At 52.0% G+C, this 57,671-nt stretch carries 49 protein-coding genes (1 of these 49 running past the window's edge); 4 read left to right on the top strand and 45 right to left on the bottom strand.

The features are described from left to right. From hrpB to ACFVVF_RS01300, 4 genes are all read right to left on the bottom strand, one after another. Window positions 1–1,385, bottom strand: the 5' portion of a protein-coding gene (gene hrpB / locus ACFVVF_RS01315) for an ATP-dependent helicase HrpB (protein WP_387804681.1). It extends 1,147 nt beyond the left edge of the window; 1,385 of the gene's 2,532 nt are visible here — the first part of the coding sequence; the start codon lies at window positions 1,383–1,385; the stop codon falls past the left edge of the window. A 79-nt stretch (window positions 1,386–1,464) separates the two neighbouring features. Continuing rightward, a complete protein-coding gene (locus ACFVVF_RS01310; protein ID WP_387804679.1) occupies window positions 1,465–2,331 on the bottom strand; it encodes a hypothetical protein in 867 nt (288 codons plus the stop codon). 131 nt (window positions 2,332–2,462) lie between these two features. After that, a complete protein-coding gene (corA, locus tag ACFVVF_RS01305; protein WP_387804677.1) occupies window positions 2,463–3,413 on the bottom strand; it encodes a magnesium/cobalt transporter CorA in 951 nt (316 codons plus the stop codon). A 40-nt stretch (window positions 3,414–3,453) separates the two neighbouring features. Continuing rightward, window positions 3,454–4,413, bottom strand: a complete 960-nt coding sequence (locus ACFVVF_RS01300) for a coiled-coil domain-containing protein (RefSeq protein WP_387804675.1) — start codon at window positions 4,411–4,413, stop codon at window positions 3,454–3,456. 150 nt (window positions 4,414–4,563) lie between these two features. Between ACFVVF_RS01300 and gluQRS the strand changes: the two genes are divergently transcribed. Further along, window positions 4,564–5,532, top strand: a complete 969-nt coding sequence (gene gluQRS / locus ACFVVF_RS01295) for a tRNA glutamyl-Q(34) synthetase GluQRS (protein ID WP_387804673.1) — start codon at window positions 4,564–4,566, stop codon at window positions 5,530–5,532. An 87-nt stretch (window positions 5,533–5,619) separates the two neighbouring features. Here the strand turns inward: gluQRS and ACFVVF_RS01290 are convergent, their stop codons facing one another. The 28 genes from ACFVVF_RS01290 to lepB all read right to left on the bottom strand — a co-directional run bounded on the left by ACFVVF_RS01290 (window position 5,620) and on the right by lepB (window position 39,743). Next, a complete protein-coding gene (locus ACFVVF_RS01290) occupies window positions 5,620–6,333 on the bottom strand; it encodes an adenosylcobinamide amidohydrolase (RefSeq protein WP_387804671.1) in 714 nt (237 codons plus the stop codon). After that, the gene (gene cobD, locus ACFVVF_RS01285; protein WP_387804669.1) at window positions 6,330–7,439 is read right to left on the bottom strand and encodes a threonine-phosphate decarboxylase CobD; all 1,110 of its coding nucleotides are present in this window, start codon (window positions 7,437–7,439) and stop codon (window positions 6,330–6,332) included. The genes ACFVVF_RS01290 and cobD overlap by 4 nt, the downstream gene beginning before the upstream one ends. A 19-nt stretch (window positions 7,440–7,458) precedes the next feature. Further along, window positions 7,459–8,277, bottom strand: coding sequence for an adenosylcobinamide-GDP ribazoletransferase (gene cobS / locus ACFVVF_RS01280; RefSeq protein WP_387804667.1), 819 nt, complete (start codon window positions 8,275–8,277; stop codon window positions 7,459–7,461). Then, window positions 8,259–9,245: an adenosylcobinamide-phosphate synthase CbiB gene (cbiB, locus tag ACFVVF_RS01275; protein ID WP_387808722.1), complete on the bottom strand. Its 987-nt coding sequence runs from the start codon at window positions 9,243–9,245 to the stop codon at window positions 8,259–8,261. Before cbiB ends, cobS begins: the two co-directional genes overlap by 19 nt. Beyond that, window positions 9,245–9,859, bottom strand: coding sequence for a bifunctional adenosylcobinamide kinase/adenosylcobinamide-phosphate guanylyltransferase (gene cobU / locus ACFVVF_RS01270; protein ID WP_387804665.1), 615 nt, complete (start codon window positions 9,857–9,859; stop codon window positions 9,245–9,247). The genes cbiB and cobU overlap by 1 nt, the downstream gene beginning before the upstream one ends. Window positions 9,860–9,868: 9 nt before the next feature. Continuing rightward, a complete protein-coding gene (gene cobT, locus ACFVVF_RS01265) occupies window positions 9,869–10,933 on the bottom strand; it encodes a nicotinate-nucleotide--dimethylbenzimidazole phosphoribosyltransferase (RefSeq protein ID WP_387804663.1) in 1,065 nt (354 codons plus the stop codon). Window positions 10,934–10,951: 18 nt separating this feature from the next. Further along, window positions 10,952–11,743 (bottom strand): heme ABC transporter ATP-binding protein, encoded by a 792-nt coding sequence (locus tag ACFVVF_RS01260; RefSeq protein ID WP_387804661.1) that lies wholly within the window; start codon window positions 11,741–11,743, stop codon window positions 10,952–10,954. Continuing rightward, window positions 11,740–12,777, bottom strand: a complete 1,038-nt coding sequence (locus tag ACFVVF_RS01255; protein ID WP_387804659.1) for a FecCD family ABC transporter permease — start codon at window positions 12,775–12,777, stop codon at window positions 11,740–11,742. The genes ACFVVF_RS01260 and ACFVVF_RS01255 overlap by 4 nt, the downstream gene beginning before the upstream one ends. A 3-nt stretch (window positions 12,778–12,780) precedes the next feature. Then, window positions 12,781–13,764 (bottom strand): ABC transporter substrate-binding protein, encoded by a 984-nt coding sequence (locus tag ACFVVF_RS01250; RefSeq protein WP_387804657.1) that lies wholly within the window; start codon window positions 13,762–13,764, stop codon window positions 12,781–12,783. Window positions 13,765–14,041: 277 nt separating this feature from the next. Beyond that, a complete protein-coding gene (locus ACFVVF_RS01245; RefSeq protein WP_387804655.1) occupies window positions 14,042–16,285 on the bottom strand; it encodes a heavy metal translocating P-type ATPase in 2,244 nt (747 codons plus the stop codon). Window positions 16,286–17,833: 1,548 nt separating this feature from the next. Continuing rightward, a complete protein-coding gene (locus ACFVVF_RS01240; protein WP_387804653.1) occupies window positions 17,834–18,154 on the bottom strand; it encodes a rhodanese-like domain-containing protein in 321 nt (106 codons plus the stop codon). After that, entirely contained in the window at window positions 18,144–18,275 is a 132-nt protein-coding gene (locus ACFVVF_RS01235) for a hypothetical protein (RefSeq protein ID WP_387804651.1), read from the bottom strand. Before ACFVVF_RS01235 ends, ACFVVF_RS01240 begins: the two co-directional genes overlap by 11 nt. Then, window positions 18,272–18,583 carry a DnaJ family domain-containing protein gene (locus tag ACFVVF_RS01230; protein ID WP_387804649.1) on the bottom strand — a complete coding sequence of 104 codons (312 nt, stop codon included), beginning with the start codon at window positions 18,581–18,583 and terminating at the stop codon, window positions 18,272–18,274. Before ACFVVF_RS01230 ends, ACFVVF_RS01235 begins: the two co-directional genes overlap by 4 nt. Before the next feature lie 70 nt (window positions 18,584–18,653). Continuing rightward, window positions 18,654–21,659: a VWA domain-containing protein gene (locus tag ACFVVF_RS01225; protein ID WP_387808719.1), complete on the bottom strand. Its 3,006-nt coding sequence runs from the start codon at window positions 21,657–21,659 to the stop codon at window positions 18,654–18,656. Further along, the gene (locus ACFVVF_RS01220; RefSeq protein WP_387804647.1) at window positions 21,649–23,619 is read right to left on the bottom strand and encodes a vWA domain-containing protein; all 1,971 of its coding nucleotides are present in this window, start codon (window positions 23,617–23,619) and stop codon (window positions 21,649–21,651) included. Before ACFVVF_RS01220 ends, ACFVVF_RS01225 begins: the two co-directional genes overlap by 11 nt. A gap of 28 nt (window positions 23,620–23,647) precedes the next feature. After that, window positions 23,648–24,652, bottom strand: a complete 1,005-nt coding sequence (locus ACFVVF_RS01215) for a DUF58 domain-containing protein (protein ID WP_387804645.1) — start codon at window positions 24,650–24,652, stop codon at window positions 23,648–23,650. Beyond that, a complete protein-coding gene (locus ACFVVF_RS01210; RefSeq protein WP_387804643.1) occupies window positions 24,649–25,638 on the bottom strand; it encodes an AAA family ATPase in 990 nt (329 codons plus the stop codon). Before ACFVVF_RS01210 ends, ACFVVF_RS01215 begins: the two co-directional genes overlap by 4 nt. 9 nt (window positions 25,639–25,647) lie before the next feature. Next, on the bottom strand, window positions 25,648–27,354 hold the full coding sequence (locus ACFVVF_RS01205) for a hypothetical protein (RefSeq protein ID WP_387804642.1): 1,707 nt from the start codon (window positions 27,352–27,354) through the stop codon (window positions 25,648–25,650). 92 nt (window positions 27,355–27,446) lie between these two features. After that, a complete protein-coding gene (locus tag ACFVVF_RS01200) occupies window positions 27,447–28,367 on the bottom strand; it encodes an ABC transporter permease (protein WP_387804640.1) in 921 nt (306 codons plus the stop codon). Next, window positions 28,364–29,296: an ABC transporter ATP-binding protein gene (locus ACFVVF_RS01195; protein ID WP_387808716.1), complete on the bottom strand. Its 933-nt coding sequence runs from the start codon at window positions 29,294–29,296 to the stop codon at window positions 28,364–28,366. Before ACFVVF_RS01195 ends, ACFVVF_RS01200 begins: the two co-directional genes overlap by 4 nt. 53 nt (window positions 29,297–29,349) lie before the next feature. Next, window positions 29,350–31,698 (bottom strand): DUF7408 domain-containing protein, encoded by a 2,349-nt coding sequence (locus tag ACFVVF_RS01190; RefSeq protein ID WP_387804638.1) that lies wholly within the window; start codon window positions 31,696–31,698, stop codon window positions 29,350–29,352. A 150-nt stretch (window positions 31,699–31,848) separates the two neighbouring features. After that, window positions 31,849–32,160: a YbjQ family protein gene (locus tag ACFVVF_RS01185; protein WP_387804636.1), complete on the bottom strand. Its 312-nt coding sequence runs from the start codon at window positions 32,158–32,160 to the stop codon at window positions 31,849–31,851. Window positions 32,161–32,261: 101 nt separating this feature from the next. Beyond that, on the bottom strand, window positions 32,262–32,582 hold the full coding sequence (locus tag ACFVVF_RS01180; protein WP_387804635.1) for a DUF3889 domain-containing protein: 321 nt from the start codon (window positions 32,580–32,582) through the stop codon (window positions 32,262–32,264). 146 nt (window positions 32,583–32,728) lie between these two features. After that, window positions 32,729–35,890: an efflux RND transporter permease subunit gene (locus ACFVVF_RS01175; RefSeq protein ID WP_387804634.1), complete on the bottom strand. Its 3,162-nt coding sequence runs from the start codon at window positions 35,888–35,890 to the stop codon at window positions 32,729–32,731. Window positions 35,891–35,921: 31 nt separating this feature from the next. Next, a complete protein-coding gene (locus tag ACFVVF_RS01170) occupies window positions 35,922–36,611 on the bottom strand; it encodes a response regulator transcription factor (protein WP_387804632.1) in 690 nt (229 codons plus the stop codon). Continuing rightward, window positions 36,589–38,082, bottom strand: a complete 1,494-nt coding sequence (locus ACFVVF_RS01165) for a sensor histidine kinase (RefSeq protein WP_387804630.1) — start codon at window positions 38,080–38,082, stop codon at window positions 36,589–36,591. The genes ACFVVF_RS01170 and ACFVVF_RS01165 overlap by 23 nt, the downstream gene beginning before the upstream one ends. 134 nt (window positions 38,083–38,216) lie before the next feature. Next, entirely contained in the window at window positions 38,217–39,173 is a 957-nt protein-coding gene (locus tag ACFVVF_RS01160) for a DUF4184 family protein (RefSeq protein ID WP_387804628.1), read from the bottom strand. A 27-nt stretch (window positions 39,174–39,200) separates the two neighbouring features. After that, window positions 39,201–39,743, bottom strand: a complete 543-nt coding sequence (lepB, locus tag ACFVVF_RS01155; RefSeq protein ID WP_387804626.1) for a signal peptidase I — start codon at window positions 39,741–39,743, stop codon at window positions 39,201–39,203. Between the two features lie 157 nt (window positions 39,744–39,900). Here lepB and ACFVVF_RS01150 point away from each other — a divergent pair, with 157 nt between their 5' ends. Then, a complete protein-coding gene (locus ACFVVF_RS01150; protein WP_387804624.1) occupies window positions 39,901–41,103 on the top strand; it encodes an MFS transporter in 1,203 nt (400 codons plus the stop codon). A 5-nt stretch (window positions 41,104–41,108) separates the two neighbouring features. Here ACFVVF_RS01150 and ACFVVF_RS01145 read toward each other — a convergent pair whose 3' ends face one another. Both ACFVVF_RS01145 and ACFVVF_RS01140 read right to left on the bottom strand, forming a co-directional pair. Next, a complete protein-coding gene (locus ACFVVF_RS01145) occupies window positions 41,109–42,884 on the bottom strand; it encodes an ATP-binding cassette domain-containing protein (protein ID WP_387804622.1) in 1,776 nt (591 codons plus the stop codon). Then, window positions 42,881–43,723, bottom strand: coding sequence for an ABC transporter ATP-binding protein (locus tag ACFVVF_RS01140; protein WP_387804620.1), 843 nt, complete (start codon window positions 43,721–43,723; stop codon window positions 42,881–42,883). Before ACFVVF_RS01140 ends, ACFVVF_RS01145 begins: the two co-directional genes overlap by 4 nt. 125 nt (window positions 43,724–43,848) lie before the next feature. On the opposite strand from ACFVVF_RS01140, the gene ACFVVF_RS01135 reads away from it, so the two are divergent. Continuing rightward, window positions 43,849–44,466, top strand: a complete 618-nt coding sequence (locus ACFVVF_RS01135; RefSeq protein WP_387804619.1) for a biotin transporter BioY — start codon at window positions 43,849–43,851, stop codon at window positions 44,464–44,466. A gap of 375 nt (window positions 44,467–44,841) precedes the next feature. On the opposite strand, the gene ACFVVF_RS01130 is transcribed toward ACFVVF_RS01135, so the two are convergent. The 4 genes from ACFVVF_RS01130 to ACFVVF_RS01115 all read right to left on the bottom strand — a co-directional run bounded on the left by ACFVVF_RS01130 (window position 44,842) and on the right by ACFVVF_RS01115 (window position 48,930). Beyond that, window positions 44,842–46,005: an iron-containing alcohol dehydrogenase gene (locus tag ACFVVF_RS01130; protein WP_387804618.1), complete on the bottom strand. Its 1,164-nt coding sequence runs from the start codon at window positions 46,003–46,005 to the stop codon at window positions 44,842–44,844. A gap of 74 nt (window positions 46,006–46,079) precedes the next feature. After that, complete coding sequence (locus ACFVVF_RS01125; protein ID WP_387804616.1) at window positions 46,080–46,568, bottom strand: YlbF/YmcA family competence regulator; 489 nt, start codon at window positions 46,566–46,568, stop codon at window positions 46,080–46,082. Between the two features lie 24 nt (window positions 46,569–46,592). Then, entirely contained in the window at window positions 46,593–48,161 is a 1,569-nt protein-coding gene (gene miaB, locus ACFVVF_RS01120) for a tRNA (N6-isopentenyl adenosine(37)-C2)-methylthiotransferase MiaB (protein ID WP_387804614.1), read from the bottom strand. Window positions 48,162–48,342: 181 nt separating this feature from the next. Beyond that, window positions 48,343–48,930: a TetR/AcrR family transcriptional regulator gene (locus ACFVVF_RS01115; protein ID WP_387804613.1), complete on the bottom strand. Its 588-nt coding sequence runs from the start codon at window positions 48,928–48,930 to the stop codon at window positions 48,343–48,345. Between the two features lie 263 nt (window positions 48,931–49,193). On the opposite strand from ACFVVF_RS01115, the gene ACFVVF_RS01110 reads away from it, so the two are divergent. Continuing rightward, window positions 49,194–50,057, top strand: coding sequence for an SDR family oxidoreductase (locus ACFVVF_RS01110; protein WP_387804611.1), 864 nt, complete (start codon window positions 49,194–49,196; stop codon window positions 50,055–50,057). Window positions 50,058–50,174: 117 nt separating this feature from the next. Here the strand turns inward: ACFVVF_RS01110 and pduL are convergent, their stop codons facing one another. From pduL to rny, 7 genes are all read right to left on the bottom strand, one after another. Then, window positions 50,175–50,750 (bottom strand): phosphate propanoyltransferase, encoded by a 576-nt coding sequence (pduL, locus tag ACFVVF_RS01105; protein ID WP_387804609.1) that lies wholly within the window; start codon window positions 50,748–50,750, stop codon window positions 50,175–50,177. A gap of 84 nt (window positions 50,751–50,834) precedes the next feature. Further along, complete coding sequence (locus tag ACFVVF_RS01100; RefSeq protein WP_387804607.1) at window positions 50,835–51,701, bottom strand: 2-oxoacid:ferredoxin oxidoreductase subunit beta; 867 nt, start codon at window positions 51,699–51,701, stop codon at window positions 50,835–50,837. A 1-nt stretch (window position 51,702) separates the two neighbouring features. Beyond that, a complete protein-coding gene (locus ACFVVF_RS01095; RefSeq protein WP_387804605.1) occupies window positions 51,703–53,436 on the bottom strand; it encodes a 2-oxoacid:acceptor oxidoreductase subunit alpha in 1,734 nt (577 codons plus the stop codon). A 231-nt stretch (window positions 53,437–53,667) separates the two neighbouring features. Further along, window positions 53,668–54,612: a dipeptidase gene (locus tag ACFVVF_RS01090; RefSeq protein WP_387804603.1), complete on the bottom strand. Its 945-nt coding sequence runs from the start codon at window positions 54,610–54,612 to the stop codon at window positions 53,668–53,670. 108 nt (window positions 54,613–54,720) lie between these two features. Continuing rightward, window positions 54,721–54,981 (bottom strand): stage V sporulation protein S, encoded by a 261-nt coding sequence (locus ACFVVF_RS01085; RefSeq protein ID WP_005550495.1) that lies wholly within the window; start codon window positions 54,979–54,981, stop codon window positions 54,721–54,723. A gap of 179 nt (window positions 54,982–55,160) precedes the next feature. Beyond that, a complete protein-coding gene (locus ACFVVF_RS01080; RefSeq protein WP_387804602.1) occupies window positions 55,161–55,955 on the bottom strand; it encodes a TIGR00282 family metallophosphoesterase in 795 nt (264 codons plus the stop codon). Between the two features lie 92 nt (window positions 55,956–56,047). Continuing rightward, window positions 56,048–57,589, bottom strand: coding sequence for a ribonuclease Y (rny, locus tag ACFVVF_RS01075; RefSeq protein WP_042160613.1), 1,542 nt, complete (start codon window positions 57,587–57,589; stop codon window positions 56,048–56,050). Between the last annotated feature and the right edge of the window lie 82 nt (window positions 57,590–57,671).

Below are 57,671 nucleotides of genomic sequence, written 5' to 3'. Positions count from 1 at the left end.
CGCTCCTGCGGCAGCAAATCACGTTCACTGAGCAGAGCAGCCAGCTCGCTGGCCGTCTCCGCCAAGCCGAGCCGCTTTGCCTGCAGCAGCATGTACCCAAGCCGCGGATGCAAGCCTAGTCTCGCCATGCGCCTGCCCCAGCCTGTAGGCTTGCCTGAAGCATCGATAGCGCGAAGCAGCTTCAGCAGCTCCGTCGCGTGCTCGAATGCCGCTTGCGGCGGCTCGTCCAGCCAGCGGAGCTCAGATGGCTGCTGAATGCCCCATACAGCAAGCTCCAGCGCCAGCTGCGTCAAATCCGCTTCCGCAAGCTCAGGCGCGCTCTGCTCCGGCAAATAACGCTGCTCCTGCTCCGTCCATAGCCGGTAGCAAACGCCGGAGGCCAGCCGGCCTGCACGGCCTTTTCGCTGATCGGCTGATGCCTGCGATACCTGGACCGTCTCAAGCCGTGACATTCCCGTCCGCGGCGAGAACCGGGGAACCCGCATAAGTCCGCTGTCCACAACGATGCGCACCCCTTCTACCGTCAAGCTCGACTCCGCAATCGAAGTCGCCAGCACAACCTTCCGCTCTCCCAGCCTGCATGGCGCTATTGCTTCATCCTGTTTTTCAAGCGGCAAACTGCCATGGAGCTCCGTAACTCTTATTGCCCCAACCGTACCGATCCCAGCTTGCGCAAGCACAGAGGCCGTCCGTCTGATTTCTCCTATACCGGGAAGAAAAGCCAAGACGTCTCCGTCACTCTCTCGCAAAGCCTGTTGAATGAGAGATGCCATATTGGTCTCCAGCTTGCCCTTGCCTTCCGGCCGCGACGATAGATAGACCGTCTGCACCGGATAAGCTCTGCCTTTGCTCGCGATAACCGGCGCTTCGCCGAGCAGCGCAGCAACAGCTGCTGTATCGAGCGTCGCGGACATAATGAGAAGCCGCAGATCGTCCCGAAGCAGCGCCTGCGTCTGCAAGCACAACGCCAGCCCCAGATCTCCGTGCAAATGCCGCTCGTGAAATTCGTCGAACAGCACCGCTCCAACCTGCTCCAGCGCCTGATCCTCCTGCAGCATCCGCGTGAGAATGCCTTCTGTAACGACTTCGATGCGTGTCGAACGGCTCACCTTCGTATCCAGCCGCACCCTATAACCAACCGTTGCGCCAACCGGCTCACCCAGCATATCCGCCATATATTTAGCTGCAGAACGAGCTGCCAGCCGTCTCGGCTCCAGCATAATGATCTTGCGCCCTTGCAGCCATGGCTCGTCCAGCAGCGCAAGCGGCACCCTCGTCGTCTTGCCCGCGCCGGGTTCTGCTGTCAGCACTGCGCCGGTATTCGTCCGAAGCGCGGCCATTAGCTCCGGCAGCACTTCATCGATGGGCAATGATGGTTTTAACATATAGATAGCCTCCAAGCCAATAATTAACGCCATTAATAATTAATGATATATCTCCTGTTGCATGACCAGCTATTCTATTCTACTTTACAATTCGCAGCATCTGCACGACAGGCCGATTGTCGCCAGCCAGCTGTGCTTCCCCGCTTCGCAGCTGCGATGAGCCGTCACCGTCGAGAAAAATGCCGTCAACGAGTTTTCCGCCTCCGACCAGCTCCGTAACCGCCTCACGGAATTGACTCAGCGTCCCCTTCGTCTTGCTGACAACAAGATACAGCGTTCCGCTTTCATCATAGACAGCGCCTGACCGCAAACGAAGATCATCCGGGAAAGGCGCCTGCTCACGTTCTGTCTGCGCTTTCCATTCCTCGTCATGACCAAGGCTCATGCTAATGCCGCCCTGCGCCCAAAAACGGGTATGGTCCATTACCTTCAATTCCGACGCCTTGCCGGCAACCTGAACAGACAGCTTATTGGCCGCCCCGTCCCATACGAGCGTGCCGCGGGCATATTTGACATTTTCATTGCCAGAACCGTAATCGCCAATGGCTCCATTGACCGGAAAGCTATTAACGATAGCGATGCTAAGCAAAGCTTTATCATAGAAAAAACCGCCATTAATGCCGTAATACGGCGAGATTGATACATTGTTATGAATGGCCGTCAAGGTGACATTAGACGGTTTAGTCGCCAGCACGTGGAGCTCCATGCCTCCGGCTGATGTCGCCGCAGCGTATGTATAGCTGCTAGGAAAAGCCTCCATCCGGTCACTTTTCGCCTGCAGCGCTTGCATCATAATGAAGAACAGAATGCCCGCGCCTACAATGACCGCTGCCATTACGGCCGCGACGGCAGCTGTCTTTTTCCCGCCAAGCTTGTCGTTAGACGGTGTTTCAGCGGCACCTTTGTCCTGCCCAACCTCTAAATTATTGTCCTTGCTTGCCATCATTGCGTTTCCCCTTTTTCCTTCGCTCTTTCAGCCCTTCGCAAGCCGTATCTTTCCGTCATGCCCTAAAGCAAAACGACAGACTCGCATCTCGATCTCGATCAGGAAGCTGCCTGTCAATCTTGTCTATTGGGTCAATCAAACCAGCCTTTGCGCCTGAACCAGACGTACATTCCCACTCCAATGACGAGCATAATGCCCAGCAGCAGAAAATAGCCCCAGCTCCAATTGAGCTCTGGCATATTATGAAAGTTCATGCCGTAGATGCCCGCCAAAAAGGTGAGCGGCATAAAAATTGTCGTAATAACCGTCAGCGTCTTCATAATAGAGTTCATCCGGTTCGAGTTATACGACATATAGCTGTCCCGCAAATCCGCTGTCATCTCTCGGCAGGCGTCGGTCATTTCGGCCAGCTTCAGCAGATGATCGTAAATATCATGGTAAAAGGCCACATACTGGCTCAGTCCGTCAATTCGTTCCGTATTTAGAATCCGGTAGAGCAGCTCCCGCATCGGAAGAATCGTCTTGCGCAAGCGAAGCAGTCTGGAACGTATATTGAAAATATCTTCGATCGCCGTCTGGTTTTTCTCGTTGCCGCCGCCGATTTCCATGTCCAGCACCTGTTCCTCCAGCTCCTGAACGGCCGGAAAATACTGATCGACCAGCTTGTCTATTACTAAATAAGCCGCGAATAACGACCAGTTCTGGCTGGCAGCCGTGCTTTTGGCAATTTTCGCCCGCGCCTCCTCAATCTCATCTGAAGGCTGATAATGATAGGTGACCATGAATTGCTGTCCAATAAACATATTGACCTCATACACGGCCAAAGTGCGGGGATCAATCGAATGCAGCACTAAAAAATGCAGCGGATCGTAATGATCCAGCTTCGGCCGCTGCAGCAAGTGGAAACAATCCTCGATTGCCAGCGGATGGAAATGAAAATAGGAAGAGAGCAAGGCGGACTCCTCATCGCTCGGCTCGCAAAAATCCGCCCAATACCATTCGAGCTCAGCCGTTGCCAGCTGCCCGATCGTCAGATCATTCCTCCACTGTCCGCTTTTCGTCAAGCCCATAATCCGTATCAAAATCAACAACCTCCTGTAGCAATAAGCGGCATAGCGCCGGTTAACCCGCAAACTGACGAATTAACTGATCGCGATCCTCTTTCAACGATGCTTGCGTCCCTTCGGCCTGTGCCAGCTCCTTATCCAGCGTCTTAAGAAGCATTCTGGCTTTATGAAGCTGGTTCTCAGCCTGCGACAGCGATTCTTTTATTTTACCTTGTACAATCCAATCTGTAATCAATCCGTCGAAAAAATAATCGGCAAACGTCGCCATGCCGCCAATCTCCACCTCCAAGTCAGACTTGAGATTGACGTCCTTCAGTTCTTCCTTGAGCCGTTTGACCAAATGGCGGGCCGTATTGATCGAGCTTTTGGCATCATCAATTCTGGAATGCTTAATGGATGTGCTGATCAGCCCGCCGCCCAGCATATCATAGGTGCCCCAGCTGGCAGCTGAATCCAGCTTATTGACGGCATCCTCCAGAGACAGCACAAGCTGACGGCACGCTGCCGCCGCTTCATACCACTCCTTGCGCCGCTGCTGTGCTTCAATCAGCTGGCTGTCCAGCTCCTCCAGACGATGAGCAGCTTCCGGGTCGCCGTTCCGGATCCACTGCTCTTTCTGCAGCATAAGACTGGCATACGCCGCTTCCGCACCATGCAGCTCGCTCAGCTGATTTCCGGTCTCAATCAGCTCTGTTTTGAGTGTCTCTACCTCCAGCTTCGCCTGCTGCAGCTTTAACGATACAGCAAGAGCTTCCTGACGCTCCGTTTCCAATTGCTCATCTTTATTCCGAAGCAGCGTATGGAACAGATTCGTCCAGCTCAGCTTCAGGAGCTTATCTACATCTTCCTGCTCCTTGTCCAGCTTGACCTCCAGTTCTGTAATCAGCTTCATCTCGGCATTCACCTGCGTTTGAAGCTGCTGACGGCGCCGCTCCAGCTGCCATTGCGACGACATCCTCTCCCGCATATCCTCCAGCTTTTTATTCCAATCTGCAATGGTCTCGTTCATCTTCACCGCTGCTCCCCTCATCCTTTATCTGTTCATTCTGTTATTCATACGCAATACTGATCTATTAGACTTCAAACTGGGGAGAATGGTTGCGCTCACAGATTTAGACATGCTATCGTTTGTAAAATAGAGAATAGTGTAAAAGGAGATAATGCCATGATTCGCGGACGTTTCGCTCCGACGCCTTCGGGGCTTATGCATATCGGCAATATTTGGGCAGCGCTGCTTGCGTGGTTGCAGGTTCGAAGCGCAAACGGGCAATTTGTGCTGCGGGTGGAGGACATCGACAAGCCCCGATGCCGTCCAGCGCTTGCTGAGCAAGCGCTGACGGACCTTCGATGGCTAGGTATCGAATGGGATGAAGGTCCTGATGTAGGCGGCCCGTTCGCTCCATATACGCAAAGTGAACGAGACGAATGGTATGCTGCTGCACTTCAACGCTTGGAGCAGTACGGCACGCTCTATCCTTGCTTTTGCAGCCGCGCTGAGCTGCTGGCTGTCGCCAGCGCGCCCCATGGACTGGGTGAGGAAGGGCCTTCGTACGCTGGAACCTGCCGCTGTCTGACACCGGAGGAGCAGCAGCAGCGGCGGGAGGTTAAGGCGCCTTCCCTTCGATTCCGGATCGATGAGAACCGTGATTTCGTTACCTTTCACGATGGCGCTGCCGGCAGGCAGACCTTCGCGGCGGATGCAGGAGGCGACTTCGTCGTTCGCCGCGCGGACGGCATCATCAGCTATCAGCTGGCTGTTGTTGTGGATGATGCTGCAATGGGCATTACCGATGTGCTGCGCGGATATGACCTGCTCGATTCGACCCCAAGGCAGCTGCTGCTATACGAAGCGCTTGGGCTCCCCGCTCCCCGCTTCGCCCATGTTCCGCTGCTGATGGGCGAGGATGGCAAACGCCTTGCCAAGCGCCACGGGGACACGTCGATCGCCGGATTAAGAGCATCCGGCGTCGCTCCAGAGCATATTATCGGCTGGCTGGCCCGCTTAGCCGGGCAGACGGACGCTGTAGAATCTATATCGGCTGCCGAGCTGGTCAGCGGTTTTCGTCTGGATCTTGTTCCGACAGAGCCAATCGTCATTGACGATCATGCAATGCGTCAGCTTTTGCGCTACTGACATGCTGTACACTATTAAAAAGGTCTGCCTGCATCGATTCTTTCCCGTTCGAATCGATGCAGTCAGACCTTTTTTCGATACAATAAGCTACTTCTCATGCTGAGTAAGGCTCGCCTCATATACTGTCGCATAAACGAGACGCCCGATTGCGTTGCCGATTGTCGTCGCCGCGCCTGCATAGGCATGAACGCTGCTTCCGTAGCCCTCGCCGCTGACTCCGATGACAATTGCATCCGTCGTCGTGCCTGTAGCGGTCATCCCGTTATCCGGATCGATGATGTTCAGGTCCTGCAGCGCTGCGGCTTTAGCTTCTGCCGCTTGAATGACGGCATTAACCATTGCTGCGTCCGTCATTTGACCGTCAATGAGGAGAACTGTATTAATCGTGCCAGGCGCATAAGCGGAGAACGTTTCTCGCGGCAGTCCGGCTCTGGCGCCGTTGCTTGTACCGGAGGTCGTGAAGCAGACCAGCTTGAAGCAATCTCCCTCTTCCTCCGCAACTGAGAGATGTGTCAGCTTAGCTGCGGTCATGAGGCAAATCGTGTTATCCGGGTCGTAACCCCAGCCCGTCAAACGGCTGCCTGCATCTGCTGCAGGATCTTCGCATTCGTAAGGAATCGGAACCTTCCAATTGACGACCGTATCCGCAGCTGCAAAACCGCCAAGATGTACGGCGCTGCTAACCGTGCGAAGCTGCATGGGACTGGAGACGACGATTCGTTCTCCCTCTATCAGCTCCGCTTTCACACCGGGCCATACGATAGATTCGTAAAAGCTGGCAGAGCGGAAAGGCTGTGTCATTCTTCCATGCCCTCCTTGCCGCTATAAGTCTGAAGCGCAGCCATCGCCTGCTGCAGCACCTGCAAAAACCGCTCGTTCTGAGCACGCAGCTTAATCGCAAATCGGCAGAAGCGTTCATCCAGCCCGGTAAAATGGGAAGCATCCCGGATCAAAATCCCCCGCTGTCCCATTTCCTTCTGCAAAGCAGCAGCTGTTAAACCCGGCTGTTCCGGCAGTCTGACCAGCACATAATTCGCCGCACCAGGATATACTTCCAGCCCTGACTCCCGAAGCCGATTCACAAACCACGGCCCCTCTTCCTGCAGCCAGCGTTTCGTTTTGCCGGCAAATTCCTTGTCATCCAGCACCGCCTCGCCAATCAACTGAGCAAGCGAGTTCACGCTCCAAGGCACTTGAAGCCGGCTAAGCGCGGCAATGCTGCCCGGTTCTCCGACGATATAGCCCAAGCGAATGCCCGGAATGGCATAAAACTTGGTCATCGACCGAATGACGAACAGCCGGTCATTCACAGCCGCTTCTTGCAGCAGTGAATAAGCTTCTTCATCGGGTACAAAGTCCATAAAAGCTTCATCAACAACGACAGTTGCTCCCCGCTTGACTAGCTGCCGGAGCAGCTCAGGATGAACGAGCTTGCCAGTAGGATTGTTGGGTGAGCCGAGCATAAAGAAATCGGCAGCTCGCGATTGCTGCAGTGATGCTTCGGAAAGCTGAAATTGTTCAGCTTCGGTTAACGGTATCGGCGCTGTGCCTCCGCCAATTTTATGAACGGCATCGCCGTATTCGGCGAATGAAGGATGAGCCAGCGCTGTAATAACCGGGTTATGCTGCCTGACGACAAGATCGATTAGCTCAGCGGCCCCGTTGCCGATCAGAATGGATTGCTCATCAATCCCATGCAGCTGTGCCAGCTTCGATCTCAATCCCCGAACCGCCGGATCAGGATAACGGTCGATGTGATCAGCATAGACTGTCAATACTTGCCTCACGGCTGGCGGTGGTCCAAATGGATTCATATTCGAGCTGTAATCCAAAAACTGTCCGGCAGGCAGCCCGTATGATTCCTCAGCGGTGCGTAAATCGCCTCCGTGACCGTATTTTTCTAGCATGGATGCTTCACCTCTCTCATCATTTCAATAAAAGGAGCGCCGCAAGGATGAGAACCGCTTCAACGGCCTCATTCATCGCGCCGTATGTATCGCCTGTCAAGCCGCCAAGCTTCCGGTTTAGCCATACCGCGCCGATCAAACCGGTTGCCGTTGTAATGAACGCAGCGCCTGCGCACCAGAGAATTGCCGTCTCGAACGGGATGCCGCCTGCAAAAGAAAAGACCAGGGTCAGCGCTGCAGCAAGCAGAAATCCGGCAGCCATCTGCACAGGTCCGGCAGTACCGAACATCGCTCCGATCCCTTCGCCCTTTCTTGCGCTAGGCCAGCCCACAATGGCTGCCGACATCCACCAGCGGCTCCAAACGGGCGTGATTGCGATTAGCGCCATCGGTTTCCGCCAGGCTCCGCTTTCCAGTCCCAGTTCGATCAGTTCGCTTAAGACGGCAAATTTGAACAACAGCAGCAGCACCGCCGCTATCACCCCCATAGCGCCAACACGGCTGTCCTTCATAATTTCCAGCATCCGTTCCCGGGAGCGGTGGCTGAGTACGCCGTCCGCCGTATCCATCCAGCCGTCCAGATGCAGTCCGCCGCTCATCGCCGTCCATACAGCAAGTACGATGACGGCAGCGGGGAGTGCAGGCATAAAAAATCCCAGCATTCCATAGCAAATAGCAGCTGCCGCTCCGACTATTGCCCCGGCAGCCGGAAAATAAATGATGCTTCGCGACAGCTGCTTAGGCTCGAACGGCACCTGTACGGGAACGGGAATGCGGGTCAAAAACTGTACAGCTGCAATTAACGCTTGCCCATGAACGATTAATGAACGATATACCATGAGATCAACACTCCAGCCATGATCAGGATGCTAGTCAAATAGAGCAGACGGACAGCGCGGCGGATATCTGCCGCCTCCAGCTTGCGCAGCGGCCAGCCCATTCTAGCCCGCTCGCTTGGCTGACCAAAATAATAGTTCAAGCCGCCCAGCTCAATACCGAGCGCTCCCGCTACTGCAGATTCCGGAATGCCGCTGTTGGGACTTGGATGAAGACGGGCGAATTGCCGGATAGAGCGCATTGCCCCGGCCCCGGACATCCCTCGGTGCAGCAGCGCGGACAGGGACAGCAACAGGCCGGTTATCCGGGCCGGAATATAATTTAGAACATCGTCGGTCCGGGCCGAACACCAGCCGAAATCGGCATATTTGCCGTTCCGGTAGCCGACCATGGAATCTAATGTATTGGCTGCGCGGTAAAGCATTGCAAGCGGCGCTCCGCCAATCAATGCGAATAGAATCGGCGAGACGAACGCATCTACCGTATTTTCAGCTACTGTCTCCACCGTAGCCCGCGACGCTTCCTCTTCATTGAGCCGCTCTGTATCTCTCCCGACAATATAGCCGACATATTTACGCGCATCGGCTAAATCGCCGGAGACAAGAGGACGGTAGACAAGCATCGCCGCTTGTCCCAGTCCTTTAACAGCGATAGTGGTCGAGATGAACCAAGCACTTGCCGCATAACCAAGCCATGGATGAATCCAATCGGCTGCTGCGATGATCAGCCACATGATCCCGAATGAAGCCAGAAGCGTCAGGATTGTCAAACAAGCTCCCGAAGCTTTTACCGCAGCCGGACTTCGTCTGCGCAATTGCTCCTTCTCCCTCAGCTTGCGCTCCAGCAGCCGGATCAGCCGCCCGATCCAAATAACAGGATGAGTCGGCCACTTGGGATCGCCAATAGCCCAATCGATCGCAATGGCCGCTGCTGCAAGCAGCAGAATTTCAGGCCATGAATAGAACAGCATCATAGCTGGTCCCACTGGAACGCAAGCGCCTTGATGTCTACGGGAATGCCCGCAGTGACCAAAAAGACCCGTTCGCTAATTGCCGCAATACGCTGGTTCAAGCGGCCTGCTTCATCGCGAAATATTCGTCCAAGCGGATAGGGCGGCACAACGCCGTCACCAACTTCATTCGTTACAAGTACAAGAGGATAAGGAAATGCAGCAATAGCTTCAAGCAGCAATTGTGTCTGGGGCTCCAGCCACTCTCCCCTATCTATTTCTGAGTGCTCGCCCTTCTTCTCTTCAGCCAGCAGAAGCCAGTTGGAGAGCCATAAGGTCAGGCAGTCGACCAATACGACCGGTCTCTCCCCTTTATCTATAGACGGGCCGGCGGATTCGGCATCTCGTGTCAGCTGTTGAAGCGTCTGTGCCAGCTCCAGCGGTTCTTCAATTGTCCGCCATTGGAATCCCGTCTTATTGCGGCCGAGCTTATGCTTCTCAATCCGCTCCGCCATTTCCTCATCCCACACCCGGCTTGTCGCAATGTAGATGCCGCGCCTGCCGAGGCGGGCAGCAAGCTGCTCAGCGAACGAGCTTTTCCCGCTGCGCGCTCCGCCTGTTACTAGAATTGCCAACCCGCTCACCTACTCTTTCGAAATACCGGCGCTCTCGAAAGTCGCCATTTCCTGCATTAATTTAAGCGCCGCATCGATGAAATGAAACCCAAGCACCGCTCCCGTTCCTTCGCCTAGCCGCATGTCCAGATCGATCATCGGCGATAATCCCATCGCCTCCAGCACTTTGGCATGACCCTGCTCTTGAGACAGATGCGAGGCGATCAGATAAGGCTGGACATGCTCGGATATTCGTACTGCAGCCAATGCGGCAACAGAGGAAATATAGCCATCGATTATGACAGGACAGCCATTGGCCGCTGCGCCAAAAATAACGCCAACCAAGCCGGCAATTTCCGCACCGCCAACCTGGGCAAGCGCCAGAAACGGCTCCTTCGGATCAGGAGAATGAAGCGCGAGCGCCTTTTCTACGATCTCGACCTTTTTCAGCCAGCCTTTGTCATCGATACCTGTACCTCTGCCGACTGTCAGCCCCGGATGCAAGCCGGTAAACACGGATGCAAGTGCCGCGCTTGCTGTCGTATTGCCAATTCCCATCTCGCCCGTAGCGAACAGCCGGTAGCCCTGCTCCGCAAGCTCGTCCACCACTTTAACCCCGGCCAAAATCGCTCGCAGCACCTGCTCCAGACTCATCGCAGCTTCTTTCGTCATATTTGCCGTTCCGCGCACGATGTTATGCTGCAGCAGCCCCGGATGGTCGATTGGCGATTTCACACCGATATCAACACAATAAACATCCGCTCCTGCCTGCTTCGCCAATACGTTGACAGCTGCGCCGCCGCTCAAGAAATTAAGCACCATCTGCGAGGTGACTTCCTGCGGAAAAGCGCTGACGCCTTCCTCACACACTCCATGATCGGCCGCCATAACGACAACGGCTTTTCGCTGCAAATCCGGCCATAGTCCCCCATGAATGCCTGCAAGCTGGCATGCGATAGCCTCCAGCTTGCCCAGGCTGCCCGGCGGCTTCGTTAATTGATCCGAATGCCGCTGCGCGCTTGCAGCTGCTCCCTCGTCGAAGGCATTGATTCTTCCCAGCATGTATGCGATTTCTTTGCAATTGCCCGTTTCCATAACCGCTTCACCTCTCCCTTATCGTAATGGCGCTGCCCCTCCGGGCTGCAGTAAAATTTGCGGTACTCCCGTCGCCGGATGCGCCACAATCGTTGCTCCAGCGCCATAAACGCTCCGTATGAGCGATTCATTCAACACTTCCCGGGGCGGCCCGGAAGCCGCGATGCCCCCTTCGTGCAACACAAGCAATTGATCGCAGTAGAGCGCTGCCAAATTCAAATCATGCAGCACAACGATAACGGTCAATTCCCTCTCCCGCTGCCAAGCTTGAACGGTGTCCAGCAAATGGATCTGATAGCCGATATCGAGGTATGTAGTCGGCTCATCTAGCATTATCAATTCCGCTTCCTGCACCATAACCTTTGCGAGTGCAGCCCGCTGCCGTTCACCTCCGCTGAGCCGCTCCAGCTGCCTATGCTGCAAAGCTGTGAGCCCCATCGCTTCCAGTGCCCGGTCAATTAGATCAGCCGGATCGTTCTTCTCATCCCCAAACCAGTTCTGATAAGGATATCGGCCCATTCCAACTACTTCCCGCACTGTAAAAGCAGCCGGAGGCAGTCCCCCTTGCTGCAGCACAGCCAGCTTGCGGGCCAGCTGCTTGGCCCCATAGCTGTCCAGCGGCTTTCCCGCCAGCAGTACATCTCCCGATGTCGGCTTTGACGCACCGGAAAGCAGCTGCAGCAGCGTTGATTTGCCAACACCGTTCGGGCCGATAATACCGTAAAAGCATCCTGCCTGAAAAGAATGGGTCACGCCGCTCAGTATGGAGTTTCCATGAATGTTTTTCGTTAACTGTTTCGCCTCAATCATGCCTTATCCTCCTGACTGCGCTTGCTTCTATACAGCAGATAGGCGAAAAACGGCGCTCCGATCAATGCGGTTACAACGCCCAGAGGAATTTCCTTCGGGCTGAATGCCATTCTGGCAACCGTATCTGCCCAAAGCATGAATATACCGCCTCCAATCGCTGACAACGGAATGAGCAGCCGATAGTCCGGCCCGGCAATCAGCCGGATTAAATGCGGAATAACGAGCCCTACGAAGCCAACGACACCCGATACCGATACGGCGGCTGCAGTCAACAGCGTAGAGCCGATAAGTACGATCAGCTTCGTTCGCTCTACACGAATGCCAAGATGCGAGGCGTGTCTTTCGCCAAACACCATCAGATTCAGGGGATTCGCATAAGCAAACAGCAGCGGCAGTCCAATAAGGAGAAACGGAATTAGAACGTAAACATGTCCCCATGATTTTAAGGCCAATGAGCCCATAAGCCAAAACAATATCTGATTAACTACGCTGTTTGACATCGACACCATCAGCGATACGAACGCTCCCAGAAAGGATTGCACGATGACGCCAGACAAAATAAGCGTCTCCAGCTGCATTCCCGAACGGCCTCGTGACAGCCAGATGACGCCAAACAATGTAACGACACCCGTCGCAAACGCGACGGCCGGAATTGTCCACATGCCGATCAGCGTCTGATAACCGAATAGAATCATATAGGCCGCGCCAACGGAACTGCCCGACGCTACGCCAAGCGTATAAGGTTCAGCCAGAGGGTTGCGCAGCACGCCTTGAAAGCCTGCCCCGGCCAGCGCCAGACAAGCGCCAACGAGAACGGCCAGCAAAACCCGGGAAAGCCGGACCTGAGTAACTACAGCAACATCTCCTGCACTCCAGGTTTGACCTGCGTCACTTCCTCCAAATAGCTGATGCAGCAAAATGCCCCAAACGTCCTTTAGCGATATGCCGGCCGAGCCGATCGATAAGCTCACAAGCATAGAAACAGCAAGAAGGAGCAAAGCTGCTCCTCCATAGCTAAACATTTTTCGCTTCATCGCTTATTTGACGAGATCCGGATGGATCGCTTTCGCCATCTCAAGCAGGCCATCCGCAAGTCTTGGACCGACGCGAACGAGCGGATCTTCCGTCACGGCAAACAGCTGTTTATTTTTCAGCGCATCAATTGTATCCCAGCCTGGACGGCCTTCAATTGCCGCTTTAATCGGGTTAGGCTCTTCCTTCAATGCCGGAAAAATAATAATCTGCGGATTCTGCTTCACAACTTCCTCCGCGTTAACTTCATACCAGCTAGGCTGCGAAGCTGCGATGTTCGTGCCGCCTGCCAATGTAAGCAGCTCGTCCAGGAACGTGCCGGAGCCTACTGTCCAGCCTACCGAAAACTCCAAATAGACCTTCTTTTTATCAGCTCCCTTAACGGCATCGACCACTTGCTGCTTCGTTTCACGCATATGGCTGGCAACCTTGGCAGCTTCCTCGTTTTTATTGACGATGTGTCCAACCTTTTCAATCTTCTCGATCGTAGCGTCATAGGTCAGCGGATCAGATGCAAACACGGGAATGCCCAATTCACGAAGCTTTGCAACCGCATCCGTGTTCATGCTCGAGGAAGCGAGCACAAGATCCGGGGTGAGCGCTACAACCGCCTCGATATTCGTTGTCATATCGCCAACCTTCGGCTTTGCCGCCGCTTCTTCCGGGTAATTGCTGTATTGATCGACGCCCGCAACTAAATCCGCGCCGCCGAGCGCATACATAATTTCGGTCTCGCTTGGCACTAGCGTAACGACCTTAGAAGGAGCATGCTCGAACGTAAGCTCGGTTCCAGTGTCATCCTTAATTTTCAGCGGATATTCCGATGCAGCTGAGCCGGACTCGCCTTGTTCTACAGCCGCGCCTCCGTTGCCTGCGCCCGTATTTCCATTGCCGTTGTCCTTTACAGCTCCGCCGCAAGCCGCGATTACAAGCAGCATCGCCGTAAGCATTACAGCCATCATCAGTTTAAGCTTGGCATTCCATTTCATTTCCGTTACACTCCTTAAGCTCTGTTATTCGTTAATAAATTCACACAAAAAAAGCATTTTCGGCTTCTGTGCCGGAAATGCTTTTTGCCCGTTATTTAGGCAAAAGACAAGCCTTCATTCCAACACCATCCTGCTCCAGAAGGCAATAGCGTCATTATACATGTTATGAAATTATAACGTAGCTACTATAACATTCCATTTAAGCCTTGTCTATGTTTAGGAGCGGCTTGACATTGACTTAATGGAGTTTAGCTTTAGTTTTAGCTTTGATTTAGCTTTAGCTTTGGTTTGGACCCAGCGCCCGTCTCAGTCTGCTATTTAAGCGAAGCGCGTTCCCTACGACCGATACCGAGCTGAAGGCCATTGCCGTCCCGGCCATCCACGGCTGGAGCATGCCATAGGCGGCAAACGGAATGATAAGCGCATTGTATATGAATGCAAAAGTCAAATTTTGACGAACATTCCGCACCGTTAGACGGCTGATGAGCACCGCCTCCGGAATCGCAGTCATTCTGGGCTGGAGCAGCGTCAAATGTCCAGCGGTTAATGCCGCCTCCGTACCGTCTCCCATCGCCATGCCGACATCGGATGCTGCGAGTGCTGGCGCATCATTCCAGCCGTCCCCGGCCATACCGACGCGTTTCCCTCCTGCCTGCAGCTTGCGAACCAGTTCCAGCTTATCCTCAGGAAGAAGCGAGGCGTACACTTTGTCTATGCCCGCTTCCTTCGCGGCTCCTAGCGCTGGCGCCATATGATCGCCGGTCGCCAGAATGACCGCTATTCCCGCTTTCTTCAAGCGGGCAATCGCCTCTTTCGCATTAGGCTTTACTGTATCTATAAACGACATCGCTCCGGCTATTTTACCGTCGTCGATGACGTAAAGCACCGTCTCACCCGCCCGCTCCCGCTCATCAGCGAAAAAAGATACTCCGCCCGACAGGGGCTGGCTCAGCTTATCTATTATCCATGCGGCGTTACCGACGCCAACCTGGCGGTTTTCGACCGTTGCCTCCACCCCTTTGGCGCTCGTATACACGAATTGCTCTGCCGAAGGAAGGACTAGTCCCATTTTGTCCGACTCCTCTACTATCGCTTTCGCCAGCGGATGTGCAGAATGAAATTCTACTGCTGCCGCTAGCCGAATAACAGCCGATTTGCTGCCGTTATGGGCATAGACCTGACGAATGCGGGGCTTGCCTTCCGTCAGTGTGCCGGTTTTGTCCAAAATGATCGTATCTACTTGGGCTAGACGCTCCAGCGCTCCTGCCTCTTTCACTACGACCCCTTTTTTGGCAAGACGGCCTGTAGCTACAACTAAAGAGATTGGCGTTGCCAGCCCTAATGCGCAAGGACATGCAACGAGAACGACGGCAACGGAACAGCGAAATGCCTGCTCCCAATTGCCCGGTGCGAATATAAAAAACCAGGCTAGAAACGTAAGCGCGGCAAGCAGCAGCATTGCCGGTACGAACCATCCCGACACTTGGTCGACTTGTCTTTGAATAGCCGATTTATTGCGCTGTGCTTGCCGGACTAGCTCGCTAATCCGGTTAAGCATCGTAGAATGACCCGCCGCTTCCGTACGAATACGCAGCGGGTTTCTGCCGTTCGCCGTACCTGCCCATACACGGTCGCCAGCATGCTTGGCGGCAGGCAGGCTCTCCCCGGTAAGCAGCGATTCGTTTACGTCGGATTCCCCCTTCGCAATGACGCCATCGACAGGAATCGTCTCTCCGGCATTTACAAGAACATAGTCGCCGATACGGACGAACTCCGTCTTAATCTCCATACGGATGCCCGCCCGCTCGACAATGACCGTCTCATTTTTCAGTTTACCGTAGCCGGCGGCGCTGTCCTGGGCTCTTGACGTAGCATTGACTTCAATAAATTTGCCGAGCAGTACGGCAGTCATGACGACAGCGGAGGTTTCGAAATATAGCGGCAGCTCGTGTGCAGCGGCTAGCGGGAACCCGGCTGTCAGCACGATATAATGGCTATACAAGTAAGCGGCCGACGTTCCGGTCGCGACAAGAACGTCCATATTGGCGGAACGCGCCCGCAGCGCTTGATACGCGCCATAGTAGAACGGCATTCCAATGACGAACTGGATGATGGTCGCCAGACCAAGCTGCAGCCACGGATTGGTTAGAATGGCCGGAAGCTGCACCTCACCCGAAAAAGAAAGATGCTGCACCATCGCACCAAGCAGCGGAAGCGTCAGCAGCGCAGAAAAGATCAATCGGATCAACAGCGAGCGGCGTTCCTTATCCAACCCTTCCTTCGCCTTTTCCGGTACAGAAGGCTGGAAGCCGATTTGCTTGATTTTATCAGCGATTTGAGCAGGGTCGATTAGATTAGGCGCATATTGAATCCACGCCGTGCGCGCCGGATAGCTGACCGCAACCTCCTCCACACCGGCCAGCTTGCCAACCGTCTTCTCTATTCTTGCGGCACAAGCCGTACAGCTCATTCCCTGAATGGCATAATCTATCGTCACGCTTTGCAGCTCCGCATTGTCCAACGATCATTCACCCGCTTTCCGTCCGCCTCCCAACGGCCAGCAAATACAGCTGAGCCGGGAGGACGGCAAACATGTCCTGCCTCATCTATATGACGGACAGGCCGGAGTCATGAATAAGCAGCGGAAAAATATGCGATGATGCATGGAGCTATAATTTTCGTCGGAGAGTTGGGTTAGTTCCTACTTCTTCGTCCTGTACATTTTGCTCTCTGCTATTCACTGGAAGAACCCCCGTCCCACGGCAGCTCGAACGTAAGCTTACAATAAACCATCTCTCTCTCTCAGACAACGAAGCACATTCGCTATTTAGTGAACTAACTTTCGCTGTAGGAGCCCCTGCCAGCAACCACCCCACTGTACAACGAACCTAGCTTCGCTACTCGCGAACCTAGGTTCTCCAATTGCGAAGATAGATTCGCTATCAGGTACTGCTAACCACTCCTCACCGCAATTAACGAATTTACCTTCGTTATTTTACGAACCTGCTTCGCTCTACGATCAGTCTCTGGCTGTCGACATTAGACTGGCTTCACTTAGCTACGGGCCTATGGCTGGCTACTTTAGACTGGCTTCGCTCTGCTGCCGGCCTATGGCTGGAGACCTCGAACTAGCATCTCTCGGCGATCGGCCAGCCATCTGACGGTGACCTTGGACTAATACCACTTGCACCGCTTACAATGAACCATCCCACGCACAGACAACGAAGCACATTCGCTATTTAGTGAATGAACTTTCGCTGTAGGAGCCCTTGCCAGCACCCACCCCACCGTACAACGAATCTAGCTTCGCTACTCGCGAACCTAGGTTCTCCAATTGCGAAATTAGATTCGCTATCAGGCTCTGCTAACCACTTCTCACCGCAAATAACGAATTTACCTTCGTTATTTTGCGAACCTGCTTCGCTCCGCGACCAGTCTGTCGCTGTCGACATTAGACTGGCTTCACTTAACTACGGGCCTTTGGCTGGCTACTTTGGATTGGCTTCGCTCTGCTACCGGTCTATAGCTGGCGACCTCGGACTCGCGTCTCTCGGCGATCGACAATTCATCGGACGGTGACCATGGACTAATACCACTTGCACCGCTTACAATGAACCATCCCCGCACAGACAACGAAGCACATTCGCTATTTAGTGAAGTAACATTCGCTGTAGGATCCCTTGCCAGCACCCACCCCACCGTACAACGAATCTAGCTTCGCTACTCGCGAACCTAGGTTCTCCAATTGCGATAAAAGATTCGCTATCAGGTACTACCAACCACTTCTCACCGCAAATAACGAATTTACCTTCGTTATTTTGCGAACCTGCTTCGCTCTGCGGTCACCTTATGACTGGCTGCCTCAGACTGGCGCCACTCCGCGATCAGCCTGTGGCTGGCGACCTCGGACTGACTTCTAGCCATCGATAAGCCATACCTTGGACTGGCTGCACCGCTTTACAATCAGTCATCAGAGAGCCGCTTGTAGCGGCTCGCAAACTAACGAAAAACCCCCTGGCAACTTGCAAAAATGCAAGTTGCCAGGGGGTTCAACAAGTTCTCTATTTACTTAAGCGCCGAACTCAACTTCGCCTTGCCATTGAAGCATGCCGCCAGTCATGTTCGTCACTTTATAGCCTTGCGCCTGCAGGAACTCGCAAGCTCTGCCGCTGCGGTTGCCGCTGCGGCATACGATGATGAGATCTGCTTCTTTATCCAGCTCATTAACACGCTCTTGCAGCTCCGACAGCGGAAGGCTGCTAGCCTCTTTAATATGACCGGACTCCCATTCGTCGATCTCACGAACGTCGATCAGGTTAAGCTGCTTGCCTTCATTTAATAATCCTTCAACCTCTTCAGGTGTAATTTCTGGAAACATGCTATTCGTCATTCCCTTCGATTTTTCTCTCGATTTGCGTCTCATATTGCGTAAAGGCAGGCGACTGGCTCCAGCTCCGGGACTCCATCATCATCCGATAACGCAGAAGCTTTTCATTGAGCCGGCGATTCAACGCTTCCCGCTCCGTATCATTCCTGCATAATTCCAGCAATTCCTGAAGTGTAACCATCTCTTTGGCCAATCCTCCGGCACGAGACCGGCATTTTTCAACAGCTTGAATCCAACCCGAAGTTCCTCGGGCACATACGACAAATCCTCCAGTTCAAGCGGTTTGCCCTTCCCTTTCAGCTGGTCGAACTCGCCTCGTGCCATCGCTTCCTGAATACGCTGCTCGACAAGAGTGGACATCCAATCCATCGCCATCACTCCTTCTCTTGCATTGTATCGCTCAGCAAAGCTACTGTCCAGCCAACTCAACATCAAAGCTGTAATAGCATCCCGCACAAAACTTAGAAGCTCCAGAACTGAGCAGAACTCCTCATCTTTTCAGTTACCGTTTTGTACGATTTTTGGCTGCAAGCAGACGGCTCATTTTGTCGTTTCCATCGCCTTGCTGCGTATTCGCTTTCCCTGGTTCTTGCCCTTGATCTCGACCCTGCCCCTGACCTTGCCCTTGTCCGCCCTGGCCTTTACCTTGTCCTTGAGCCGCTTTTTCTTGACCTTGCCGTAGTCCGTGCCCCGGCATCTTTCCGGCATCCGAATCTGGTCGCTTCAAGTGTACTGGCTGATTCCGGTCAACCCCAGTTGGCCGCGGCCCCAAAGAAGAACCACTATGCCCTCCAGCTGGCCGTGAACTATTTATAGCAGGAGCCTCTTCCTTGCCCCTATCGTAAAATTCAGCCGTCCGGCTTTTCCGCTGCTGCAGCCTGGTCATCGATTGCGAGGACAAATCTCCGCCCGGAGCAGCCTTCAAGCCTCCTCTGCTCCAACCGCGCATCCGCTGCCGCAGCCAGCTAGCCAAGCGCGACCAAGGTATCGATATCCGCCTAAGTGCAATATCTGCCAGCAGTAAAAGTAAAGCCGCTATAAGCAAGGAACGCGACCAATCTATTAACTGGCGCTGCTTCTCAGGATCAAAGCGGAAAGCCTCTCCCGGTTTGTCCAGCGACAGCACTCTGCCGCCCGTCGCCTCGGCAAGCTGCTTCAGCGCTTCAGCATCATTATTAACAGACAGCTTATATTCCGGTGAATATGGAATCACGAAGCCCGAAGTTGTGCCTCCGCCTTCTTCTCCCCCAATTCTCATTAAATAAACGCCCGGCTGAGTCACTGACAAACTCGCTTCATATTCACCCGGTGCAATCGGAATAGGCTCCAGCTTCTGCGTCTCTCCTGCATCATTGTTGACTACAGCATTCAGCTTCGCCGCCAGATCGGAGTCGCCGCTTTCCGAACAGATTACAATGTTTGCTTTCCGGCCATCCAGCTCGGCGTTAACCTGGTAAGGCACGCTTTCGAATTGCGGGAACGTCCACTTAATCCATTCTGTCAGCACGCCCGGAAGCGACTGCCAATTGACCCAGTCTCGCGACCACCGTCCGGTCATGTCGCTGGTCCATGCGACTGCTCTGCCCGAACCGTAAGGCCAGCGGGCCAGAATGGGATCTCCGTCGGGCGACAGCAATGCAACTTCCGCCGTTTCTTTAGCCGTTGTCGCAATATAGGCATTCAATTGAGGAAGACCATTTTTCCATAATGCCGACCAGTTGCCGGATTGCCCAAGGGCAGGCGTAAACGTCTGCTCCACGATATAGGTTCGCGACATCATAACCGTCTCACGGCTGAAAATAGCCGGAAGCGTGCTTTCATCTTTTGTAAAATAATAGCGTCCCTTAGCAGCCTCGGCCAGGCTCTTCAGCAGCATTTGGTCAGCACCGTCGCCTACGGCAACCGTCGACATCGTCATTTGCTTGTCCACCATCGACGAGGTTAACGCGCTGTAACCCGGGTTCGTCGAAGACTGGCCGTCCGTCAGCAAAATAATATGCTTCCGCTGCGCCTGCACCTCCAACAGCTTATTATAAGCTTCACTCAGCGCCGTGTAGATTTCTGTACCGCCTTCGGGCTGGATGCCTTGAATTTGCGAAATAATTTTTTTGCGGTCGGTCAGCTTCGTCGGTTCGACAATCCACCATGGCGATGAATCGAAGGCAACGACCGCCACGGTATCTTCATCCCGCATGAGTTCTATGGTCCGCATCGCCGCTTCCTTCGCCAGCTCAAGCTTGCCCCCGTCCATACTGCCGGAGCGGTCGATTACTAGTACGAGACCTAATGTTGGAATTTGGCGTTTTCCTTTCAAATCCATATAGACCGGCAAGGCTCGTTCGATTGGTGTTTTAAAATAACCCCCAAGACCAAAGCTGTCATTGCCGCCCAGCATAACCAGTCCAATTCCATAGTCGCTTACGGCTTTCGCGATCCATTCCATCGGCTTCTCAGCAATTCGTGTAGCGGGCACATTGTTCAAAATGATGCTGTCATAGGCGGCATAGGAGGCCAGCTCCACTGACAGCCGTTCAGGTGCTATCGTGTCATAGCCGATAAAAGAAGCCTTAAGCGCCGCTTCGACATTACCCGATGACCCCGGCTCCCCCTCGACAATAAGCACATTAGGCGGACCGCTCACTTTACTGAATCCATAGGCGACGTTGTTTTGCTCGCGCTCGTCTCCTTCGGCATATAGCTCAGCCCTAAACTGATGGAAGCCTGGTTCAAGCGCCGCGCTTTGCAGAGCAAATTGATTCTCTCCCGCTTCCAGCTGGACTGTGCTGCGTGACAATTCTCTATTGTCAGCATAAAGGCGAAGCTCGCCGCTGCCTGCTGTAGTGCTGTTAATTGTAAATTCAAAATTGAATTTCTCGCCCTGCCGCAAAGCTTGCGGTACGGTGAACGATTCGATCGCTGCATCCGTCAATTGCGGCGGCGTAATGGGAACGACGTCAACGGCAATGCCTGCGCTTTTTAACATATTCACCTGGCGCAGCATGCTTCCGGCATTCTCCGCACCGTCGGACATCACGACTATTCTTCCTCCGCCAGCCTGCTGCAGCAAGCCGGATGCCAGCCGCAGGCCTTGCGATACATCTGTAAACTGTCCATTGACCTTCGCCCGGAACGAGTATCGTTCTGCGTTAAGCATCTGCTCCGGTGAAAGCGCGCGTTCAACCGCAGCGTCAAGCCCGATTGCAACGATTCCCCCGCGATCATCGGCCGCTTTGTCCTTCATCGCTTGTGCAATCCATTCGCCGAGCTCTCGATCTGCGTTGACGCTGGCTGAGCGGTCGGCGACAAACACTACATTGCGCTGATCCGTCGTCCAATAGGGCTGTACTTGTGCCGCAATGGCAATTAGCAGCAGCATAATGACCGAGCGTATCGCCACGACGGCAGCCTTCCGGCCGCCCTTCAGCCTGGCCGTACCGCGAAGCATCCACCAGACGAACAACGCCCAAGGCAGGAGCAAGAGCAGAAATACCGGCGAGTTAACTTGCATGCCCACGGCGATACACCTCCCATTCTCCTGCCAAAACAAGGAGCAGCAGCAGCGCAATCCACGCAGCAGCTGAAGCTGTTGCCGCTGTCTGCGGAACTAATTGCCCGTTATCCTGCAGACTGCTCCCGCTTCCAGCACCGCCTGCCTCAGAAGCATACGAAGGCGCTATAGGCTCCACTTGGCCAAACGCTGCGCTTTCCGCTCCATCCGCGCTGACAGCCAGCAGACGGTCAGCTACAACTTTATTGGCTTTGTCATATTCGAGCAGCCGGTACAAGCCTGGAATCGACGGGGCCCTTACGTTATCAGCAGCAGTACCTTTAATCGTTACTGATTGTGACGCACTGCCATCTCCGTAACCGCTTAGCTGCTCTACCGCTTTCCACTGAGCGCTAACCGTCTCGCCGCTGAAAGACAATGGCAGCGCAGATCCGGCAACAGCGGTGCCGAGCTCGCTCCGGGAGCCGCCGCTCATCCAGTCTGCAGCTTGCATGACAAGCACCGGAAACTCCGGCCGCAGCGGCAAATCCGTATCCTGAAAATCAAAGGTGAACCGCAGCTGCGGCTTGCCCTCAACCTCGCCCGCGTAGATGGCAGGAACTCCTCCGTACGTGACGATAGCTTTGCCCCACAGCGGCGCATCTTTCGGCTTTAATAGCCGCCCGATATGCGTATCTGCAAAAGACAGGTAAGCCACGACCGGATGGTCGGCCAGCTCCACCCGGTTATTGCCCGGTACAACCGTCTCCGTCCCCGCCGGATGATCGATGTACCAGACCGGTTTTGATTTCAGCAGCTTTTCCCAGCTTTTATCGGCAAGCAGCTTGTCACCGCTGCCATCGACGACGATCCAATCCAGCTGCTTCTGATCGTCTGCGTCAGGTATATATTGCTCCGGGTCAGCTTTGACCGTGGAGACGCCTGCCAGTTGAAGCGCTTTTTCCAGAAAAAGATTGCCCTTGCTGACAAGAAGCGCTCGCTTGGTTCTAGACTCGGACGGAAATTGATACGCGACATCATCCGCTGAATAGCTATCATTCCCGCCAGCCAATTGCGCCTTATAATAAGCTGCTCCAGCAGGCAGCTTATTCACCGTCAAGCTCGTCCAGCCTCCGGCTTCAGCTTTAACCGACTCCGTCGCAAATGGCTTTGCTGATCCGTCCGCATACACATTTACTTTGAATTGCTGCGCGGTATCCGCATCGTTGCGTATCGTAATGACTGCCTTATTGAATCCTGTTGCGTCCGGATCGTTTTTTACGCCAAAATGAACAATTGCGCGATTAAAGCTTGGCGCAGCTTCCGTGCCATTTGCTCCTGCCAGCATCAGCTTGGCGTGAAGCTGCAGTTCATTAACTGCGCTTGCATCACTCCATCTTCCATCGCTGTAGAGCATAATTGAGCCGTCCGGCTCATCGCCGAGCAGCGAATCGGCCAAAGACAAGGCAGCCAAATTGTCGCTGGCTCCAAAGTCAGGCTCCAAAGCACGCAGCGCCGTCAACGCATCGCGATGCGACAGCTCGCCCGATGCGATCATTACCGGCTGCTCGCCAGTAGCGATGATTGTAATGCGCCGGCCTTCCTTTTGCGCGGTGATCCAATCCTCTGCCAGCTGCACGTTTTGCTCCAGCATAGAGCGTCCGTCTTCCGATTGCACAGTCATGCTTGCCGAACGGTCCATCACAATTACCGTATGGCCGGATGCCGCCGATTCCCGGGTCCAATAGGGCTGCATAAGCGCCAAAACAAGCAGCGCAGCAGCGAACAATTGCAGCAGCAGCAACGGGCGGCTGCGCAATTTTTGCCATGGCCGGTTGGCCTCCTGCTCCCGCAGCACGCGATTCCAAAGCAAATGGCTGGAAATTTCAGTATCGATATACACCCGTTTCAGTACGTACATCAGAACGATTGCGGGCAGAGACAGCGCAAAGATAGCGGATATAGGCGATAAAAATTGCATGGCAGTCTCCCCTCCTCCCGATCCTCCGTTAAGTTTTGCTTCGCAGCACGCCGTGCTGCAGCAGTTCCCGGTTGATTACTTCCGTTAACGAATCTGCCGATGAGATGAACATGTACTGGACGCCCCGTTCCCCGCATAATCGGCTCAAATCTTCGCGGTACTGATCGACCGCTTGCTTATACTGGGCGAGCAGCGGGTAGGCAATGGCAACATCCTTGCCGGAACCGAGCTCGCTGTCAATCAGCTTCAGCTCGCCGCTCAGTGCAGGATTCAACTCTTCTGGACTTAGCACATGGACAAAAACAACCTTTTGCCCCGCAGCGATTAATCGTAATATTGCTTCTTCAATACCGGTCTCATACATCGCGTCGGTAATCAAAAACGTGACGCCGGCCCGCATCGGCCGGCCCCTCAATCCGCCCAGCGCTTCATCCAGTGATAGCACAGCCGGACGCTGGGCAGTGAAATCGCTGCCGGTACCAGCCGGCTGTGCCGCTGCCTGTGACCCCGGCATCGCTTTCCCAAAAAATTGAAACAGCTGCGGCAAAGAGCTTCGCCCTCTAAGGGGCTCCAGCTCCCTATTCAGCCCGTTATCGCCGAATAACCGGGCGGTTACGCGGTCCTCGCCGGTCAGCGAAGCATAGCCAATGCAAGCTGCCAGCCGCAGCGCAAACCGAAGCTTGTTGTGCTCTGACTCCTCACCGTATGACATTGAACGGGACACGTCAACCAGCATATGAACCGTTAATTCTTGTTCGTCCCAGTACTGGCGCATATACGCGCGGCCCGTACGTCCATAGACGTTCCAGTCTAGACGGCGAATGTCATCGCCAGGAGCATAAGGCCGGTAATCGGCAAATTCCTGGGAGCCGCCGAGCGAGCTCGATCTTCTTTTGCCCGCTAGCGTTCCTTTTACCCGGCTTCCCGCAGCAACGCTCATTTGATCCAGCCTGGCAAGCAGCGAAAGATCCGGAAAGAGCAGCTTTATTGCTGCCTGCGCATCGATCGGAGACCGCCCTGTCTGTTCATTCATCGCTGCGCCTCCAACGCAGCCAGAATCGTCTCGGTTATCCGGTCAGTCGATATGCCCATCGCCTGCGCCTCATAACCTAACACGATACGATGGCGAAGCGCTGGAACCGCCACAGCCCGAATATCATTCCAGGATACATGCAGCTTGCCAGAGCACAACGCTCTCACTTTGCTGACGGCGATAATCGCTTGCACAGCCCGAGGCCCGGCACCAAACCGGACATACCGCTTCACATCCTCCGGTGAATCGCCTTCTCCCGGATGCGTCATCATGACAAGCCGGACTGCAAGATCAAGCACATCCTCAGCAACGAGCAAATGCTTGGCATACAGCTGCAATTCCCTTAGCTGCTCTCCGCTCATGACGACACTCGCCTTCGGCTGCTCTGCAGAGGTTGTGCGCAATACAATTTGCTTCAGTTCATCCCTTGTCGGATAATCGACGCCTATCTTTAATAAGAAACGGTCCAGCTGCGCTTCAGGCAGCGGATAAGTTCCCTCTTGCTCGATCGGGTTTTGCGTAGCCAGTACGAAAAAAGGCTTCGGAAGCGCATGCGTCTGACCGCCTGCCGTTACCGTTCCTTCCTGCATCGCTTCCAGCAGCGCGCTTTGCGTCTTTGGTGTCGCTCGGTTAATCTCGTCGGCCAGCACCAGATTGCCGAAGATCGGCCCCGGCTGAAAACGCTGAGCCGCCGCCCCTTGCGCGCCGAAATCAATCAGTGTCGTTCCGGTAATATCGGAGGGCATTAAATCCGGCGTGAACTGAATACGGGAAAATTGCAAGTCGACCGTATCGGCGACCGTTCGGATCAGCATCGTTTTGCCAAGCCCCGGAATCCCCTCCAGCAGCGCATGACCGCCCGCCAGCAAACACCAGAGCAATTGCTCGACTACTTCTTGCTGGCCGACGATAATCCGTCCGATTTCCTCTTTCAAGGCGGCGATGCGCGCCGCCGCTTCTTCCACTTGCGTCTTTGATTCGATCATGAGCTCACCTCAACGATTAGGCTGTATTTGGTCAAAATAGTCTTTTACTTTATTTTGCATGCTTTGCGGAAGCTGCGAACGGGATAAGGCCTTCTTCGCTTCAGCCGCATACTCACTGTATACATCCTCGTACGAACGGGTCATGCCGTCCAGCATCGGGGAAGGGTCGCCTGTCGTTTGCGTCTGTCCGCCAGTCGAAGGACCGCCGTCCTGCTGGACATTGCCTGAGCCTTCCATATCGCGCGGCGTCGTAATCAAACCGCGGCCGCCTTGACCAGTGCCGCCGTGCAGGCCGCCTGTGCCGCCCCCGCCGCTGCCTGATCCTGAACCTGATCCGCTGCCTTGGCCAGATCCGGAACCGCTCCCGCTTCCCTGACCAGACCCGGCGCCTGCTCCGCTTCCTTCTCCAGAGCCCGCTTCGCTGCCTTTACCGCCAGCTCCACCTTGCCCTTGCTCACCGGACTGCCCCGACGAGCCCGAGCCGCTGCTGGAACCGCCGCTTGCTCCTGAACCGGCTGAGCCGCCGCCAGCAGACGCCCCGCCCGGCATCCCGGATGAGCCGGAACCGCCCTGTGCTTGCTGCGCCGCTTGGCCGCTCTCTGCCAGACGCTCTGCCATCATTCGGGCCAGCGCCTCCAACTGCGCCTGCGAAAGCTCACTGCCGAGCGCTTCTTCCAGCTGCGACAAAGCATCGCCTCCCGCTGGCTTGCCCTCTCCCTCTTCGCGTGCCTGCTCCGCAGACTGCTCCAGCGCATTCGCCAGCGCGCTGTCCTTCGGCTGTTCTTGAGCCAGCCGCTCCAATGCCTTCGCAATGGCTTCCTTCTGCTCTGGCGTGAGCCGCTGCAGCTCTGAGCGCATATCGCCGATCGCCTGCTTCATGCCCGCAGCGTCGCGATCCTTCAGCGCTTGCCCCAGCTTGCGAAGCCCGGGCTCGCTGTTCATTGCATCAGCAGCGGCATCAAGCCTTTCGGCTGTTTGCCGCGCTGCTTCAGCCGTTCGTTCCAGCTCCTTGATCGCTTCCTCCAGCTCTTTCATCGCCTCCGCTGAATTCGCCTTCTCCAGCTTGCTGCGCAGCTCCTCAAGCGTCTCCGCAATCTGCCGCTTCGCTTCTTCCGGCAGCTTGGCTTCATCCAGCTGCTGTGTAAGTTCCTCCACCTGGTTTTCCATTTGCTCTAGTCCTAATTCTGCAGCAGCCATCGCCTTCGCTTTCTCATCTAGCGGATTAGGCCACAAAAGCAGAAGCGCCGTTAATACCCAGACTGCTCCAGTAACTAGAACAGATCGCCGCCAGCTTCCCCAGGCAGGCCATGGAAGACGGCTGTTCAATTCCGCCGTATACCGGCCAGCCTCATTCAGCGCTTCTTGCCGCTGCAAACGGACGATAACCGGCTCGCTGTCTCCGGAACGCTCCAGACCGTCAAGCGCTGTTGCTACTGCATCATCGGTATGCTCCTTATCCATAACACGAGCTGCATCCCTTATTGAGGCACGCTTCCAGCAGCCAAGCGCAGCTCCTGCGAATACGCCAATAAATATCAGCACGACAAGCCAGAGCTTGGCATGCAGCATCGGAAGCAAGCGGCTGAGCCCCAGCACAAGCAAGCCTGCAAAGCTGCCGCCCAGCAAGCCGGCCAGTACATAGCGGCTTATGGTAAACAACGTCAAGCGGTTGCGCACGGGCGTCAGCAGCTCGATCAACTTTCGCTTTTCTTCCATAAATGGCGATTCTCCTTCCAATTTCGCCGGCTAAAGCATAAATAACGGAGCACCCTTTCGGCACACCCCGTTATTTCGCACCAATCGCCGTTCTATTTATTTCTCCGCTTCAATCTCGGACGCAGCTTTGCAATGCTCAGCCACAGAGCACCCGCCGAAATCAAGGCGTAAATAATCATAAATTCATGCCATAATTGAAGAACAGGCTTTTGTGAAACTTGCTGCCCCCTGTTGTAAATCTCATAGATTTCCTGCGATACATTAGGATCAAGAATGGTATACAGCGCTACTCCCGGATTCCAAGCCAGTATGTGGCCGATCCAGTTATAGACTGCGGGATTGACCGCACTGTTCGCTGTACTGCCCGTCACGCTTAACGCCACATAAAAAATAAGCAGCGTGCCGACATAAATGAACAGCGTAACTCCGTAGGTCACGATAACGGAAATCATCGTACGTTTGAACAGAGTCGAGAATAGTATACCTAGCGAGCCTAGCATAATCATCATAAAAAAGTAATAGATAAACACTTGAAAGAGCTGCGAAGGCGAAATCCCGCCATACAGGAAGACCATGCTGTATACCGGTATCGTGCTGACGACGATTAGAACCATAAAGCCAAGTGATGATACCAGCTTGCTCAAAATAATTGTCGTCGAGCTCTGCTGCGTCGTCAGCAGCAGATTAAGCGTCTGCTTCTCCCTCTCTCCGCTAATGACGCCAGCCGTAAGCCCGGGAGCCATAAATGTAATGAGGCCTAGCTGAGCGAAGCTTAGAAAATAAAACAGAATCCGGCTGCGCTCCGGATTAAACGACGCGGAGCTGCCGCTCAGCTCTTGCGTCAAGTAAATCGCGCATAGCGCCATCAAGCCGATTGCGAATAAATAGGCGAACATCGTCCACATGGAACGGGCCGTCCGCATGCGCAGTCTGAATTCCTTGTCCAGCACGGGATTGATTAGCCTGGAGCGCCAGCCGCCGAGCCCTTTTCCGGCAATGCCTTCGTTTCTCATGAGATCGCTTCGCCTCCTTTCGTAATTTCCAAGAAGATATCTTCCAGATTCGTTTGTCCTTCGCTGAACGATATGAGCTTATAGCCGGCTCCTATCATCTGTTGAAGAAGCTCTGCCTGCTCTTCGTCATGGCCGCTATAATGAACATGAATGCCGCGCTCGTCGCGGAGCACGCGGTTAACGAATGGCTGCTCGCTCAGCCAATGCTCGGCTTCTTCAGCCTGACTCAGCAGCCGGACCGACAAAATCCGTTTCACCCGCATCCGGTTTTGAATGTCCGCAACATTGCCCTTGGCGATCATTTGACCGTGCTCGATAACGCCGATCTCATCAACCATCTCCGCCAGCTCCGGCAAAATATGCGAGGAGATAATAATCGTTTTGCCCATTGCCTTCAATTCCCGCAAAATTTCTCTCATTTCGATCCGCGCCCGCGGATCAAGCCCGGAGGCCGGTTCATCAAGAATGAGCAGATCCGGGTCATGGACGAGACAGCGCGCCAGACATAAGCGCTGCTTCATCCCCCGTGACAACGTATCCACATAGGCGTCCTTCTTATCGCTCAAATTAACGAGCTCCAGCAATTGGGGAATTAATTGCTCCCTCTCCTGCTTCGGTATTCCATAGCTCGCGCCATAGAAATGCATGTACTCCAACGTTTTAAATTGATCGTAAACGCCGAAGAAATCCGGCATATAGCCGATCCGCTTGCGAACCTCCGCCGGATATTCAGTAACATCAAAGCCGTCCACCTTCGCATAACCGGAGGAAGGCGCCATTAACGTCGCCAAGATTGACATCGTTGTCGATTTTCCCGCACCGTTGGGACCGACAAAGCCAAATACCGTACCCTTGGCGATTGTCAAATCTATCGATTTCAGCGCTTGAAACGTGCCAAAGCTTTTAGTCAGGCCTCTTATTTCAATCATCGGCGTTTCCGCCGGCTCGATAACTTGCTCTATTTCATTTGTCATATTTGTCATTATCGTACTGCCACTCCTTCCAGCCCAATCATCGGCAGACGGGCATCCCCATCCGTCGCAGCTACCATCTTCATTCGTATCGTGTTGGACGGGTCGATATACATTTTTGCATCCATCTCCGCAGCCGCAGGTACCCAATCTCCGCTAGCTGCGTTAAAAATCAGCCACTGAAGATTCGTCGTATTAGCCAGCATGGAGAATGATAGTTGATCGTATTTCACCTTTTCATTCGGCACATGGAATTCGAATTCCAATTCGCCCGGGCTGAAGTTCATATTTCCGTCGCCATATTGGTCTAGCCGCTGCATCGTATGTGTAGTGACGACAGGCTGCATAGCGCCAGCCGGTACGGTAACACGGCCATCCTTTTCCGATATAAGCGTACCGATCTGCTGTACCCACATGGTCAAATTATCCGTTCTCACAGCATCATTGTTTACTTGGAACATTGGTGCATGGTCCTCGCTAAAGCCGATAACACGCGGAAGCATCTGTGAAGCAGGATTAGCGGAATTCCAGTACATATCCATCAGCTCGCGGTGCCGGTTATATTTGCCGTCATCTCTGCCGTTGCCATAAGGAAATAAAGCAGAAGAGAATGGATAATACATCCCGCTATTTGCAGAAGGGACAGACGGAATCGAGACTGACTTGGCTTCCTTCGGCGCCAAATCACCTACATTAATCAGATTGCCGCTAATAATTAATGCAACATGATGCATGGCTTCCTCGGTGTTGTTCGTAACTTCAAGCTGCTGCGTCCCATTATTACTACTGTAAGCAAGCCCGAAATTTCCTGTGCTTTTATCCAAGGCAATACCATCATACCAGGCTTTCCGGGTTGACCAATAGGCAACAGAATTCCATTGCATCGTCGTCCCCTGATCATTCATCAATACTTGCGTATTGCCCGAGAGATTTAATTGTCCGCCGCCTTCGTTAGATAAAGGCCGCAGAGGAACAGCATGGTCGAAATGAGCTTTAATGGTGCCGCCATTAGGAGAAAACACGCCAAAAGCACCCGATCGAACGCCTCCTCCTTCAGGAGCCAGTTCTACTATCGATACAGAATGGGCCAGAAAGCTTCGTTTATCCTCAGCTCCAAAGATAAATATCGCCACGCCCATTACGACAGCGAGCGTTGGCACCAGCCACCAGGTCCATTCTCTCCGGTCCAGCCTTTTCAGCAGGAAATAGAGCACTGGCGCCGCAACTAACATATACAAAACGAACATCCATAATAACAAGCCAAATTTAGGCGGATTAATAGAAGGAAACTTATCGACTATGTTTTGAACATTCCAATACGAATTGGAATACAGAACCATATTGCCCTGCATAATCGGAGACAAGCTGTCCTTCAGCAGCTTTGCATATACCAGTTCACTGCCATTCCATGATGCAATCGGCTCAAGCGAAGGGTCGAAGGCGACGTATATAACGCTGCCGCTTCCTACAGGCCGGGTAATAGCAAGCGGTATCCCATTCTCAGACAAAACCGTATTGCCTTCAATAATTGAACCGGTTGATACGGTTACCGGTGTTGCCGATTTCCATTCCTTTCCGCTTTCCTTGCTAAGTGAAGACGGTTTAGTCAGCGAAGAGGTTCCTTCTTGCTTTAATGGCGCTATCGATTCGAAAGCCTGTGCGGTTTTGCTATAACCTGCACCGCCTGACAGCATTAGTGTTCCTCCTGCTTTCACCCAATCCTGGATCGCCTTCACCCGCTGCTCGTCCCAGCCAGAAGTCGCAACGTCATTGATAACGAGCAAATCGAAATAATCAAGCAGGATCGATGAATTCGGCAATTGCTCTTCCTTTAGCGGGATAACGGATAAATTATAGCCTTGCACATTCAATGAAGGCATGAAGTTCAGCGTGTCCGGATCGCTTGCAAGAACGCCTATTGAATAATTAACAATAGATGAGCTTAATAGATAGGAGCTGCCGGTCTCGATGCCGACCTTTTCCCCTGACTTATACGAGCCTTTATAAAAACGGATTAAATTGTTTTTCTCATTAAGCGTCATACCGGGAATGGCAATTGTCAATTCAACATCACTGCCACGGGGCAGCTCCGCCGGTACGACATAATCCGTTGTCCCTCCATAATTGCCAGCTATCGTAATAACGACTTCGCCCTTTAGGTCGGCTTTCGTCATATTGGTTAACGTTAGACGGGCAGGCGCCCACTTGCCTTCCTTCACATTCCCTTGATAACCGACGCTAGCCTTGACAGAAATGCCGTTAAAATCAGCAGCGCTGATTTTAACGCCTAACTGAAAAACAGCGGATATCATTCCAACTAATACAATCAGTGCAACTATACGACGTAAGTGTTGCTTCACAATCAAGCCCCTCTCCTCTATGTATATCCATCTCTATAATAACGGAAGCTCTCTTATATTTGTTGCATAATTTGACAAATTGAAAAATATAAGGATTAAAAAACGGCGATGCAGAAGTGAATCCGCTCGCCGTTTTCGTTAATTTGTTGATTAGATACGGACAGCCGTGCCGCTTACTGCTACCATCAGCATGCCTTCGCGAACAACCTCATAATCAATGTCGATAGCAACAACCGCATTAGCTCCAAGCCTGGATGCCTGCTGCTTCATCTCCTCAATCGCAACGTCCCTCGCTTCTTTCAGCTTGCCCTCATAGGCACCTGAACGGCCTCCGATAATGTCGGTAATGGAAGCCAAGAAATCGCGGACAACGTTAGCGCCCATAATCGCTTCGCCGGTAACAACTCCGGTATATTCCAATATTGGGCGCCCTTCAATAGTAGGTGTAGTGGTGATCAGCATCGTTTTTTCCCCCTTGCTTCCATAGAAGCATGATATATGGTTCTGAATGATTGTACGTTTCAAGATCAGATAATGTTTCGCTGCAGCTTACAATCCCGACTTTAGTCGAGTCTCTCGAAATCAATTTTGCCCGGCGCATTGGTTCGGAGATGAACATGTACACTAACTCTGACTCCAAATTCCTCGGCACCTCGCCTAAGCCGAAGCTTGAAACGTTCTTCAACCGCTTCCGAGCTATCTGGGTATCGCCCCTCATACTTGTAATCTACAATCTCCGCACCGTATTTGGATGCGGTCTCCTGTACCGCCAGCTTCCCCCATTTGGCATAATCGGGTTCTAATGCGGCTGCTTGATTTGAAATGGAAACCGATCCGGCAATAATACTTAATGCCAGCACGAGCGATATTATAATTCTGTTCAACTGCAAGCCACCCTTTCCGGCGTTTAATGAAACTCTCCATAGGGTAGGGTAGCCTTTACGAGAATCTGTTATACGGAACTAGGTAAAAGCAATTCATGAAAAAAGCCGCTCCGCTAGTTCGCGGAACGACTTTTTTGACTGCTCGATTATTGAGCCGTTTTTCTTTTGCGGTGCAGAAACTCGTAAACGATTGGTACGATGAACAGTGTCAGCAGCGTCGAACTTGTCAAGCCGCCGATTACTGTGATCGCCATCCCTTTCGAGATCAAACCGCCGGATTCGAAACCAAGTGCCAGCGGAAGCAATGCGCCGACAGTTGCAATAGCTGTCATCAGAATCGGACGCAATCGCGTGCCTCCCGCTTCCAGAAGCGCTTCGCGGACGCTTAAGCCGTCGCGCTCCTTGTGAATAACACGGTCGACGAGTACGATCGCATTAGTGACAACGATGCCGATGAGCATCAGCGCTCCGATCATCGCTGTAATGCTGAGCGATTCACCTGCGATCCACAATCCAACAAATGCGCCGATAACCGTGAACGGCAGGGAGAACAGAATCGCGAACGGTGTCAAAGCACCGCCGAATGTAATGACGAGTACCAAGTATACGATCGCAATGGCAGCCAGCATGGCAAGACCCAGCTGCGTGAACGATTCCGTCATTTGCTCGGTTACGCCGCCCATTTCGATATCCATACCAGATGGAAGCTTCATTCCGTCGATCATCGTCTTCAATTCAGTGGATACTGCACCAACATTGGATGCCGTAATGTCAGCAGACACTTCCGCATAAATGCGGTCGTTCTTACGGGTAATCGTGTTTGGCGATTCCCCTTCCTCAATGACAGCCACGTCTTTCAAAGCCACTTCCTTGCCCAGCGGCGAGGTAAGCTTGACGTTCTCCAGATCGGCTTTTTCCTTGTAAACCTTCTGCTCTACTTTCACGTAGACATTTAATTCTTTACCATCCTTCTCAATCTTCGTCAAAACCGGATTGCTCCTTGACGGACTGAGCGCCATTGCGATTTGACCTGCAGCCAGACCATTCTGGCTCAGCTTCTCTTGGTCAGCCACAATACGGTACTGCTCATACGTCTCGGACAAGCTCGTATCGACATTCGTCAAATTTTTGTTTTCTTTCAGTTTGTTTTGAAGCTCTTCTACAACAGGCTGCAGCGACTTCATATCAGGTCCGTAGACAACCATCGATACGTTAGAGCCGCCAAGTCCGCCGCCCATGAAATCCTGCTGTTTCCATTCGCCTTTGCCGCCCAGCTTCTGCAGCATGTCAATGACTTGTTCTTTCTCGCCAGCAAACTCTTTAAATGATTCCTCATATTTCAAATTGAACAAGGCTTGCTTCGAAGCGGCCGGGTTGAATGGATTGCCGCCGCCAACCGAATATTGCACAATTTCAAGTCCGGTGCGATGAAGCAACTGGCCTTCTGCTTTTTGAGACATTTCCTCAACTTGTTCCTTGGTTTCGCCAGGGGCCGGATTGTAAGTAACAACCATCGACTTCTCTTCGTCGCCCGGCAGGAAGCTCATGCCGATAACCGGAAGAAGGAAGCAGCTGCCGATCAGCAGCACCAATGCGATGCCAAATGCGATAAATTTATGATTAAGCGACCATTTGAGCGCACCCTTGTACCAATCCGCCAGTCGTCCCGGCTTCTCTTCATGCGCTTTGCCGGCTTTGATTCCGTTGCGGAACATCATATGGGCCAGCATCGGAACGACGGTAATCGCAACCAGCAGCGATGCCAGAAGGGCGAATACAATCGTAAGAGCAAACGGCATGAAGATCTCGCCGATCATGCCAGAGACGAGCGCGAGCGGCAGGAATACAGCGATCGTAACGATTGTGGATGACATGATCGGTACGAACATTTCCTTCGTAGCATCCAGAATCAGTTCTTTGCCCTTCAGCTTCTCACCGGTCAACGCCATCCGCCTGTATATATTCTCGATAACGACGATCGAGTCGTCGATAACCCGCCCGATGGCGACGGTCATTGCGCCCAGCGTCATAATATTGAGCGTAACGTCAAAACGGCTCAATACGAGAAGCGCAATCAGAATCGACAACGGAATCGATACGACAGCGATAATCGTCGAACGAATGTTGCGAAGGAAGATCAGAATAATGAATACGGCGATAATAGCGCCGATAATCGCTTTGCTGATCATCGTGTGGACCGAATCTTCAATCGGTTTGCCTTGGTCCAGGGAAGTAATTACTTTCAATCCGTCATTGTTTTTTTCCAAGTCAGCCATCTTGTTCTTCACGCCGTTGACGACATCTACCGTGTTGGCGTCAGCCGATTTGACGATGGAGATACCGATAGACAGCTCGCCATTCGTACGCGAGATCGAATCGGCTTTGTCGATAACTTTAAGATCCGCCACTTCGCTCAGCGATACGGTCGGAAGCTTAATATCAAGCGTCATGCCTTCTGGCAATGCGCCGCCTTGTGCTCCGCCGACAGGTCCGCCTGCCGGTGCGCCTGCTCCCATACCAGCGCCTGCACCTGCCCCAGCTCCTGCTCCGCTGCCAGCTCCTTGGGGCGTGTAAGGAATTTGCAGGTTCTTCAGATCTTCTTCCGTTACGATATTGCCGTCTACAAGCACTGTTTTTTCGGTTGAACCGAATTCAAAGATGCCGAGCGGAACCGATACGGCGTTGCCTTGAATAATGCCTTTGACTGTTTCTTCCGTCAAGCCGTACTTTGCCAGCTGCTCCGGCTTAAACGTCAGTTCCGCCTGCTTTACGTTTTGCCCGGAAATTTGAATGCTGGCAACCCCTTCGATGCCTTCGAGTTCAGGCACGATGTTCTGCTCTACATCCTTCGTTAATTGCTCCAGATCCATCTTATCGTTGGAGAGACTGAGTGCGAGAACCGGGAATGCATTCAGACTGATCCGCGATACACTAGGGCTTTGAGCGCCTTCCGGCAGGCTCAAGCCTGCTACGGCTTCCTTGATCTCAGTTGCCGCGGCGTCCATATCTACGCCGTAATCATATTCGATTACGATCGAAGAGGCATTTTCCATCGAAGTGGAATTTACCGTTTTTACGCCCTGCATATTGCGGGTACGCTGCTCGATCGGTTTCGTGACCTTCTCCATGATTTCCTCTGGAGCTGCTCCCGGGTAGACCGTCGTAACGCTCACAATCGGTACTGTAATATCAGGCATTGTCTCCATCTTCATGTTCAAGCCGGAATATAAACCGGCAAACATAATGATCGCGGTTAGAATCCACAAGGCAAACTTGTTGTTCAACGAAAACTTAATAATACTTTTCAAACGAATTCCACTCCTTCTCTCTCGTTCATACTTACACTTTAAAGCGGTAGCCTACGCCCCAGATCGTCTCGATATATTGCGGATTAGAGGGATCATGCTCGATCTTCTCCCGAAGCCTGCGGATATGAACCGTAACGGTCGCGATGTCGCCAACCGATTCCAGTCCCCATACACGCTCGAACAATTCTTCTTTATCAAACACACGATTCGGATGGGTCGCGAGCAGCAGCAGCAGATCATACTCCTTCGCAGTCAGCTGGGCTTCCTGATCATGAATGGTCACTCGTCTTGAAGGCTTGTCAATTGACAGCCCCCGAATATGGAGCTGATTGCCGGCGGCCCCTCTATCTCCGGTCAGCCTCTCATAGCGCGACAGATGAGCCTTGACCCGGGCGACAAGCTCGCTTGGGCTAAACGGCTTCGTCAAGTAGTCGTCAGCGCCCAATCCTAGTCCTCTAATTTTGTCGATGTCGTCTTTTTTCGCCGTTACCATAAGGACTGGAATATCGGAAGATTGCCGGATTTGCCGGCAGATTTCGAAGCCGTCCACCTTAGGCAGCATTAAATCCAAAATAATGAGATCATAGCTGCCTTCCACCGCTTTTTGCAGCCCGACATCGCCTCTCCCTTCGATTTCGACGGCAAAGCTGTGGCTTTCCAAATAATCGCGCTCCAGCTCTGCAATTGCTTTTTCGTCCTCAATAATCAATATTTTCTTCATCTTGTATCACCGTCTTGGCTTGAGTCGCAACGGGAAGCGCCACGTAGAACCGCGACCCGCCCTCTTGCGCATTTTCCGCCCAAACTCGGCCGCCATGCCCTTCTATAATTTGCTTCACGATCGCAAGACCTAGCCCGCTGCCGCCCGTCTCGGAATTCCGCGATTGCTCCGCACGGTAAAAGCCGTCAAAAATGTACGGCAAATCTTCGGGTTCTATGCCTGGACCGCTGTCTTCGATGACGATAACCGCCTCCCGATCGCTTCTTGTCTCCATTCGAACGGTTATCGTTTTGCCGCTTGCTTCACCGTCACCATGCAGCTCCCCCATATATTTCACACTGTTGCTCAAAATATTGCCGAGGGCGCGGCTCAGCTTCTCGGAATCGGCTGCGACATAGGGCGAAGGACCGCCGGATGTCAAATCGGAAATGCGGAAATCGATCTCCGACTTCTCCATATCAAACTGCTGTTCTTCCATAAAATAAAGCAAGTAGCTGCGCAGATCGATCACTTTGAAATCAAATGCGACCTTCTGCATATCGAGCTTCGAGAACAAAAACAATTCATCGATCAAACGGTCCATATCGGTCGCCTTGCGATAAATCGTCCGCATATAGCGTTCTCTCTTCTCATCGGTGTTGGCAATGCCGTCGACAATACCTTCCACATAGCCTTTAATGGCGGATATCGGTGTCTTCAAATCATGCGAGATATGCGACAGCAGCATTTTACGATTGTCCTCGTATTGCAGACTTTGATCGATAGAATGCTTTAGCCGGACACGCATTTCTTCGAAGGCATTCCCTAAATCGCCGACTTCCCCTTTGGATGTTGCATCAACCTTCTGGGAAAGATCGCCCTCCTTCATCAGCAGAGCCGCTTTCTTCAAATTCTGAATAGGAAGGATAATGCTGCGAGATACAAAGTAAGTGAGCAGCACACCGGTGAGACCGATAACGCAGAGTGCCGACAAGCCGAAAATCGGATGCCAGTACATCGGCACTTGATCTGCACGCAGCAAGAGCATGGCTCTGCCATCGTCACCGTTCGAATACGTAAAGCTTAGGGAGACGATTCGGAACCGGTACTGCTTGTACGCCACTTCGTCAGGTGTCGAATTCGCGTATTTTTGCCAATCCTCCTTTGGAACAAACTGCTTCAGATAGGAGGAAACCCCATTGAGCTCGCCATTGCGAAAAAATACGAAACCTGAATTTAGCTCCGCGAGCTTTGCATCCCATTTCGCCAATTCACCAGGCTCATCAACACGGTCCGGGTTGTTCTGGAGCGCATTGTGCAGCTCCCCGGCGGTAAAGGACTGGACATAGACGATCTCACTATTTTCCTTCAGGTCTCTCAGGTCCTCCACGCCGCTTAGAGACAGTGTTACGATCATAATCCCCGCAACTACAATAAAGGGGACAATCGTCATAAGCATGTAAGACAAATACAGCTTTCTACGGATGGACAACGGCAATCACGCCTAACCTTTTCTTTTGATTCGATGTAACTATCATTTATCTTAATGGGCAATTATAAACGGACGCTAAATCATTTCTTACAAAATCATTAAATCCAGCTAAACGCAGAGCCGGACTATATTTTTTACCCGTTTGACTTCGTGTTTAAAGGGTTGGCTGCGGCACTGCAAAGTATGAGTGAGAGCGATAACAGCCAGTGGAAAACAATCCATTCTGCAGCGCCTGCACCGTTTATGAGTCGAAACCAGACGCTTCCTCCAATAATAGCGAGCAGCAGTATCAGGCCTGCAGCGGTCAACGCTGTACGGCCGTTTTTCCGGGCGAGCTGCAGCAGCGCAATACAGAACCACGCGAAAAACATGGAAGTAAACGGAGCCACGACCCACATGTTGAGAAACCATGGATCGGGAGCTAAAGCCAGCTTAAAGATAAACAATGCCGCTCCGATACCGGCACCATATAAAACAAACGGAGCATACAGCTTGTCACGTTTTGCGCTGTGAGTGTGGTCAGCTTCTTCTTGTTTCTTATCGCGCATGAACCACCTTATCCATTTGACTATTAACCAAAGTGCAGGAACAGCAACTCCCAGCAGCGACAAACCCAGCTGCAGCAAATAATAAACGCCGTACGGACCTACTCTCTCCAGCAAGGAAGGAACGCGCAGCACAAAATAACCGTAGCGGTGCGTCCAATTGTCGACAAAAATATGAGTCAAGTAACCGATAAAAGCAGACAACACGAACATCGCCCAGCCCGCGTATGTAAAACTCGAATAAGCCGGTGAAGGGCGTTCTGCATACTCACGCGCGAATCGCTCCATTCCCCCGGCCGACGGCATAAAAGCCGGCAGCGCCGGCTTTAGTACACGATGATATGCTATAGCAATTGCAATGCATAACGGTAAGCCAAGCAGCATAAATCCAGGCAAGGAATGTCCGATCGAGCGGAAAGACTGCATCGCAACAAAATATTCCATATCCGGCGCCATGCTGCCCAGTACAAGTCCAGTCAGGCTAAACGCCGGAATTACTTTTTTCAATGGAGCTGCAAACAACGGATGCGATAATGTAAACGGCATTACAATCCCCTTTCAATAACCTTGCGCTTAATACACGTTGCCGAATTTATCAATCGGCCAGATACGATATACCACCTTTCCTTCAATACTGGAAAAAGAAATCGGTCCAAGCGAGCGGCTGTCTTCGCTATGCTCACGGTTGTCGCCCATTACAAACAGCTTCCCCGGCTCAACCTTGTACGGGAACTGGATGGAGCTGGTCGTCGTCATTCCTTTGACATACGGCTCATGCGTGAGCTCGCCATTCAGGTAAACCGCGCCGTCCCTTACGTCAATTTCGTCACCGGGAATGCCGATCACTCTTTTTACGAGCCGCAATTCGCTTTCCGGGCCTTTGATAATGACGATGTCACCCCGCTGCGGATGCTTGAAATGGTAAGACCACTTGTCTTCGATCAGACGTTGTCCGGCGACGAGCGTATTCTGCATGGAGATGTTATGTACTTCGGACTGCGCATACACATAGTTTTGGAACAGAAAAGCGAAAACGAGCGCTAAACCGAGAGCTACCGTCCACTCCCGCAGCTCCCTTTTCCATCCCTTTTTTGTTACTTGGACTTGTTCTTCCATCCGAAAGCACCCCAATTTCCATTAGAATAGACAGCAAATTCATTCAGACCATAGCTATATACGAGTAATTCGTTGCAGAAGTTTCCAATTCCTTCTCTTAATTTGACGTGACAGCATAGGCCCGCTCCATTAAAGTAGGAAGTGGAGGGGAACATTCATGATCGCATCATCTCGAAAGCAAAGGCTTTTGTTTACTTCGATTACTTTATTGTACTGGATTTCTATGTATGCCTATGTCCCGACCTTATCGCCTTACTTAAGCACACGCGGGCTATCGCTTCAGCTCATCGGCATCGTGCTTGGCAGCTACGGCTTCGTTCAACTGCTGATCCGCTTTCCAATCGGCATCGCCTCCGACCGGCTCGGCAAACGCAAGCCGTTTATCTTACTGGGCATGCTTGCAGCAACGATCAGCTGCCTGCTGTTTATTGTGCCGGGCTCATGGCTGCTTCCGCTTGGCGGCAGGGCCGTTGCGGGCATTAGCGCGTCCGCTTGGGTCGCCTTTACCGTGATGTACGCCAGCTATTTCGCCCCCGGCGACGCCTCTAAGGCGATGGGCAACATTAGCGTAATGACCGTTGGCGGCCAATTAATCGGCATGATGATCAGCGGCTGGTCGGCCGAAGCATTAGGCGATGCATGGCCTTTTCTAATCGGAGCGTTTCTGGGCTTGACCGGGCTGCTGCTGGCCTTGATGCTTAAAGAGCCGGAGAGCGCCCTGCGCCCGAACGGGAACGGCATGTCGTTCGCCATGATCGGCCGCGTTATCCGGACGAAAACGCTGCTCCAAGTGTCGCTGCTGTCCGTCCTTGCGCACAGCGTCCTGTTCATTACAATGTTCGGGTTTACACCGTTAAAGGCCAAAATGCTGGGAGCCGGCGGTTTGGAGCTCACCGGCATCGTGCTTGCCTTTATGCTTCCGCATGCCGCAGCGTCAATGTTTACAGCCAAATCATTCGCTCCCCGATTCGGCAATTGGACGACGATCGGCGCTGGCTTCCTGCTCAGCGGAATTTGTACGGTCGCGATGGGCTACTCACCGTCCCTCCTAGTGCTGGGACTGACGCAAGCCGTCAACGGATTTGCCCAAGGCCTTCATATCCCGCTGCTGCTTGGACTCGCTATCCGCGATGTCGATCTGTCCGGCAGAGCGACTGCGATGGGACTCTATCAAGCGATTTATGCGGCTGGCATGTTCGCAGGTCCGTTTCTGGCAGGCTGGCTGAATGAAGGCTGGGGCCTTAACAGCGGCTTTCTGTTTGGCGGCTCGCTTGCAGCTATTGCCATCTTATTATGTCTCGGATGGCAGCGAAGCGAGAAACGCCGTCAATTGAAGCCGCAGGAGCAAAAGGCCGTCTAAATCATTTATAATACGGTTTTCAAATAAAAGAGAATTGCTGCCGACAATAGTGCGGCAAGCATAAGCAGTACGTCGCCCGTCTTGAATCGCAGTGTGAAGCCTCGCGTCGGCTTTCCGTCCGGACTGCCGATGCCTCTCGCTTCCAGTGCATCAGCCAGCTGTTCAGCCAGCCGAAGCAGTGACCGGATATAGGGAATGACGACGGGAAACAGCATGGATACGGGCAGCGAACCCAGCTGCGATGTCGCCTTCCCTCTTGCATGGGCGATTGTCGCAAAACGCTGCCATTCCGAGCCTAGCAGCGGAATGAAGCGGAAGATGAGCGTCACCGTCAGGGCGGCGGAGCGGACCGGCACCTTGAAGCGGCCCAGCCAGCCAAACGTTTGCTCGATAGCCCGTTGGACGCGCAGCGGCGTGACCATCGCCAGCATAGGCAGGCCAAGCAGCATGACGATTAACAGCCCGCTGAACTTCAGAAGCGTAAACTCCGCATTCGGCCACTGAAAGCCAAGCGGCTTCAACTGAATTCCGGCAATAAAAGCGATTGCCGCAATCATAATACTGTAGGCCCGGATCACCTTCATCCAGGGCCTTATTTGCGCGCGAAGCGGAAATAAGGCTAACCCGGTTAAGAGCGCTGATGCCGCAATGCCCGCCCACCTGCCTTGCATCAATATCGCAGCAGCTAACAGCACGTACGACAGAATGAGCGCGCGCGGATCGAAACGCGATGTCAGTCCCGTTGCGCCGATAATATTTTGATGCAAACCGGGAGGCACTTTCGCCGCTTCCTGCACTCGATGATTAGATATGAGATCTCCAGAAAGGACTTGATGACTCGCAGCTGTAACTGTTGATGCTGCTGGCTGCACTAAACGCGTTGGCATAATCTCTTTCATGCCCTCCTGAGGGCACGCCGCAAACTGTGACGCCAGCGACCCGGCAAGCTCACTTGGACTTGGCCAAAGCTTCATGCCGCCGCTTGAGCGGGGGACATCAATGCTCGCATTCTGCAGCTCGGCCAACACTCGCAGCGCCTGCGGAGCGGCGCCATCAGACAGATGTGCTGCTGCCCATTCCGCCGCCGGTACCCCCTGGCGCAATAATCCGTCCTCCATGACGGCCACCTCATCAGCAATTGGCAGCAGGGCATCCAAATCATGTGTCGATATGACGGCACCGCCTCCCGCTTCCCGATGCGCTTGAAGCACGTTGAGCAATTGGCTAATACCCGCCGTATCCAGGCCGGACGTCGGTTCGTCGAGCAGCAGCCATTTGGGCTCGCAAGCAATTAGACAAGCAAGCGACAATCTGCGCTGCTGACCGCCGCTCAGCGTCCAAGGATCCGCATCCGCCAGCTGCGACGGAAGGCCAGTTGCCTTCATCGCCTTTCGAATGCGGTCTTCCTGTTCCGCTCCTGTCAGCTTGTATGGCTTTAAGGAGAAGCGAAATTCTTCACTTGTCTTTGGAGCGAACCATTGCGACTCCGAATGCTGCAGCGCAATTCCGGTATTGAGAAGCACGCTGCGGTTCAGCCGTATTTTGCCGCGTTTGCCCTTCTCCCACAGAGAGCTGCCCCCAAGCGCAACGCTCCCTGACTGGAGCGCTCTAAGCCCTGCCATCGTCTCCAGCAGTGTTGATTTTCCTGCTCCATTGGCTCCTACAAGCAGTGTAATCCGGCCTTGCTGGAAACTGCCGTTAATCGGACCGATGATTCGTTTACTTCTCTGTTCGACAACAGCATCCACCGATGCATCTTTAAAGGTCCAATTTCCGCTCATCGGCTATGCACCGCCTTTGCAAGCGCAGCGGGCGTAAGCGGCAAAGCCGCCAGTTGTACGCCAAGCTTCTCAAGCTCCCATACGGTTTGAACGACATAAGGCGCTTCGAAGCCCAGCCTTTCACAGACGCTTTCCCCTGCTCCGCCCCGGACATAGAAGCCTTCGGCAGCGCCATCGAATACGATCTCTCCTTGCTCAAGCGCAACTACCCGATCGCCCTCCCTCAGCTCATCCAGCTTCTGTGTAATCCATATAACAGCAATCCCCGAGCGGTTCAGCTCGCGGACGATTTCATGCACATGAATCGCAGCTTCGGGATCCAGCATCGCTGTCGGCTCATCCATTAGCAGAATAGGCGCTTCCACCGCCAGGCAGCCTGCGATGGCAACCCGCTGCTTTTGCCCGCCGGACAATGTGCCAACCAGTTGATGGGCACGATCAAGCATTCCGGTCCGCTCCAGCGCTTGAGCAGCCTGTTCAGCGATAAGCCCGTCTTTTAAGCCATTCTGTTCTAACATAATGATTAGATCCTCAATAGGCGTAGCACCAACCATGGACGCTTCCGGCTGCTGCATAACGATAGGCGCTTTGATTCCGCTTCTGGCCGCCAAAGCGTCTCCCCAGTTCAAATACCCGCTTGCCTCTCCGGCTTGAAAACCGGCAATAAGCTTGAGCAGCGTACTTTTCCCGCTTCCGTTCCTCCCTATTAAAGCGATCCATTCTCCTTCTTCTACACGCATATGTATGTTTTTAAGGATAGCGGCTGACTCTTCTTGCTCGCTAACGGCAAACGGCCGAACCGCAACATCAGTTAACTGCAATAATAAATTTCTTTCCAAAAAAATTCACCTGACCTCTTCCACAAAACGGCTAGCTGTGCTACAATCCGATTTGTTAACCTAATAACAATGATAAACGGTTAACATATAACTTGGCAACGAAAAAATGAAGGAGTCGATTTACTATGCGTTCTACCAGCAACGTACGCAACCTTGTATTCATCGCATTATTCGCCGCTTTATTCATCGCTATGAGCTCTATTGAGCTTAGACTGGGCCTGCCCGTCCCCATTACGCTTCAGACGCTGGCTTTGACGCTGGCAGGAGCTTTTCTCGGACCGCGCAACGGCTTTTTATCCATTCTTATCGTCCTTGCGCTAACCGCAACAGGCCTGCCCCTTCTTCATGGCAAAGGCGGCATCTCCTATCTGGTCGGAGCGACAGGCGGCTTTTTATTTATCTTTCCGTTCTGTGCCATGCTGATCGGCTTCGCAACCCGCTACATATTTAACAATGAGAAGCTCCGGGCCAATCGGACGGTTACTTTTATCGCCCTATTCATTGCATTTGAACTGTTCGGCTCTCTGATCTCCTACGTGGCCGGCGTTCCTTGGCTGATGCATGTGACTGGCCTTGGCTTCCAAAAAGCGATGGCAGCAGGCTGTTACCCGTTCTTGCTTGGCGATGTCATTAAATCATTCGCAGCAGCTGTTCTAACCGTCTCATTAAAACCATACATCCTGCGCATTCAATCGTCAATGAAGGGCAAATCGCTGCAAAGCGCTCCTAATTCGAATCTATAATTGAAAAAGCGGAAAAAACAGAGAAATGGCGGTGCAGGGAGATCCCGGCACCGCCATTTTATATTTTCGCCAATGTTATCCGACAATCAGCCAGTTGTTGCAGAGTTACAAATTAAAATGTAATAATGCAGGCTGTTAGCAGATAAATCGGAGATTTATTGCTTCAAAATGCAAAGATGCAGGTTGAATTGCCTAAAACCTCCCTAAAAGGCCGAAATAACGGAATTCAACTGTACTTCTACATTTTGATCGTCATTTAGGGCGTTTAGAGGCTTGTCAAAATGCACTTTTGCATTTTGTCCCACATCTGGCTCGCTAGCACTTAGCGCACTATGCCTGCTTTATAAAAGCCGGGCAGTCCCCATCGTATGACGCTTACAGCGACATCCTGTAAATCGCGATGACATCTTCCTTCGTCAGCTTGCGGAAGCTGCCGCGCGTCCCGCTGCCGGTTACCTTCTCCGCCATTTCCTCTAAGCGGCTGTCGTCAATATCATAATCGGCCAGTCTGGACGGCGCACCGATTCCGTTCCAAAACTCGCGCAAGGCATGAATGCCTTCCTCTGCGATCTGCCGGTCTGTTTTCCCCTCTGTGCTGACGCCAAACACATTAACCGCAAACTGCCGGAAACGCGTCACGTTGTCATCCAATACGTAGGTCATCCAGTTCGGGAACAAAATCGCCAAGCCGCCGCCATGGGGGATGTCGTATACGGCCGAAACCGCATGCTCCATATCATGATTAGCCCAGTCGCCTGTGATGCCCATCGACAGAAAGCCGTTCAGCGCCATCGTTCCGCTGTACAATATCGTCTCCCGGTATTGCAAATTGGTCAAATCGTCTACCAGCAGCGGAGCCGTGGCAATGACCGCACGCATGATGGATTCGCAAAAGCCGTCTTGAACCGGAGTGGCCGGATCATGATGGAAATACTGCTCGAATACATGCGCCATCATATCGACCATGCCATAAACGGTATGATCCTTTGGCGCACTCGCTGTAAAAGCAGGATCGAGAATAGAGAATGCTGGCGATACGAACGGGCTGCCCCAGCCATGCTTCTCTAGTGTTTCTTCATTAGAAATAACCGAACCGGCATTCATCTCCGAGCCGGTAGCAGCAAGTGTCAATACCGTGCCTAGAGGCAGAGCGGCCTGAACATAAGCCTTCTTCGTAATGACGTCCCAGAAATCGCCGTCGAACTTAGCTGCGGCCACAATCGCCTTCGCGCAGTCAATCGTGCTTCCGCCGCCAACCGCCAGAACCCAATCTACATTCTCCTTGCGGCAAAGCTCCGCACCGCGGCGGACCGTCGTAATACGGGGGTTAGGCTCTACACCGGCCAGCTCCGTCACGACACAGCCTGCTTCGCTCAGCTTTTCCAAGACTTGCTCGTAAAGTCCATTGCGCTTGATGCTGCCGCCTCCATAGACGAGCAGCACGTTGCGGCCATGTTTTGCCGCTTCTGCGGGCAGATGCTTCAACTGCCCTTGTCCGAAATAAAGCTTTGTAGGGTTAACAAATGTAAATGGGTTCATCTCTATACACTCCTTTTAGATGGTTATAGGGGAAGAAGCGCTTGTCCTCATCGGACAAGCGCTTCCCTGTTCTATTAGTCGCATTCTGCCGGTGCTTCCACCGATGCGGACTCTACATTAATTTTTTCCGAAACGGTATCGCGAATGATCGATACGACAAGCTGCAGCAAATAGTTGATGTCCGTCTGGCTTTGTTGAAACTCGGAAACGATTGGAATACCGTCGAGCTCGTCCTGGAGCGTTTCCATTTCGCCTTCGATTTTTTTCACCATATTTTCGTTTTTAAACGTTGTCTCGAAAGCGACAAGCTCTTTTTGTTTTTTCTTAATTTGTGCAATCAAGCCTTGAACGCGCGTATTGCCTTGAATTTGATTTTCCGCACGGCGATAGTGCTGCACTTCCTCCGAAGTGAAGATGAGGCCCGCCAGCTCCTCCGCTTTCTCCATAATATCTTTGCGCACGATCAGATCGCGGGTATTGAACTTCGGAATGCCGCAGCCGTCCCCATGCTCGTGATCATGTTGATGGTCATGCGAATGAACGGCGTTCTGTTGCTCTGACATTGTGATCTCTCCCCTGTTTTATCGTTAAGATACAGCCGGATGGCTGACATCGCGATTTAATGCTTCTGCTTTAATATACCATGTTTTGGCTTCCGTTACCCTAGCTTGTACGAATTGGCCGATCCATTCTGCCGGACCCTCCAGATGAACAAGCTTATTCGTGCGCGTGCGGCCTGCCAGAATGTCGGGATTGTTCTTGCTTTCGCCCTCAATCAGCACTTCGACAACTTCGCCCTTCAGCCGTTCATGGCTCTCGCGGCTCATCTCCGCCATCAGACTGTTCAAACGCTGCAGACGCTGCTTCTTAACCTCTAGTGGCACATTATCAGCCATCTCTGCGGCAGGCGTCCCTTCACGCGGCGAATAGATGAACGTATAGGCCGAATCATAGCCTACCTCGCGAACCAGGGAAAGCGTATCCTCGAATTGCTCATCGGTCTCTCCAGGGAAGCCGACGATTATATCGGAGGTCAGCATCGCATTCGGAATCGCTGCCTTAATCTTGCGGACGAGCTCCAAATAGGACTCTCTCGTATATTTGCGGCTCATCCGTTTCAAAATTTCCGTGCTGCCCGACTGTACCGGCAGATGGATATGCTCCACCAGATTGCCTCCAGTCGCCAGCACTTCGATCAGATGATCGTCGAAATCACGCGGATGGCTCGTCGTAAAGCGTACGCGGGGAATGTCGATCTTCGACATGTCTAGCATCAAATCGCCAAATCGATATTCGATATCTTCAAAATCTTTGCCGTAGGCGTTAACGTTTTGCCCCAGCAGCGTAATTTCTTTGAACCCTTGGCGCGCCAATTCCCGCACTTCTGCGATGACGTCCTCCGGCCGGCGACTCCGTTCCTTGCCCCTTGTGTATGGAACGATGCAATACGTGCAGAACTTATCGCAGCCGTACATGATGTTAACCCAAGCTCGCATGCCTTCGCGCTTCTTCGGCATATTCTCGATAATGTCGCCCTCTTTGGACCATACCTCGACGACTAACTCTTTACTGAAGTATGCATTTTGCAGCAAATGCGGCAGACGGTGAATGTTGTGCGTGCCGAAGATCATATCGACAAACGCATGCTTTTGCAGGATACGGCCTACAACCGATTCCTCTTGCGACATGCAGCCGCAGACGCCGAGGATGAGACCCGGCTTCTCCTGCTTCAGCACCTTCAAATGGCCAAGCTCGCCAAACACCTTGTCCTCGGCATTTTCACGAATCGCACATGTGTTGAGCAGAACGACATCAGCCTGCCTGCGGTCCTCAGTTGCCTCATAGCCCATCTGCTCGAACATGCCCTTCATCACTTCGGTATCATGCTCGTTCATTTGGCAGCCATAGGTTTGGATCAAATAAAACTTGCCCTTGCCCAGAGTTTGCAGCTCCTCCGGAATTTCAAAGTCATAGTGGACCTCGATATCCGATTTGCCGCGCTTCTTCTCCGCTTTATGATCTGGAGCGGCATTGATCTGAATGTTCCGCCCCTTAATTCGATAAGTTACCTTGCCATCCTCTTCGCTTAACACTTTCGCATCGGAGAAATCGAAATATTTGGAGTAATCCTTCGTGTTTGTCTCCTTCGTCCCCATATAGTCTCCCCTTCCTCATCTATATGTTCAACTCATCAAATCATTGATTTCACTTCTCCATCAAAAAATTATACCATTTTGAGGAGTAGATTTCTATTTCTCAATTTGGTCAATTAAATAAAATGATAATGAAAATAACTTACCATTCATGCAAGAAACTTTATCCTTCTGTTATTTATTTTTATAGATGATTATTTACCATATACAAGAGGTTATTAAAATGGAGTTCACTCAACTGTTCTATTACTTCCTCAACCTCCAAATTCTCGTGGTCCGCCACCCACATCGTAATTACCCCAACCAGGCCAGATATCATATACTCAAGGCTCATCATTATGTTTCTATTTAGATCCTGATGGCCAGTATCGTCAAGGACAAACTTTTTTATTGTGTTTTTCAGATAAATCGAAGAGTTAGGATAACCGCTTGGACTCAACATGGCTTGAAAAAATATTATATTAGTTTCAATAACTTCAAACATGTTTCTCAAACTTGAACGAAGCGTTTCCTTATCCATTTTGTGCATGTTGCTCATGTTCATACGAAAGGAAACCGTTAATTTTTCTACGCTCTCTAGACACAGGCTTTCCATAAGAGCAAGTTTATCTGAATAATGCAAGTAAAAAGTATTTCGATTAATCATGGCTGTGTCCGCAATGTCCTGAACGGATATCTTTTCGTATCCTTTTGTTTGAATTAATGACAAGAACGCTTCTTTAATCGCTTTTTTTGTCTTTAAAATACGAAGATCGACTTTTTCCTTAACCATCTATATACCCGCCATTTCATAAAGATAATAGTCAATTAATTAGCATCTGACTATTAATTGTCATGTTGATAAATATCGACCATTGTATGAGTTAATTCTACGTTTTAAAATAAAAATCGTCAAATGGAGCAGCACGCTGCATTGGAGCTTTTGCTTAAAAGGAGGTATCTACATTTAAAATTTAAACTGTATAATTATCGGAATATTCTTTCATCTTAAACCCCCATTTGGCAAAAAGAACGAAAATAAGGAGTGCATAGATAATGATCTTAGTAACTGGAGCAACTGGCAATTTGGGAATAGCGGCAATCAATCATTTGTTGACCAAGATAGAACCTGAGAATATAACAGCACTGGCGAGAAATAGAACTAAAGCGGCCTCGTTTGAAGAAAAGGGGGTTAACATACGGTTAGGAGAATATGATGATATTAATTCTCTGGAAAAAGCAATGCAGGGGGTAGATAAGGTACTCCTGATTTCATCAAACGATCAAGGCAAGCTTCTTCAACAGCATAAGAACGTTGTAGATGCTGCTAACAAAGCAGGTGTAAACCACCTGATTTATATCGGATCTGCAGTAAAAGAGTTCGAATCCTCAACTTTACACACCATGCTGGAACCGCATTTCCAAACAGAGGATTATATTAAAGAAAGCCAAATACCTTATACAATTTTACGTAACACGATTTATGCAGATGCCCTTCCAATGTTTCTAGGAGACAATGTATTTGATACAGGCATCTATTTGCCAGCAGGAAACGCGCGCGTTCCGTTTGCGCTCCGCAGGGAACTTGGTGAAGCGGCTGCTAACGTTAGCTTACAGCCTAATCACGAAAATAAAACTTATGTGCTTACTGGAAGCCAGCATTACAGCTTTGAAAATTTGGCGGAAATTCTTTCGGAAATCTCAGGGAAAACCGTAAACTATATTAATGCTGATTTGAAATCTTTTGAGGAAACACTGCGAAGCGCTGGTGTGCCCGAATATGCAATCTCTGCACTTTCAGGTTACGTCACAGACATGAGAGAGGGGCGTTATACGCTATTAACCAACGATCTCGAATCGATTCTGGGAAGAAAACCATTATCGTTGAAGGAAGGTCTTAAAGAAATATACTCCAAGTAATATAGCCGCTGTTCGGTGTACAGCTAAGAGAGTCCCTAACGTAAAAAAGTGAAAAGACGGTACTAGGATGGCGATCCTGGTACCGTCTTTTCTGATTTTCAGTCGATTGCCAGCTATCTAGTCAATAATCTCTCCGGTTGAGCCGTTCGCAACTCCCGCTGCATTCGCTTCATCCGTATCGATATGCATGTCAAGTGCAAAATCAGGCGACACCCGCGCGATTACCTGCTCGAATACGACACCGCGCTCTCCGCCATAGCGTACGCGAAGCAGCTGCTTGTCTTGAATGCCCCAGCGCTCTGCATCGCTTGTATGGAAATGAATGTGACGAGCGGCAACGATTACGCCTTCCGCAATTGTCACTTCGCCTTTAGGTCCTCTCAATGTTACGCCGGCAGAACCAGCGATATTGCCGGATTCGCGAAGCGGCGGGTTCACGCCGATCGAGAACGCATCCGTACGGGATACTTCCAGCTGTGTATTACTGCGGGCAGGGCCCAAGATGCGCACTTTAGGAAAAGTACCCTTCGTCCCGATCACCTCTACCGTCTCGTTAGCTGCATATTGGCCTGGCTGGGACAACGGCTTCATCTCCGTTAACGTATAGCCTTCTCCGAATAAAATTTCAACATGCTCCTGCGATAAATGAATATGTCTAGCCGACACGCCAATCGGCACCAATTTCTGTTCCATTTCTGTCAACATCCTCTCTGGTTAGTTATGTAATTGGAAGAAATAAGCATGCGGCAGGTTTTTGCCGCATGCTTATCATAACATTTACTTGAATTCGGCTACAAGTTTATTGAAATCCGCTTCGGAAAGCGTCAGATCCTGTTTGGACAGCGACTCCTGCTGGAAGCCGGTAATCATATCCTCATAGGATTTGCGTTCTTTGTTTTGATAGATAAGTCCGGTCAGCATGCCTTCTGTTTCCATAATTTTATTCATCGCTGCCATACGATTGGAAGGATCGTAATCCGGGAACTGCTCCAGGTTGACGATATGCTCCTTAAACCAGTCATAGGTGTTGATCTTATTGAAGGTGACGCAAGGGCTGAACACGTTGATCAGGGAGAAGCCTTCATGCTTAATTCCCTCTTCGATCAGGCTGGTCAGCTGCTTCAGGTCGCTGGAGAAGGATTGCGCAACGAAAGTCGCCCCTGCCGACATGGCGATCTCAAGCGGCGATAGCGTCGATTCAATCGAGCCCTCCGGCGTCGACTTGGTCTTGAAGCCCTCGGCGCTGCGCGGCGAGGTTTGACCCTTCGTCAGTCCGTAAATTTGGTTGTCCATGACGATATACGTAATATTGAGGTTGCGGCGGATCGCATGAACGGTATGACCCATCCCGATAGCGAAGCCGTCGCCGTCGCCGCCTGAGGCAATAACAGTCAGCTCGCGGTTAGCCAGCTTAACCCCTTGTGCAATTGGGAGCGCGCGGCCGTGAATGCCGTGCAGCCCGTAAGCGTTAATATAGCCTGAAATACGCCCGGAGCACCCGATACCGGAAATAACAGCAAGCTGTTCCGGCTCCAGCCCCACGTTTGCAGCAGCGCGCTGAATAGCCGCTTGAATCGAGAAATCGCCGCAGCCCGGGCACCAGTTCGGTTTGACATTGTTGCGGAACTCTTTAAAAGTTGCCATCTTAGACCAGCTCCTTGCAAGCTTGATATACTTCAGAAGGCAAAAACGGGTTGCCGTCATATTTAAGCTGGCTGTTGATTTTATCTGCAAAGCCAACATTCATTTTAATTTGACCTGCAAGCTGTGCCGTCGCGTTGTTTTCCAGGACGACCACCTTTTTCGCCGCTTGCAAATAAGGAAATAGCTGCTCTGTCGGGAACGGATGAATCTGACGAACCGTAATATGATTCGTTGTAACACCGTCTTCCCCCAGCCATGCTCTCGCTTGATCAATCGTGCCGCCTGTAGAGCCCATGCCGATAATAAGCAGCTCCGGCTCGGCGTGAGGCGCGTCGACGCGAATCGCTTCACGCACTTGCAGGTTGTTCAGCTTGTTCAGACGTTTATCCATCATCCGCTGACGGTTAATGGCACTCTCGGAAGGTCTGCCCGTCTCGTCATGCTCAACACCGGTCACATGGTGTATGCCGTTCTTAACGCCCGGAAGCACGCGCTGCGAGACGCCATCCTCCGTAAACTCATAGCGCTTGAACAGCTCGTGCTGAGCCAGCTCTGGCGCTTCCGTTACGAGCTTGCCGCGGTTGATCTGAATTTTGTTCAGATCCAGCACATCGCAAGACTGCTTGCCCAGCGACAATTGAAGATCGGTCATGACGATTACAGGCACCTGGTACTGCTCTGCTAGGTTGAAGGCTTCAATCATATCGTAGAAGCAGTCTTCAATGGATGCCGGAGCGATTACGATTTTCGGAATTTCACCATGCGTGCCGTATACCATTGCGTTCAAGTCGGATTGCTCCTGCTTGGTCGGCAGGCCGGTCGAAGGGCCGCCACGCTGCGTATTAACGATAACGAGCGGCGTTTCTGTCATCCCTGCAAGACCGATAGCCTCCATCATGAGCGACAGGCCAGGACCCGCGGAGGCGGTCATCGTACGTACGCCCGCGTAATTCGCGCCGATTGCCATCGTTACCGCCGCAATCTCATCCTCAGTTTGAACGACAGTGCCGCCGAATTTAGGCAGCTTTTTAATTAAATATTCCATAATTTCCGATGCCGGCGTAATCGGGTAAGCGGACATTAAGCGGCAGCCTGCAGCTACGCAGCCGAGTCCAATCGCTTCATTGCCGATCATGAACAGCTTCTGCTCCCCGTCGGCTTCATCCAGCTTAAAGGCGTCCAGCGGGCCGCCTGCTTGCTCTAATACAAATTCAGCGCCGTGCTTAACGGCCTCGATATTTTTCTCTACGACAGCCGGACCTTTACGGCCAAACTCCTCTTCAACCGCTTTATTGAATACTTCCAGCGGCAGTCCGAGCAAAGCCCAGGAAGCGCCTGAAGCGACCATATTTTTCATTAGCGAGGTTCCGAGCTCCTCGGCGATCTTCGTAATCGGCACTGCAAATAACCTGGCATCGACCCCTTCAGGTATAACCGGGTTGAATTTGGCATCTGCCACTACAACGCCGCCAGCGCGCAGTTCCTTTGCATTCAAATCGATGCTCTCTTGGTCAAATGCGACCAATATGTCCAAATCATCGGAAATCGCCCGAATCGGTTTCGTACTGATGCGAATTTTATTGTTCGTATGTCCGCCTTTAATACGGGATGAAAAATGACGATATCCGTATAAATAATAGCCTAGACGGTTCAGAGCCGTGGAAAAGATCCGGTCGGTGCTTTCTACACCTTCGCCCTGTTGGCCCCCGATCTTCCAAGACAATTGACTGATCAAAATGCCCATCTCCTCTTTTTGATGGCCTACGCCGTATACATGAATGAATGATTATGGGTTGAAATATAAGCATAATTATGAGGTAGAGCTTATACCTGCTTCTAGCATCTTAATAAACATTCACAACAAGTGTAAAGGGGAGATTAACAAATTGCAAGATGTAAACGCTTAATAAACGATAATGATTTTCGATTAGTATCATAACAGAAGAAGATCAGAGCATTTGCCGGATTAATCCGGTAAATGCTCTGCCAGAAAGGTCAATGCATTGCCTGCAAAAAAAGCTTCCGTTTGCCGTTCCGTATATCTTTTCAGCAGCGCATCACGAAGGTCTTCCACCTGACCGGGATGCGTCAAGCCTTCCACATAATGATCGATGCCGTCAAAATCCGAGCCGAACATCAGATGATGCTCGCCCCCAAGCTCGCATACATGCTCGACGTGGCGCAGCACATCATCTATCGTCACTTTTTCCCCGCCTGCAACGAAATATGGAACAAAGGTTATCCCTACTCTGCCTTGCAGCGCGATGATTGCTTTAATCTGATCATCCGTCAAATTCCGGGGATGGTTCATAACGGACTTACTGTTGGAATGCGAGGCGATAATCGTCCTGCTCGCCAGATCTGCCGTATCCCAGAACGCACGCTCCGACAAATGGGACACGTCTACGATGATGCCCAGACGGTCGCATTCCTTCACAAGCTCTCTCCCTTTAGCAGTTAAGCCGCCCCCGCGGGGCTCCATCACGCCGTCCGCCGCCCAGTTCGCGTTATTCCAGGTTATTCCCGCCGCACGTACGCCGAGCTCGAACAGCACTCTCAGCAGTGACAGATTGCCCTGCAGGCCGTCAACCCCTTCCAGTGACAGCATCGCGCCGATCTTGCCGGCAGACAGGCAATGCTGCAAGTCCGATTTTGTTCGAATGAACTGCATGTCCGGGCATGTCATCACTTTTTCATTAAACAAGTCGATGCTCTCCAGAATCGGTACGATGGAGCCGTTCAGATGCTCCGGTATGTAGATCGCAAACGTTTGCAGCACAGTTCCCGCTTGCTTCAGACGCTCATAGGATACGTCCAGCTTGCCCCCCTCATTATAGAGAAAAGTAAGCTCAGGCTGTACTAACAGCTTGGAGAGTACATCACAGTGAAAATCAGCAATTGGCATATTCATTCACCTCACCTATAAGTATTGCTTCTCGACAAAGCAAAAAACCTGTCTACAACGTAAACAGGTTCAACAATTCAAGCGGAATGCCCGAAGCAGCCGGTTCAAAGAATGCTACCTTGGTTCAACGATGAGCTTTATCGCCGTTCGGTCTTCGCCATCGATCACAATATCTGTAAATGCCGGCACACAAATCAAATCCACCCCGCTGGGCGCAACAAAACCTCGAGCGATCGCAACTGCCTTTATCGCCTGGTTCAATGCACCAGCCCCGATAGCTTGTAATTCAGCGGCGCCGCGTTCACGCAAAACTCCGGCCAGCGCACCTGCTACGGAATTTGGATTGGACTTTGCTGAAACTTTTAATACTTCCATGAAAAAGGACCTCCTCGGGAATGATGGATGGATTCCACTATTAAATAGTATTCGAGAGAGGTTAAATAATTCCTGCTTTTATTGCGCGACTTTACCGACTGTTCTGAATTGTATGACGATTCATAGTTTCAAAGAATCGGTTTGACGTTTTCTTGGAAGCATTATTAGCTTGCGAAAAGCTACATAAGAAGCCATTCATCTTCTGTAAGACGAATTTTTTGCAGCTTGACCGCTTTTCCTGTCGCATCATCGAGCTGTACGGATACACCGTGCAAATGCCAATGTCCTTCGTCAACAACGAAACGTGTCGGCAGCTGGGTCATAAATTTATGAAGCACCGCATTGCGTTCCATACCGAGCACGCCGTCGCGCGGGCCTGTCATGCCAACGTCCGTTAAGTATGCGGTTCCTTGCGGCAAAATACGGTCATCATTCGTCTGTACATGGGTATGCGTACCGACAACGATCGAAGCTTTGCCGTCCAAATGCCAGCCCATCGCGATTTTCTCAGAGGTTGCTTCGGCATGGAAATCAACGAGAATATGATTCGTCTCTTCCTTCGCTTGCTCAATCAATTCGTCGGCTTTGCGGAACGGACAATCAATTGGCGGCAAAAACGTCCGGCCTTGCAAATTGATGATCGCCAGCTTCTTGCCGTTAGCTTTAATCAAAGCCGCGCCTTGTCCCGGTGTTCCTTCCGGAAAGTTGGCCGGGCGAACGATTCTTGGTTCATCATCTATCCATTCAAAAATATCTTTATTGTCCCAGGTATGGTTGCCCATCGTAATGCCATGCACGCCCCACTCGAAAAACTCTCTCGCAATGGAAGCCGTAATGCCTCGGCCGGCAGCGGCGTTCTCGCCGTTTACGATAATAATATGCGGATTGTATTTGCTCTTTAACGCCGGCAGTACCCGCTTAAGGGCAGCCCGTCCGACACTTCCTACAATATCTCCGATAAATAATACGTTCATTGCTTGCGTCACTCACTTTCTGTTACCCGCATAGACGGGAAAAGTGGCTGACAGGCAGCCACTTTTCCGCAAAGCCATATTTAATTGTTGCTTTATTTCGCATATTCGACCGCGCGTGTCTCCCGAATAACCGTAACTTTAATATGTCCCGGATAATCAAGCTCGCTTTCGATCTTCTTCGTAATGTCGCGTGCCAGACGGAACGCTTCCGTATCATCAATTTTCTCCGGTTGCACCATTACGCGGACTTCACGTCCAGCTTGGATGGCGTACGACTTTTCAACGCCTTCAAACGACTCCGAAATGTCTTCCAGCTTTTCAAGCCGCTTGATATACGTCTCGAGCGTCTCGCGACGTGCTCCTGGGCGAGCTGCCGACAATGCATCGGCGGCGCCAACCAGCATCGCGATAACCGATGTCGCCTCCACGTCGCCGTGGTGGGACGCAATACTGTTGATAACAACGGGATGCTCTTTGTATTTCTTCGCTAGTTCTACGCCGATCTCCACATGGGAGCCTTCAACCTCGTGATCAAGCGCTTTGCCGATATCATGCAGCAAACCTGCACGCTTCGCGAGCGTAATATCCTCGCCCAGCTCGGCAGCCATCAATCCGGTCAAATAAGCAACTTCCATGGAATGCTTCAGCACGTTCTGACCATAACTTGTCCGATATTTCAAACGGCCCAAAATTTTGATCAAGTCCGGATGCAGACCATGAACGCCAACCTCGAACGTAGCTTGCTCCCCGTATTCGCGAATACGTTCATCCACTTCTTTACGGGATTTTTCAACCATTTCCTCAATGCGTGCAGGATGAATTCGTCCATCTGCAACAAGCTTCTCAAGAGAAGTACGGGCAATTTCCCGTCTAATAGGGTCAAAACCAGACAGAATGACCGCTTCCGGTGTATCGTCGATAATGAGATCGATACCGGTCAAAGTTTCCAACGCGCGGATATTCCGTCCTTCGCGACCAATAATGCGGCCCTTCATCTCTTCGTTCGGTAACGAAACGACCGATACCGTCGTTTCAGCCACATGGTCAGCCGCACAGCGTTGGATAGCGAGAGAAATAATGTTGCGCGCTTTCTTGTCTGCTTCTTCCTTCGCCTGCTGCTCAATCTCTTTGATCATCTGAGCTGTTTCCTGACGTACTTCCTGCTCTACATTAGATAAAATGATCGATTTCGCATCTTCCATCGTCAAGCTCGAAATGCGTTCAAGCTCGCTAAGCTGCTGCTTATAGATGGAATCAATTTGGTCTTGTGTCTCATCGATCCGTTTCTCTTTGTTGGCAACTAGCTCTTCTTTGCGTTCTAGCGCTTCTAATTTTTTATCCAGCGACTCCTCTTTTTGGAGCAAACGTCTTTCTTGACGCTGCGTTTCATTGCGACGCTCGCGAATGTCTCTCTCAGCTTCCGTACGGAGTTTGTGGATTTCGTCTTTTGCTTCCAGTACCGTTTCCTTTTTCTGGGCTTCCGCTTCTTTCTTTGCATTCTCTACAATGACGACAGCAGCTTGCTCAGCGCTGGAAATTTTGGCTTCGGCAATCGACTTTCGAATAAAATAACCAATCCCAAAGAAAATAACGCCAACAACGAGACAGATCAACACGATCCAGATAGGGTCCATCTTGTTCACCTCCTCGTTGCATTCACCAAGGCAAAAGCTTGGGATGATATTAAGTTTTAGCCGGTTTTCATACCGATTGATC

The organism is Paenibacillus sp. NPDC058174 (genome assembly GCF_042883865.1).
In the GTDB taxonomy this organism is placed as follows: domain Bacteria; phylum Bacillota; class Bacilli; order Paenibacillales; family Paenibacillaceae; genus Pristimantibacillus.
The sequence above is the reverse complement of the archived record's forward strand: the minus strand, read 5'-3'. Positions and strand labels throughout refer to the sequence as shown.

Excerpts from the sequence above, each read along its gene's own strand:
- ACFVVF_RS01310 (WP_387804679.1), bottom strand. The coding sequence starts at position 2,331 with ATGATGGCAAGCAAGGACAATAATTTAGAGGTTGGGCAGGACAAAGGT.
- gluQRS (WP_387804673.1), top strand. The coding sequence starts at position 4,564 with ATGATTCGCGGACGTTTCGCTCCGACGCCTTCGGGGCTTATGCATATC.
- ACFVVF_RS01290 (WP_387804671.1), bottom strand. The coding sequence starts at position 6,333 with ATGACACAGCCTTTCCGCTCTGCCAGCTTTTACGAATCTATCGTATGG.
- cobD (WP_387804669.1), bottom strand. The coding sequence starts at position 7,439 with ATGCTAGAAAAATACGGTCACGGAGGCGATTTACGCACCGCTGAGGAA.
- cobS (WP_387804667.1), bottom strand. The coding sequence starts at position 8,277 with ATGGTATATCGTTCATTAATCGTTCATGGGCAAGCGTTAATTGCAGCT.
- cbiB (WP_387808722.1), bottom strand. The coding sequence starts at position 9,245 with ATGCTGTTCTATTCATGGCCTGAAATTCTGCTGCTTGCAGCAGCGGCC.
- cobT (WP_387804663.1), bottom strand. The coding sequence starts at position 10,933 with ATGGAAACGGGCAATTGCAAAGAAATCGCATACATGCTGGGAAGAATC.
- ACFVVF_RS01260 (WP_387804661.1), bottom strand. The coding sequence starts at position 11,743 with ATGATTGAGGCGAAACAGTTAACGAAAAACATTCATGGAAACTCCATA.
- ACFVVF_RS01255 (WP_387804659.1), bottom strand. The coding sequence starts at position 12,777 with ATGAAGCGAAAAATGTTTAGCTATGGAGGAGCAGCTTTGCTCCTTCTT.
- ACFVVF_RS01250 (WP_387804657.1), bottom strand. The coding sequence starts at position 13,764 with ATGAAATGGAATGCCAAGCTTAAACTGATGATGGCTGTAATGCTTACG.
- ACFVVF_RS01240 (WP_387804653.1), bottom strand. The coding sequence starts at position 18,154 with ATGACGAATAGCATGTTTCCAGAAATTACACCTGAAGAGGTTGAAGGA.
- ACFVVF_RS01230 (WP_387804649.1), bottom strand. The coding sequence starts at position 18,583 with ATGTTGAGTTGGCTGGACAGTAGCTTTGCTGAGCGATACAATGCAAGA.
- ACFVVF_RS01225 (WP_387808719.1), bottom strand. The coding sequence starts at position 21,659 with ATGCAAGTTAACTCGCCGGTATTTCTGCTCTTGCTCCTGCCTTGGGCG.
- ACFVVF_RS01220 (WP_387804647.1), bottom strand. The coding sequence starts at position 23,619 with ATGCAATTTTTATCGCCTATATCCGCTATCTTTGCGCTGTCTCTGCCC.
- ACFVVF_RS01215 (WP_387804645.1), bottom strand. The coding sequence starts at position 24,652 with ATGAATGAACAGACAGGGCGGTCTCCGATCGATGCGCAGGCAGCAATA.
- ACFVVF_RS01210 (WP_387804643.1), bottom strand. The coding sequence starts at position 25,638 with ATGATCGAATCAAAGACGCAAGTGGAAGAAGCGGCGGCGCGCATCGCC.
- ACFVVF_RS01205 (WP_387804642.1), bottom strand. The coding sequence starts at position 27,354 with ATGGAAGAAAAGCGAAAGTTGATCGAGCTGCTGACGCCCGTGCGCAAC.
- ACFVVF_RS01200 (WP_387804640.1), bottom strand. The coding sequence starts at position 28,367 with ATGAGAAACGAAGGCATTGCCGGAAAAGGGCTCGGCGGCTGGCGCTCC.
- ACFVVF_RS01195 (WP_387808716.1), bottom strand. The coding sequence starts at position 29,296 with ATGATTGAAATAAGAGGCCTGACTAAAAGCTTTGGCACGTTTCAAGCG.
- ACFVVF_RS01185 (WP_387804636.1), bottom strand. The coding sequence starts at position 32,160 with ATGCTGATCACCACTACACCTACTATTGAAGGGCGCCCAATATTGGAA.
- ACFVVF_RS01170 (WP_387804632.1), bottom strand. The coding sequence starts at position 36,611 with ATGAAGAAAATATTGATTATTGAGGACGAAAAAGCAATTGCAGAGCTG.
- ACFVVF_RS01160 (WP_387804628.1), bottom strand. The coding sequence starts at position 39,173 with ATGCCGTTTACATTATCGCATCCGTTGTTTGCAGCTCCATTGAAAAAA.
- lepB (WP_387804626.1), bottom strand. The coding sequence starts at position 39,743 with ATGGAAGAACAAGTCCAAGTAACAAAAAAGGGATGGAAAAGGGAGCTG.
- ACFVVF_RS01150 (WP_387804624.1), top strand. The coding sequence starts at position 39,901 with ATGATCGCATCATCTCGAAAGCAAAGGCTTTTGTTTACTTCGATTACT.
- ACFVVF_RS01145 (WP_387804622.1), bottom strand. The coding sequence starts at position 42,884 with ATGAGCGGAAATTGGACCTTTAAAGATGCATCGGTGGATGCTGTTGTC.
- ACFVVF_RS01135 (WP_387804619.1), top strand. The coding sequence starts at position 43,849 with ATGCGTTCTACCAGCAACGTACGCAACCTTGTATTCATCGCATTATTC.
- ACFVVF_RS01130 (WP_387804618.1), bottom strand. The coding sequence starts at position 46,005 with ATGAACCCATTTACATTTGTTAACCCTACAAAGCTTTATTTCGGACAA.
- ACFVVF_RS01125 (WP_387804616.1), bottom strand. The coding sequence starts at position 46,568 with ATGTCAGAGCAACAGAACGCCGTTCATTCGCATGACCATCAACATGAT.
- miaB (WP_387804614.1), bottom strand. The coding sequence starts at position 48,161 with ATGGGGACGAAGGAGACAAACACGAAGGATTACTCCAAATATTTCGAT.
- ACFVVF_RS01115 (WP_387804613.1), bottom strand. The coding sequence starts at position 48,930 with ATGGTTAAGGAAAAAGTCGATCTTCGTATTTTAAAGACAAAAAAAGCG.
- ACFVVF_RS01110 (WP_387804611.1), top strand. The coding sequence starts at position 49,194 with ATGATCTTAGTAACTGGAGCAACTGGCAATTTGGGAATAGCGGCAATC.
- pduL (WP_387804609.1), bottom strand. The coding sequence starts at position 50,750 with ATGGAACAGAAATTGGTGCCGATTGGCGTGTCGGCTAGACATATTCAT.
- ACFVVF_RS01100 (WP_387804607.1), bottom strand. The coding sequence starts at position 51,701 with ATGGCAACTTTTAAAGAGTTCCGCAACAATGTCAAACCGAACTGGTGC.
- ACFVVF_RS01090 (WP_387804603.1), bottom strand. The coding sequence starts at position 54,612 with ATGAATATGCCAATTGCTGATTTTCACTGTGATGTACTCTCCAAGCTG.
- ACFVVF_RS01085 (WP_005550495.1), bottom strand. The coding sequence starts at position 54,981 with ATGGAAGTATTAAAAGTTTCAGCAAAGTCCAATCCAAATTCCGTAGCA.
- ACFVVF_RS01080 (WP_387804602.1), bottom strand. The coding sequence starts at position 55,955 with ATGAACGTATTATTTATCGGAGATATTGTAGGAAGTGTCGGACGGGCT.
- rny (WP_042160613.1), bottom strand. The coding sequence starts at position 57,589 with ATGGACCCTATCTGGATCGTGTTGATCTGTCTCGTTGTTGGCGTTATT.